The 57,671-nt window shown below is 39.4% G+C and carries 53 protein-coding genes (1 of these 53 running past the window's edge); 21 read left to right on the plus strand and 32 right to left on the minus strand.

Annotated elements, in window-relative coordinates:
- Positions 1 to 1,530: translational GTPase TypA (locus tag K1X82_02255; protein ID MBX7180907.1), on the plus strand; the 1,530-nt coding region annotated here is incomplete at its 5' end.
- A gap of 689 nt (positions 1,531 to 2,219) precedes the next feature.
- On the opposite strand, the gene K1X82_02260 is transcribed toward K1X82_02255, so the two are convergent.
- From K1X82_02260 to K1X82_02295, 8 genes are all read right to left on the minus strand, one after another.
- Positions 2,220 to 2,732, minus strand: coding sequence for a GNAT family N-acetyltransferase (locus K1X82_02260; GenBank protein MBX7180908.1), 513 nt, complete (start codon positions 2,730 to 2,732; stop codon positions 2,220 to 2,222).
- A 209-nt stretch (positions 2,733 to 2,941) separates the two neighbouring features.
- Positions 2,942 to 3,388 (minus strand): hypothetical protein, encoded by a 447-nt coding sequence (locus tag K1X82_02265; protein MBX7180909.1) that lies wholly within the window; start codon positions 3,386 to 3,388, stop codon positions 2,942 to 2,944.
- 1 nt (position 3,389) lies between these two features.
- Complete coding sequence (locus tag K1X82_02270; GenBank protein MBX7180910.1) at positions 3,390 to 5,147, minus strand: S8 family serine peptidase; 1,758 nt, start codon at positions 5,145 to 5,147, stop codon at positions 3,390 to 3,392.
- Positions 5,148 to 5,227: 80 nt separating this feature from the next.
- Entirely contained in the window at positions 5,228 to 6,682 is a 1,455-nt protein-coding gene (locus tag K1X82_02275; GenBank protein MBX7180911.1) for a T9SS type A sorting domain-containing protein, read from the minus strand.
- Between the two features lie 30 nt (positions 6,683 to 6,712).
- A complete protein-coding gene (locus tag K1X82_02280) occupies positions 6,713 to 7,300 on the minus strand; it encodes a hypothetical protein (GenBank protein MBX7180912.1) in 588 nt (195 codons plus the stop codon).
- On the minus strand, positions 7,237 to 7,599 hold the full coding sequence (locus K1X82_02285; GenBank protein ID MBX7180913.1) for a hypothetical protein: 363 nt from the start codon (positions 7,597 to 7,599) through the stop codon (positions 7,237 to 7,239). Before K1X82_02285 ends, K1X82_02280 begins: the two co-directional genes overlap by 64 nt.
- An 89-nt stretch (positions 7,600 to 7,688) precedes the next feature.
- The gene (locus K1X82_02290) at positions 7,689 to 8,189 is read right to left on the minus strand and encodes a hypothetical protein (protein ID MBX7180914.1); all 501 of its coding nucleotides are present in this window, start codon (positions 8,187 to 8,189) and stop codon (positions 7,689 to 7,691) included.
- Between the two features lie 497 nt (positions 8,190 to 8,686).
- Entirely contained in the window at positions 8,687 to 10,933 is a 2,247-nt protein-coding gene (locus K1X82_02295; protein ID MBX7180915.1) for a S8 family peptidase, read from the minus strand.
- Between the two features lie 118 nt (positions 10,934 to 11,051).
- Here K1X82_02295 and K1X82_02300 point away from each other — a divergent pair, with 118 nt between their 5' ends.
- The 7 genes from K1X82_02300 (at position 11,052) to proC (ending at position 18,616) form a co-directional block, all read left to right on the plus strand.
- Positions 11,052 to 12,182: a DNA polymerase III subunit gamma/tau gene (locus K1X82_02300; protein MBX7180916.1), complete on the plus strand. Its 1,131-nt coding sequence runs from the start codon at positions 11,052 to 11,054 to the stop codon at positions 12,180 to 12,182.
- Positions 12,145 to 12,819: a hypothetical protein gene (locus tag K1X82_02305; protein MBX7180917.1), complete on the plus strand. Its 675-nt coding sequence runs from the start codon at positions 12,145 to 12,147 to the stop codon at positions 12,817 to 12,819. The genes K1X82_02300 and K1X82_02305 overlap by 38 nt, the downstream gene beginning before the upstream one ends.
- Before the next feature lie 305 nt (positions 12,820 to 13,124).
- On the plus strand, positions 13,125 to 13,739 hold the full coding sequence (locus K1X82_02310; protein MBX7180918.1) for a deoxynucleoside kinase: 615 nt from the start codon (positions 13,125 to 13,127) through the stop codon (positions 13,737 to 13,739).
- A 58-nt stretch (positions 13,740 to 13,797) separates the two neighbouring features.
- Complete coding sequence (locus K1X82_02315) at positions 13,798 to 14,469, plus strand: hemolysin III family protein (protein MBX7180919.1); 672 nt, start codon at positions 13,798 to 13,800, stop codon at positions 14,467 to 14,469.
- A 23-nt stretch (positions 14,470 to 14,492) separates the two neighbouring features.
- Positions 14,493 to 15,770 (plus strand): thiolase family protein, encoded by a 1,278-nt coding sequence (locus K1X82_02320; GenBank protein MBX7180920.1) that lies wholly within the window; start codon positions 14,493 to 14,495, stop codon positions 15,768 to 15,770.
- Positions 15,771 to 16,160: 390 nt separating this feature from the next.
- The gene (locus tag K1X82_02325) at positions 16,161 to 17,810 is read left to right on the plus strand and encodes a dipeptidase (protein ID MBX7180921.1); all 1,650 of its coding nucleotides are present in this window, start codon (positions 16,161 to 16,163) and stop codon (positions 17,808 to 17,810) included.
- An 8-nt stretch (positions 17,811 to 17,818) separates the two neighbouring features.
- The gene (gene proC, locus K1X82_02330; protein ID MBX7180922.1) at positions 17,819 to 18,616 is read left to right on the plus strand and encodes a pyrroline-5-carboxylate reductase; all 798 of its coding nucleotides are present in this window, start codon (positions 17,819 to 17,821) and stop codon (positions 18,614 to 18,616) included.
- A 242-nt stretch (positions 18,617 to 18,858) separates the two neighbouring features.
- On the opposite strand, the gene cysC is transcribed toward proC, so the two are convergent.
- The 4 genes from cysC to rpmG form a co-directional block, all read right to left on the minus strand.
- Positions 18,859 to 19,392: an adenylyl-sulfate kinase gene (cysC, locus tag K1X82_02335; protein MBX7180923.1), complete on the minus strand. Its 534-nt coding sequence runs from the start codon at positions 19,390 to 19,392 to the stop codon at positions 18,859 to 18,861.
- Position 19,393: 1 nt separating this feature from the next.
- Positions 19,394 to 20,347: a signal recognition particle-docking protein FtsY gene (gene ftsY / locus K1X82_02340; protein ID MBX7180924.1), complete on the minus strand. Its 954-nt coding sequence runs from the start codon at positions 20,345 to 20,347 to the stop codon at positions 19,394 to 19,396.
- Between the two features lie 77 nt (positions 20,348 to 20,424).
- A complete protein-coding gene (locus tag K1X82_02345) occupies positions 20,425 to 20,583 on the minus strand; it encodes a DUF4295 domain-containing protein (protein MBX7180925.1) in 159 nt (52 codons plus the stop codon).
- Positions 20,584 to 20,614: 31 nt separating this feature from the next.
- The gene (gene rpmG, locus K1X82_02350) at positions 20,615 to 20,797 is read right to left on the minus strand and encodes a 50S ribosomal protein L33 (protein MBX7180926.1); all 183 of its coding nucleotides are present in this window, start codon (positions 20,795 to 20,797) and stop codon (positions 20,615 to 20,617) included.
- A gap of 159 nt (positions 20,798 to 20,956) precedes the next feature.
- On the opposite strand from rpmG, the gene dnaG reads away from it, so the two are divergent.
- Positions 20,957 to 23,092 (plus strand): DNA primase, encoded by a 2,136-nt coding sequence (dnaG, locus tag K1X82_02355; protein MBX7180927.1) that lies wholly within the window; start codon positions 20,957 to 20,959, stop codon positions 23,090 to 23,092.
- Between the two features lie 82 nt (positions 23,093 to 23,174).
- On the opposite strand, the gene K1X82_02360 is transcribed toward dnaG, so the two are convergent.
- From K1X82_02360 to gcvT, 3 genes are read right to left on the minus strand one after another with little or no spacing between them, the layout of a single operon-like run.
- Positions 23,175 to 23,588 carry a hypothetical protein gene (locus tag K1X82_02360; GenBank protein ID MBX7180928.1) on the minus strand — a complete coding sequence of 138 codons (414 nt, stop codon included), beginning with the start codon at positions 23,586 to 23,588 and terminating at the stop codon, positions 23,175 to 23,177.
- Positions 23,589 to 23,593: 5 nt separating this feature from the next.
- Entirely contained in the window at positions 23,594 to 24,316 is a 723-nt protein-coding gene (locus K1X82_02365) for a 2-phosphosulfolactate phosphatase (GenBank protein MBX7180929.1), read from the minus strand.
- Between the two features lie 5 nt (positions 24,317 to 24,321).
- Positions 24,322 to 25,407, minus strand: coding sequence for a glycine cleavage system aminomethyltransferase GcvT (gene gcvT / locus K1X82_02370; protein ID MBX7180930.1), 1,086 nt, complete (start codon positions 25,405 to 25,407; stop codon positions 24,322 to 24,324).
- 424 nt (positions 25,408 to 25,831) lie between these two features.
- Between gcvT and K1X82_02375 the strand changes: the two genes are divergently transcribed.
- The gene (locus K1X82_02375) at positions 25,832 to 26,959 is read left to right on the plus strand and encodes a hypothetical protein (protein MBX7180931.1); all 1,128 of its coding nucleotides are present in this window, start codon (positions 25,832 to 25,834) and stop codon (positions 26,957 to 26,959) included.
- 289 nt (positions 26,960 to 27,248) lie between these two features.
- Here K1X82_02375 and K1X82_02380 read toward each other — a convergent pair whose 3' ends face one another.
- The 3 genes from K1X82_02380 to K1X82_02390 all read right to left on the minus strand — a co-directional run bounded on the left by K1X82_02380 (position 27,249) and on the right by K1X82_02390 (position 29,534).
- Positions 27,249 to 28,214: an SRPBCC domain-containing protein gene (locus tag K1X82_02380; protein ID MBX7180932.1), complete on the minus strand. Its 966-nt coding sequence runs from the start codon at positions 28,212 to 28,214 to the stop codon at positions 27,249 to 27,251.
- Between the two features lie 2 nt (positions 28,215 to 28,216).
- Positions 28,217 to 28,537, minus strand: a complete 321-nt coding sequence (locus K1X82_02385; GenBank protein ID MBX7180933.1) for a metalloregulator ArsR/SmtB family transcription factor — start codon at positions 28,535 to 28,537, stop codon at positions 28,217 to 28,219.
- Positions 28,538 to 28,637: 100 nt separating this feature from the next.
- Positions 28,638 to 29,534: a phosphatase PAP2 family protein gene (locus K1X82_02390; GenBank protein ID MBX7180934.1), complete on the minus strand. Its 897-nt coding sequence runs from the start codon at positions 29,532 to 29,534 to the stop codon at positions 28,638 to 28,640.
- Positions 29,535 to 29,560: 26 nt separating this feature from the next.
- Here K1X82_02390 and K1X82_02395 point away from each other — a divergent pair, with 26 nt between their 5' ends.
- The 6 genes from K1X82_02395 (at position 29,561) to K1X82_02420 (ending at position 34,891) form a co-directional block, all read left to right on the plus strand.
- Positions 29,561 to 29,989 (plus strand): hypothetical protein, encoded by a 429-nt coding sequence (locus K1X82_02395; GenBank protein MBX7180935.1) that lies wholly within the window; start codon positions 29,561 to 29,563, stop codon positions 29,987 to 29,989.
- Positions 29,990 to 30,064: 75 nt separating this feature from the next.
- Entirely contained in the window at positions 30,065 to 30,619 is a 555-nt protein-coding gene (locus tag K1X82_02400) for a sigma-70 family RNA polymerase sigma factor (protein ID MBX7180936.1), read from the plus strand.
- Positions 30,620 to 30,664: 45 nt separating this feature from the next.
- The gene (locus tag K1X82_02405) at positions 30,665 to 31,699 is read left to right on the plus strand and encodes a hypothetical protein (protein MBX7180937.1); all 1,035 of its coding nucleotides are present in this window, start codon (positions 30,665 to 30,667) and stop codon (positions 31,697 to 31,699) included.
- A gap of 8 nt (positions 31,700 to 31,707) precedes the next feature.
- Positions 31,708 to 32,202 carry a hypothetical protein gene (locus K1X82_02410; protein MBX7180938.1) on the plus strand — a complete coding sequence of 165 codons (495 nt, stop codon included), beginning with the start codon at positions 31,708 to 31,710 and terminating at the stop codon, positions 32,200 to 32,202.
- 409 nt (positions 32,203 to 32,611) lie between these two features.
- The gene (locus K1X82_02415) at positions 32,612 to 33,628 is read left to right on the plus strand and encodes a T9SS type A sorting domain-containing protein (protein ID MBX7180939.1); all 1,017 of its coding nucleotides are present in this window, start codon (positions 32,612 to 32,614) and stop codon (positions 33,626 to 33,628) included.
- A 135-nt stretch (positions 33,629 to 33,763) separates the two neighbouring features.
- Positions 33,764 to 34,891, plus strand: a complete 1,128-nt coding sequence (locus K1X82_02420) for a hypothetical protein (GenBank protein ID MBX7180940.1) — start codon at positions 33,764 to 33,766, stop codon at positions 34,889 to 34,891.
- Between the two features lie 53 nt (positions 34,892 to 34,944).
- Here K1X82_02420 and secG read toward each other — a convergent pair whose 3' ends face one another.
- From secG to K1X82_02445, 5 genes are all read right to left on the minus strand, one after another.
- Entirely contained in the window at positions 34,945 to 35,310 is a 366-nt protein-coding gene (gene secG / locus K1X82_02425; protein MBX7180941.1) for a preprotein translocase subunit SecG, read from the minus strand.
- Between the two features lie 2 nt (positions 35,311 to 35,312).
- Positions 35,313 to 36,293 carry a hypothetical protein gene (locus K1X82_02430; protein ID MBX7180942.1) on the minus strand — a complete coding sequence of 327 codons (981 nt, stop codon included), beginning with the start codon at positions 36,291 to 36,293 and terminating at the stop codon, positions 35,313 to 35,315.
- Positions 36,294 to 36,304: 11 nt separating this feature from the next.
- Positions 36,305 to 36,796, minus strand: coding sequence for a hypothetical protein (locus K1X82_02435; GenBank protein MBX7180943.1), 492 nt, complete (start codon positions 36,794 to 36,796; stop codon positions 36,305 to 36,307).
- Positions 36,797 to 36,819: 23 nt separating this feature from the next.
- On the minus strand, positions 36,820 to 37,782 hold the full coding sequence (locus tag K1X82_02440; GenBank protein ID MBX7180944.1) for a polyprenyl synthetase family protein: 963 nt from the start codon (positions 37,780 to 37,782) through the stop codon (positions 36,820 to 36,822).
- Positions 37,783 to 38,237: 455 nt separating this feature from the next.
- Positions 38,238 to 39,179 carry an NAD-dependent epimerase/dehydratase family protein gene (locus K1X82_02445; protein MBX7180945.1) on the minus strand — a complete coding sequence of 314 codons (942 nt, stop codon included), beginning with the start codon at positions 39,177 to 39,179 and terminating at the stop codon, positions 38,238 to 38,240.
- 157 nt (positions 39,180 to 39,336) lie between these two features.
- Between K1X82_02445 and K1X82_02450 the strand changes: the two genes are divergently transcribed.
- Genes K1X82_02450 through K1X82_02460 form a run of 3 tightly spaced genes read left to right on the plus strand, consistent with a single transcriptional unit; the run spans position 39,337 to position 42,754 of the window.
- Entirely contained in the window at positions 39,337 to 40,368 is a 1,032-nt protein-coding gene (locus tag K1X82_02450; protein MBX7180946.1) for a hypothetical protein, read from the plus strand.
- 3 nt (positions 40,369 to 40,371) lie between these two features.
- The gene (locus tag K1X82_02455; protein MBX7180947.1) at positions 40,372 to 41,316 is read left to right on the plus strand and encodes a hypothetical protein; all 945 of its coding nucleotides are present in this window, start codon (positions 40,372 to 40,374) and stop codon (positions 41,314 to 41,316) included.
- Positions 41,309 to 42,754, plus strand: a complete 1,446-nt coding sequence (locus K1X82_02460) for an O-antigen ligase family protein (GenBank protein ID MBX7180948.1) — start codon at positions 41,309 to 41,311, stop codon at positions 42,752 to 42,754. The genes K1X82_02455 and K1X82_02460 overlap by 8 nt, the downstream gene beginning before the upstream one ends.
- Here the strand turns inward: K1X82_02460 and K1X82_02465 are convergent.
- Positions 42,751 to 43,746 carry an ABC transporter permease gene (locus K1X82_02465; protein ID MBX7180949.1) on the minus strand — a complete coding sequence of 332 codons (996 nt, stop codon included), beginning with the start codon at positions 43,744 to 43,746 and terminating at the stop codon, positions 42,751 to 42,753. The two genes, K1X82_02460 and K1X82_02465, sit on opposite strands and share 4 nt — an antisense overlap.
- Before the next feature lie 54 nt (positions 43,747 to 43,800).
- Positions 43,801 to 46,773, minus strand: a complete 2,973-nt coding sequence (locus K1X82_02470; GenBank protein MBX7180950.1) for a PKD domain-containing protein — start codon at positions 46,771 to 46,773, stop codon at positions 43,801 to 43,803.
- Between the two features lie 114 nt (positions 46,774 to 46,887).
- Between K1X82_02470 and K1X82_02475 the strand changes: the two genes are divergently transcribed.
- The gene (locus tag K1X82_02475) at positions 46,888 to 47,106 is read left to right on the plus strand and encodes a 30S ribosomal protein THX (GenBank protein MBX7180951.1); all 219 of its coding nucleotides are present in this window, start codon (positions 46,888 to 46,890) and stop codon (positions 47,104 to 47,106) included.
- A gap of 208 nt (positions 47,107 to 47,314) precedes the next feature.
- Here K1X82_02475 and K1X82_02480 read toward each other — a convergent pair whose 3' ends face one another.
- The 4 genes from K1X82_02480 to K1X82_02495 all read right to left on the minus strand — a co-directional run bounded on the left by K1X82_02480 (position 47,315) and on the right by K1X82_02495 (position 52,560).
- On the minus strand, positions 47,315 to 47,512 hold the full coding sequence (locus tag K1X82_02480; GenBank protein MBX7180952.1) for a hypothetical protein: 198 nt from the start codon (positions 47,510 to 47,512) through the stop codon (positions 47,315 to 47,317).
- 4 nt (positions 47,513 to 47,516) lie between these two features.
- On the minus strand, positions 47,517 to 47,702 hold the full coding sequence (locus K1X82_02485; protein ID MBX7180953.1) for a hypothetical protein: 186 nt from the start codon (positions 47,700 to 47,702) through the stop codon (positions 47,517 to 47,519).
- Positions 47,703 to 47,752: 50 nt separating this feature from the next.
- Entirely contained in the window at positions 47,753 to 48,217 is a 465-nt protein-coding gene (locus K1X82_02490) for a hypothetical protein (protein ID MBX7180954.1), read from the minus strand.
- A gap of 62 nt (positions 48,218 to 48,279) precedes the next feature.
- Positions 48,280 to 52,560 (minus strand): PKD domain-containing protein, encoded by a 4,281-nt coding sequence (locus K1X82_02495; protein MBX7180955.1) that lies wholly within the window; start codon positions 52,558 to 52,560, stop codon positions 48,280 to 48,282.
- Positions 52,561 to 53,401: 841 nt separating this feature from the next.
- On the opposite strand from K1X82_02495, the gene K1X82_02500 reads away from it, so the two are divergent.
- Entirely contained in the window at positions 53,402 to 54,148 is a 747-nt protein-coding gene (locus tag K1X82_02500; protein MBX7180956.1) for a TerB family tellurite resistance protein, read from the plus strand.
- A gap of 251 nt (positions 54,149 to 54,399) precedes the next feature.
- Here K1X82_02500 and K1X82_02505 read toward each other — a convergent pair whose 3' ends face one another.
- The 3 genes from K1X82_02505 to K1X82_02515 all read right to left on the minus strand — a co-directional run.
- A complete protein-coding gene (locus K1X82_02505; GenBank protein ID MBX7180957.1) occupies positions 54,400 to 54,705 on the minus strand; it encodes a T9SS type A sorting domain-containing protein in 306 nt (101 codons plus the stop codon).
- A 94-nt stretch (positions 54,706 to 54,799) separates the two neighbouring features.
- Positions 54,800 to 56,185 carry an efflux RND transporter periplasmic adaptor subunit gene (locus K1X82_02510; GenBank protein ID MBX7180958.1) on the minus strand — a complete coding sequence of 462 codons (1,386 nt, stop codon included), beginning with the start codon at positions 56,183 to 56,185 and terminating at the stop codon, positions 54,800 to 54,802.
- A 135-nt stretch (positions 56,186 to 56,320) separates the two neighbouring features.
- Positions 56,321 to 57,671 carry the 3' end of a PKD domain-containing protein gene (locus K1X82_02515; GenBank protein ID MBX7180959.1) on the minus strand. Its footprint extends 1,622 nt past the window's final position, so 1,351 of the gene's 2,973 nt are visible here — the last part of the coding sequence; its start codon lies beyond the right edge, outside the window; it ends in the stop codon at positions 56,321 to 56,323.

The raw sequence follows: 57,671 nt of genomic DNA on the forward strand, positions 1-57,671 counted from the left end.
TTATTATTAGTTGACGCCTTTGAAGGTCCTATGCCTCAAACCCGTTTCGTTCTTCAAAAAGCTATCGCGCATGGACTTAAAGCTATTGTGGTAATTAACAAAGTTGACAAACCAAACTGCCGTCCGGATGAAGTTCATGACAATGTGTTTGAATTATTCTTCAATCTCGATGCCACCGAAGAGCAATTAGACTTCCCAACTTTATATGGTTCTTCCAAACAAGGTTGGATGAATACGGAATGGAAAACTCCTTCCAACGATATCACCCCATTGTTGGATGCTATCATTAAACACATTCCTGCTCCTATGGTTTCTGCAGGTACTCCTCAATTACAAATTACCTCCATCGACTACTCTGCCTATACCGGCCGTATTGCGGTAGGACGTTTAACCCGCGGAACCTTAAAAGAAAATGCTCCTGTTTCATTAGTTAAAAGAGATGGAAGCATTGTAAAATCCAGAATTAAAGAACTTTTCCTTTTTGAAGGACTCGGTAAAGAAAAGGTTTCAGAAGTGCATGCCGGAGATATTTGTGCCTTAACAGGTATTGAAAATTTTGAAATTGGTGATACCATTGCCGATTTCGAAAATCCGGAAGGATTGAAACCAATCAGCGTGGACGAGCCTACCATGAGCATGTTGTTTACTATTAACAACTCTCCTTTCTTTGGAAAAGAAGGTAAATTCGTTACCAGCCGTCACCTTCGTGATCGCCTCATGAAGGAAACCGAAAAAAACCTGGCCTTGAGAGTGGAAGAAACAGACAGCGCCGACTCTTTTCTGGTTTACGGCCGCGGTGTTTTACATCTATCTGTATTGATTGAAACCATGCGCCGTGAAGGGTACGAACTTCAAGTTGGCCAACCTCGCGTAATTATCAAAGAAATTAACGATATGAAATGCGAACCGGTCGAAATCTTAACCGTAGATTGTCCGGAAAATGTTTCAGGTAAGGTAATTGAATTGGTTAGCCAAAAGAAAGGTGAAATGAAAATTATGGAACCCAAAGGCGATTTGTTGCATTTGGAATTCGAAATCCCTTCTCGCGGACTTATAGGTTTGAGAAACAACTTGTTAACTGCCACTGCAGGTGAAGCTATTATGGCCCATCGCTTTAAAAGTTACGAACCTTGGAAAGGTAGCATCCCCGGACGTATTGCAGGCGTTTTGATTTCTAAAGAACAAGGTACTGCTATCCCCTACTCTATTGACGCCTTGCAAGATCGCGGAACCTTCTTTGTTGACCCGGGTGAACCGGTTTACGGAGGTCAAATTCTAGGCGAACACATCCGTCCCGACGATTTGATTGTGAGTGTTACCAAAGAGAAAAAGCTTACCAATATGCGTGCTTCCGGTAGCGATGACAAAATGAGAATTGCCCCTAAATTGAATTTCTCTCTGGAGCAAGCCATGGAATACATTCAGGAAGATGAATATGTGGAATTGACGCCTCAAAGCATTCGTATGCGCAAAATTTACCTCGATGAAAACGAGCGTAAACGTCGCAAAAATGCTATGGCAGCTATTTAATATTTTTAATTTTTAGGTGCGGGCCCCCTCCGCCCTACCTCAGTTGATAGCGTGATTCAAACGTTTCCGTAATGGGCGTTCGGGTCACGCTTTCGGCTGTAGTCCTCGGCCCACTTGGCTAGCGCCGCGTGTGCCTGTGGGCTACTTGCCTCTATCGTTGCCCGAAGGTGCAAGATCTGAGCAGTTCGCAAATGAAATAAACAAGCGCATGGTAAAAGCAAAAGGAGAATAAAGACCTTTTCCCGGCTGATAATATTCTATAATTTTAGATTGGAGAGACTTTTAAATACTATTTAGCGCGTTTGCTCCGGGAGAATCTGAAAAAATAGAAAAGAAAGAAAGGCTACCCTTTAAATAGTTCAAGTTTTTGGAGATCCGACAGGACCAACTTCATTCTTTTTACATGCTGTCAAACAGAATATGACTAAATACGTGGCTATCAGATACTTTTTCATTTCTAAATTCTATTTATTGACTGTTATTTTGTCACCTGATTGTTTTTACACTAACATTTGAGTTTTGCATAGTCATGGGATTTTTGCCTGACTGCTAACGTTCCCAGGGCAGGGGCCATAAGCGAATATACAGATAAAAGTGATTTCGAAGCACATAACTTAGGCTACCGAAAAATGTGATTTCGAAGCACAAAATCGCTTATGGCTTTTGCCCCTTGTTATCGGTTCAGCTTTTTATTTATTTTTTGTCAGTTCGTAAATTACTCCTTCTTGTCCATCAAAATCAAAGTTTTCTTTAAATCTCATACCTATTTTTTCAAGAACTTTGATTGAAGCAATATTTTCTTTCATTGCTCGTCCAACTACTTTTTCAATTCCAAGTTCTGTAAAACCAAAGTCAAGACATTTTTTTGCAGTTTCAGTAGCAAAACCTTTATTCCAATAGTTTCTCTTAAATCTAAATCCAATATCATATTCGTTTTTATCTTGGCTATATTTTAGTCCGCACCAACCAATAAATTTTGTAGTTGCTTTGTCAATAACAGCGAGTCGTCCAACCCCATATTTTTCATATTGGTCGTAGTTGGTTAAAAAGTCAATTGAAGCTTGTATGTTATGAAAGGGTTTGTCTCCTGTGAATTTTAATACTTCTTCGTCAAGATTTAAGTTATAGAAATCGGATGCGTCATCTTTTGTAAGTTTACGCATTATCGTTCTTTCAGTTTCTATATTTTGAATCTCGTTCATTTCTTTCTGTGTCGCTTGCTTTTAAGCTTCTGACTAAGGTTTTTTTTTAATGTTTGAAAATCAATAACATGAATACTGGTATTGATATTCAAATTTACCCTAAAATTTCGTAAGCAGAAGAAATTATTTTCTGTCGGGAAAATGGGGAATTACTCCTAAAGTCGTGAGAATAGTTCCGCTGCGCTGCACTTCGGTTAGGCCCTTATATGTTAGCGGTAGTTAATTTTCTGAAATGGAAATAATTCAGAGTGATAATGTGGTGATTTGAAGTGAAGCAATCGCATATTTCGAAGAGAATCCTCACTAAATATTAATCTATAACCTTTTTTCATTTGCTGTGATTGCAGAGTAGTATCCATAAATATTTTGGTCAAGGAGATGTCCATTGAATCCTTGTTGTATATTATAGTCTTAATATTTTTAATAGTTTGTTGGCAAGGAGTGGCTATTTCCAGGAGAATCTGTCTAATAGCTATACTGTCTGGAAGGGAAGAGTGGAGTAAACTATATTTGCTTACATCAACAATCAATTGTATTTCGCATGAGTCTGGAAATATTGCCAAGGCCATCGTTTGCATACTGTCATTGATAGAATTTTGTATTGTTCTGCAGCTTATTAGTGAAAAAAGTGCAATGGCTACTAAGATGTTCTTCATTCTATAATTCTGACTGACTTTTTTTAAATGTTTGAAAATCAATTACATTATTCTTCGAATAGAGGTCTGCCCACATTGGCATTTCACTTGCTGCAGTAACTGCACTAAAAGCATTTACCCTACCCCAACCTACTTCATTACTTACATTATCTGTATAGGTATAACCTCCTATTTGATCTGAAGTTGTAGTTATAATGTCAAAGACTTCTTGTGCAGTTAAGCAGGAATTGACTGAAAGAACTAACCCTGCTATACCCGCAACCAAAGGTGCAGCGGCTGAAGTCCCCCCCATTCTACCAGTATAAGCATTATAGTTTGTTCCTGTAGAAGGTAGCTGTTCATTGAATAAAGGGATTGTACCCCCTTGATTAACTCCGCAATCTCCTGTATTTGAATACCATTTATTATAACCATCATCCCCCGGAATATCTATAGTCCAAATATCATAGCTTTCGTCTGATATTTGACAAGAATATGCCTTATGAGAAGGGGCTACCACATCTATTACTTGATTAGCCAAGCCATTCCATATTATGCTACTTGCGGTAGGGCTATAATTAGCTTGCATATCATTCCGATCGGAAGCCCCCACTGTTATAACAGATGAATTTGTAACATTTGCAGGAAAAAATATACCACCAATATTTTGTGGATTTGCTTCATAATTTGCCGTATTACCTGCGGCAACAACTATTACTGCACCCTTACCTTCTCTACCATAAGTAGTTGCATAATTAATGGCCTCAACAATGACGGGAGCATAATTTGGGTCAGGCTGCCCAAAAGCAAAGCTCATTGAAAGTATATCCGCTCCCTGTGACCAAGCAAAATTAATAGCATTGGCAATAGAACTTGTCGAAGGAGCTATTGTATTAATCTTAATCGGCATAATTTTACAACTTGGGCATATCCCGGACACCCCTTCATTATTATTTTGAGTAGCTGCTGCAATACCAGCACAAGCATTACCATGATTCTGTGTTCCAACGGGCGACGGGTTATCCGGGTCTGCAAGATTTGCAAAGTTGCTGCCTGGTAATCTTACTTGACGTGTTGAAGGCAGATCAGGATGATTATCTGTTACTCCTTGGTTGATTATGGCTATAACAATAGATTCATCTCCCAACGTTATATCCCAAGCCTCAGGTGCATCCACATCGGCATCGGCAGTGCCAGAATGCCCATCATTAATAATCTGCCCCGTGTTATGTAATCCCCATTGTTTATTAAAGTAGGTATCATTAGGATATGATGTTAATGTTAGTGGGGATATAAAATCAGGATGAGCGAACTTTACCAAATTACTTTCCTGGTAAGCATTTGCTATATCAAGAGCATTAGCTTTATCGGGAATGCTCAGCAAGGAATATGTGGATGTGATAGTGATTATCTTTACGCCATAAGTTGTATTTATTTCGTCTATCGCATTTTGGTCAGTAGTTGTTAAAAACCTTACAACGATTTGATTAGTTACTCCCATTTCCGTATCGTATGAGCCTGAAGTATACACAGGATTTATTGTATGCACTTGAGCCTCCTCATTAAGTGATTCTATAAAAGGATCAATATCTTCTGTTAAAATAAAATACGTTTTACTGTCAATTTGCTCTAAAGTAAAAGCCATAGGGCTTTCTAGGGCAGATAGTATGACAGAGTTGGCAGATGGCTGAGAAATATCTTGATGAAATCGAACAATGCCTTTGTTGTCCATTTCTTCTAATTCAATTGCTATAAGCATAATAGAACGGAGTTTGAGCATTGACTGCATTAGTCCCTATTAATACTGCCACTAATAAAATTATTCCATTCATTTGGATATATGTTTTCATAGTAAAAATGTTAATTTATTTGAATTTTATTTGTTGCAATAATTGAGTTAAACTTATCCTTCAAAATAAAAAAGTATAACCCCTTTTCGAAATTTGAAACCGAAATAGACAATCCCTCGGTACCACTTGCAATTATAAACTCACCAAAGTGCTGACCCGTTATATCATAAATGTATAAGGCGATGTTTTCTTTTACATCAGAGCGAATATATATATGGTCGAAGGAAGGGTTGGGATAAATGCATAAATTTTTGTTTATGAGGGCAGAAGTATTGTCTAACGTGGTAACCTTATCGTTTCCTTGTATTTTAAGTAAATAAATGCTATTTGCATTGGTGCCTGAAACTATATAACCACTATCAGCAGTTGTCTGAATGGAACTACTCTGTGAATAACCAGCATAAATTGTATCAAAGAGTGTTGTGCCAGATGAATCTGTAGCCATAAGCCATACTCCAGCAACGGCATTGATTGAATCTTGGGCATAACCTGTTATCACATAATTATTAGTATGCGAAATGTCCATATCACGGCCTTCAAAGTCAATGAACTCTTTTTGCCAAAGTACATTCCCTGCCGTATCGGTCTTAATCAAAAGAGTGGCTTGGGGGATATTAATATTAACTATTGGAACGGTTTGTTGTTGGCCATAGACCAAAATAAGGTATTGGCCTTCGGGTGTAATTTTTACATCATATCCATCTAAGTATCGTGTCCAGTTATATGCTCGTCCCCATATTTTATTGCCGTTTGGGTCATATTTGGCCAAATACCAGTCGTGGTCTGAACGTGAACCCAATACCAAAATAGTATTATCTTCCGCTTCGATTAGTGCACGCCCTCTTCCAGCTAAGTTTATTGTATCAAGTGTTACCCATTGAACATTTCCCACAGAATCCGTTTTTAATAATAGTAAATCGGGGAAAGAAGTCTCTCCCGTAACTATGTAGCCTCCATCATACGCTTGAATAACTTCAGATCCAGATTCCCAGGAAAAACCTAGTGGTGAATCATATCCATCAAGGCTGTCGATATTTTTTGACCATTGATGGTTGCCATTTTTGTCGGTCTTTAATAAAAGCACATCAGGCATACCATAGCCCCAACCTCCAGTTATGATGAACCCACTGTCATGAGTTACCTTTATGCTTTTAGTTTCCGCCAAATCCAAGAGGGGAATGTCTGCGGAGTCTTTCCTCCACAATTCATTACCCGCTGAATCAGTTTTTATTATCACTGAAGACCTGGGCCTCAATCCAATTTCACCGGGTACATGAGGAAAATAAAGCGTGCCAATTTCTACATACCCGCCTTCGGGTGTTTGCCTGGCACAAAACCCCTTATAAACTTCATCAGTATCTCCAAATGTTTTTTCAAACTCTATGTTGAACTGTGCAGTTGATTTGTCTATCGAGCAAAAAACAATTGTCAGGGTTAATGAAGAAAGTTGAAGAAGCTTTTTCATAGCATTTAATTTATTTGTATAAGTTAATCGTTATTTCAAAGTCGATATTGTTCCCGAAGTATTCACACAGCCGTTGGCATCGGTAACGGTTACAGAATAATCATCTTCTGTCGTTACAGCAATTGAACGGGTAGTTGCACTTGTACTCCAAAGATAAGAACTTCCCTCGGAGGAAGTTAGTGTAGCCTCGTAATCATTATTGCAGGCTGTAACTAATCCGGTAGATTTTACTGTTACAACAGGTAAAGGTTTTACCGTAACTCCAACTCCTTCAGTTGCCACACACCCCTTATCATCCGTTACTGTAACCACATATTTTGTGGTGCTTGGTGGCGTAGCCGTAGGGTTATAAACAGAAGCCGAACTCAACCCTGTGGAAGGCGACCAACTATAAGAGAAAGGCGAAGTGCCATTCGTAACCGAAGCACTTAGTACCGTGCTGCTGCCGCTGCAAATAGCAGCATTGCTTCCGGCATTAGCACTCAGTTTTTTGGTGTTACCAAGTGTAAATATCTGCAAATCGGGATGTGTATAGTCAAAACTGGTGCTGTTGCTCACCGAATAAGAGGTATATGCCCCGTTTCCACGGTAGTGAATTTGCTTGCGGCATAATCCCATTGTGCTAATTTGAGATTGGCGGGGTCGGTTAAGGCACATGCATTGTTGCTGCCCCAGTTAAGGGTAATGGTGGGGGTGCTGGTTCCAATATAGCGAAGCAGCCCCCATAATCGGCTATCGTCGGCATTGCTGAGTGTGCCGTCGATATATTTGGCCGGATAGTCTGTCTCTTCCTGATTTATGCCTTCACGATAAATACTAATAAAACTATGGCTGCTCGATGATGGTGCCGATATGCTTAACGGTGCATAACGGTTGGCGGTATGAAAAGTTGCCGATTGCGGGCGATTTCCTGTCAAGCTACACAAAAGTTGAAACGGGCTACTGCCCTTGAATAACCTACTATCCCGGCAATTTTTTATACCGCGTGTTGTGTGTAGTGCTTTTTTCATTTATCTCTCAGAATCAGAATTAAGTCAGATTCATTGTAAATCTCATTTTTTCCAATTGAAATTTTTCTCAACAATTTCACATCAATCTGAGTTAAAAAATCTTTTCTTTTTTCAGTCCAAGTGAACAAAATAGATTCTAAAGACATAATTTTCAATTGTACTTCATTTTTATATATAAACCCAGTCTTATTGTCAAAGTTATAACGATAATTTCCAACTTTTTCCGCTGACTTTAAATTCAGTCCGTCAAATAAATAAATAGTGTCATTCCTTATTTCTACATCATAAATTTCAGATCCGATAACAGGAACTCCCGAACCATTTATCTGTCTAATTGCTTTAAAAAGTCCATCTATTGTCCTATAAAAAACAATTGAAGTTCCTGCAAATCCACTATTTTCAAACCAAGTCTTATTCTCAATTTTCTCAATTACTTCCTCTTGTGCTTTTAAGTTTAAAGTCACAATCGAGAAAAATACAATTATTAATAATTTCATTTTCATATATCTTATTTGTTGTTATTTTATGCAGAATCCACCGTCCTTGCATTACACACAACTACCTGCTACCTCCCCCAATCTCTCTCCTACCCAACCAATGGTATGCAAATATGTGAAATTTTCATTAAAACAAAAATAATAATAAAAATGAATTTAATTATCTTAAATATTCGAACAGATATGTGATAAAATTATGACCTATCCACCCAAATTAAAACAGATAACTCGTAAATTAGTTGCACTTAACCAATCCTTTGAAAATTACTAGTTTAACTTAGTTGCAAACGAAAAAAGTTGCCCGGAAAGAGTTACTGCTGTCCACCTTTGCACCATCGCCCCGGGTAGGGATAGCAGTGGAAAGCCCACAGACGACCGTGGCGCTAGCCCGGGCGGCGAGGACTTGGAACGAATAGCCCGGCCCTGAGCCGCATACATGTTGGGCTGAAATACAAAATTTTATGCGAAGGGACCCGCCAAATTATCCCCAAAAAAATCTACTCCTTTACCAATTTCATCATCCAGTTACCCGATTCAGAATGAAGTTGTAAAAAATAACTTCCTCCCGACAAGGTTTCGGTAGGCAATTCCAAACGATTTAAGCCTTTTTCAGTCTGAATTTCTCGCTGCCAATGCAAAATTCCTAAACAATCGTAAAGCTTTAAATGAATGGCATTATGACCTTGACTTTCAAAGGATAAAAAAGAATTTCCGGAAGTTGGATTAGGAAAAATTGCCAGGTTCATATCTGTGCCAGAAAGCGTTCTAACTCCCGCATAATATCCGGGATAAAAACCTTTTAGAGTCCGGTAAGCATTGATTTTACCATACCCCCAGTTGTTATTGGGCAGGTTTCCCATAAAATACTCCTGAATTGCATTGGACTGAATAGAATCCTTCAGGCGCTGAGGGTTCAAACTTGGATCCGCTTCCAACAACAAGGCAGCAATTCCGGCAGCAGCAGGACTGGAGGCGGAAGTACCGCTAAACTCTGCATAATAATAGGTCTTTTGGGTATTGGGATCATTGTATGCATAAACGACCTGGGTACTATTGCTACCGGTGGGAGTGTAGGCGGTATCCATGGAACTGATAGCAGTTGCCAAAGTCAATCCCGGAGCGGTAATATCGGGTTTTATGCGCCCGTCGGCCAAAGGACCTCGCGAAGAAAATGGAACCAGTCGATTGAGCTGAGCATAGCCTCCATACGTCCAATTATTTCCATTGATATCGGAAAAGGCCACTTTGGAGGCAAAAGCCCCCACCATCAACACCGATTCGGCCGAACCGTTGTCACTAACCGTTGATTGGGTATTGCCACTTATTGCCCAGGCTTGTCCCAAGCTATCAAATTCGCTTTGAAAACCGTGGGTATAACCATAATAATAATACTCGTCCCAACTGTGAATTGTACCGGAATCTGCCTTATAAGAAATGGCTACACTATCGGTGCTGTGGTTAAAAATGCGCATCGTTAAACGAGGTTGATTATTGAATTCCATGGAAGAAGTTAGGAAATCCACCTTGCAAGTATCGAATCCATTGCCAGAAACCAGGTCAAAGGAATAACTGGAATCATTGATACAAATCCATCCGGTTGAGGCTTGCGCTGTGCCTTGGCTGTACAAGGTTACCATACCGCAAAACGACTTTCCGATTTCACCCCAGGCATCAACCCAGGTTCGTTGATAGGACGTATCGGTGAAGGTTAAAAAAGTATGAACTACTGTATCATTTTCAGAAAACGTTTTGGAAAGGTGAATTCGTTCTTCCCCTTCGTTACCTGCACTCATTACCAAAACTTTGCCATCACCGGTTAAGGCATCACAGGCCTGATTAAACAAGGAAGTACCATTATGGGGGCCTGATTGCGAGCCCCAGCTAATATTGACAACGGTTGGCTTTGAAACGGATTGGCCATATTGATACAGATAACTAATACCATCGATGAAATCGGAAAATCCGCTGGAAAGCCATTGATCACCGATTGAATCGCGACGAACCCCAACTAAAACCAAATCCGACTCGTAAGCCATTCCACGGTATTTTCCGTTTGCCGGCCCACCAAATCCTGATCCGGCTGCAATTCCGGCAACACCGGTTCCATGGGTTTGAGCAGCATTATCGGTTAATTGCGACTTGATCAGCAAGGAATCGCTTAGTTCATGACCATAAGAAAATCCGGAAGGAGGAGTTCCGTTGGTTCCTACTTCCCAGACTTTTTTAATACGATATTGAGTTCCGGAAGTATCGTAAAAACTGGGATGGTTATAATCAAATCCAAAATCAATTACTCCCATCACCACCCCTTTTCCGGTAAATGCTTGAGGAAGGTTTATCCCTTGATGGACCGAATCGACCCGGGTTGCCTTTCTGGCTTTATCAAGATTTGGAAACATGGGTTCATCCAATTGCAGGTAGGCCAATTGCTGAGAAACAATTAAATCCTTCATCCGATTAGCAGGAATTAACAAGGTCCATACACTACCTGCTTTGGTACCAATTTTTACACCAAGAGATTTCAAAAAAGATTCTGTTGGAGCAGGATCATGAATGAGTGCCATGGCTGGCAGATAATAAACACCATCGACACCTTGTTTATACAGGAACTCTGCAGGATAGGACTTATCGGATAGTTTTTGAGCCTCCATCAACCAGGTTTTGGTGAGAGGAGAAAGTTTTGTTTGGGAAAACGAAACAAGTCCAAACAAAACCAACATTAAGGAGATAATTATTCTATTCATACTATTTACTCGATTCAAAATTAGGAAGTACAATGGAATTTAGAAAGTTTGATACGAAAACTATCCAATATTTCTTAACAAGGAAAAATCGGTATCGGTAAAATCCTACATTTGCGGCATGGATAGTTTTGTAGTTTCTGCCAGAAAATACAGGCCGGCCACATTTAAGAATGTGATTGGTCAGCAGAGCATTACTAACACCCTTAAGAATGCTATTAAAAACAAGCATTTAGCCCAAGCATTTTTGTTTTGTGGTCCAAGAGGAGTTGGAAAAACTACCTGTGCCAGAATTTTGGCCAAAACAATCAATTGTCTTGAATTAGGAGAAGATACAGAACCATGTAACCAGTGTGAAAGTTGTACTTCTTTTAACAACAACCATAGTTTCAACATTCACGAGTTGGATGCGGCCAGTAACACTTCCGTGGATGATATTCGTGCATTAATTGAAAAAGTCAGGTTTGCTCCTCAGGTAGGAAAATTCAGTGTGTATATAATCGACGAGGTACACATGTTGAGTAACAGTGCGTTCAATGCATTTTTGAAAACCTTGGAAGAGCCTCCGTCGCATGCTATATTTATTTTAGCTACCACCGAAAAACATAAAATACTTCCTACCATTCTCAGCCGTTGTCAAATCTTTGATTTCAATCGGATAGGAATTGAGGACATAGCCAAACATTTGGCTTATGTAGCTCAAAGCGAAGGAATACAAGCGGATTCAGACGCCTTGCATATTATTGCTCAAAAGGCCGATGGAGCCATGCGTGATTCTTTATCCATGTTTGACCAATTGGTTAGTTTCGCCGGAAATCACCTTACCTATAAAAATGTAATCGAAAATTTAAACATTCTCGATTACGATTATTATTTTAAGGTTGTAGATGCAGTTTTAGACCATAAAATTCCGGACGCCTTGTTGATTTTCGATGAAATTTTACGGAATGGTTTTGATGGACATAGTTTTATAACCGGTTTGGGAAGTCATATTAGAAATTTATTGGTGTGTTTGGATCAAGAAACTGTGAAACTATTGGAGGTTGGACAAAACATACGAGAAAAGTATTTACAGCAAAGTCAAAGGTGCAATGCCAGGTATTTGGTTGGTTGTTTAGATATTACCAACAAAGCCGATTATTCCTATAAAACCAGCAAGAACCAGCGATTAACCGTGGAACTTGCCCTCATGCAACTTTGCAGTTTTGGAGCAGGTGGCGAACAAGTTTCGACCGCCGAAAAAAAAAATTGACCTAATCCTCTCGCCTCAACAGCTTTCGGGAGACGAACCCTTACCTACTTATTTATTTCCAACTCAGGCACCCGAGCGACAAAACCAATCTCCCGGAGCCACCGGAAATACACCTAGAATTACAGACCAAAGACCTAAGCCCCAGGTATTTAACAGGCCTGATTATAAGCCTGGAGCCTATCAGCCTCAACTACAACCATTAAAATCGTATGTTGGTGCCGGATACAACCCAAGTAGCCCCAAACTGGATAAAAAGGTAGAAGAAACCCAAGTTTCTGAAAATTTGAGTTTGGAAGATGCCTGGACAGCCTTATCGGAACGTATGCGAACAAAGGGTAGAATTAGTTTGGCGAATACCTTGTTACGTAAGCCCGAATTAAAAGAAAACCAATTGGTAGAATTTAGGCTTGACAACAGTGCCCAGGAAGAAGATATTTTGCCTGAAAAGCAAGAAATGCTGGATTTTTTAAGGCAAAAAACCGGCAATAAAGAACTTCAACTAAGTTTAGTGGTAGCCAAATCAAACGACTTGGAAAAGAAGCTATTAAGTCCAAAAGAAAAATACCAATTATTAGCAGAGAAAAATCCGTTGTTAAAACAATTGAAAGACAAACTGGATTTAGATATTGAATACTAATTCGAATCGAATAATCACCCAACCTCTCACCTAGTAATCACTCGAAAAGCCTTACTAACATATTAGAGGTTTGGGTATCTTTATTCCGGCAAACCCAACCTTGGTGAGAGAATTCCAATCCAGCAGTAGGGTTTATAGACTTCCACCTTTGGCTTTATAGGCAATCAAACTCCAACTATTCGAGTCGTCCTATTGCGATCGAATACACGTTAAAAACCCGTTAGAAAAATGAGGAAATAAGTTTTCACCAAATCCACTTTTGCATTGACTTTTTTACATCTTTGTACCCCTTAAAAATATTTTAGATGCATATTGCTATAGCAGGAAACATTGGCTCAGGAAAGACTACGCTAACAAGCATGTTAGCCAAACATTACGGATGGGAAGCAAGGTATGAAGACGCTGATGATAACCCGTATTTGAATGATTTCTATGACGACATGCACCGTTGGTCGTTCAACCTTCAGATTTACTTTTTGAACAGTCGTTTCTACCAAGTGGAAGAAATACGCAACAGTGGAAAAAAGGTAATTCAAGATAGGACCATTTATGAAGATGCCAACATTTTTGCACCGAACTTACATGCCATGGGATTAATGAGCACCCGTGACTATGAAAATTACGTTTCGTTGTTCAGACTCATGTCATCGTATGTAAAAGCTCCGGACTTACTGATTTACCTTCGTGCATCAGTTCCTACCTTAGTAAGTCAAATTCAAAAAAGAGGAAGAGACTATGAAAATTCAATTCGTTTAGATTATTTGAAAAGACTAAATGAGCGATACGAGGCATGGATCAATGATTATAGCATGGGTAAGTTATTGGTAATTGATGTAGACAACAATAAGTTTGCTGAAAACCAGGAACATTTGGGCGAGATCATCAATAAAATTGATGCTGAAATTCACGGATTATTTTAGAATTTTCCTTAAAAATCCCGGAACTATTGAATAACTTCCTACTTTAGGGCTTATTAAAATGATCAAGAAGCTCAAACATTGGTTCACGCATGAGCTAGAACCAACAAAATCGGAGGAAGTATTTAATTCCATTTCACACGGAATTGGAGCGGTATTATGTGTCATTGGTTTTTTCTTTCTATTGGATAAAACCAACATGGTAAACGATACCATGCATACTACCGGCCACATTGTGTACATCTCTTCATTCTTTTGTATTTACACGGCTTCAATGGTGTACCACTTAGTTAGTCATCCCAAGGCAAAATACTGGATGCGAGTAATTGATCATAGTATGATTTTTGTTGGAATCGCCGGTACTTACATGCCATTTTTACTTTCCAATATGCGCAACGACGGTGGCTATCCATATGCCATTGTTTTGGCAGGAATTTGTTTAGCTGGTTTTATTTTCAAGTTCTTCTTAACCGGAAAATACAAACTATTATCCGTGCTGATTTACGTAGGAATGGGTGCTAATATCGTTTTTTCAAAAATGTATTCCGTTGAATTTATTAAGCCAGAAGGTTTGTTTCTAATCAAAGTTGGCGGAATACTCTATTTAGCCGGGGTTTTATTTTATACTTTAAAATCCTTGAGATACACCCATTTTATTTGGCATCTATTTGTTCTAGGCGGAAGCATTTGTCATTTTTTCGCCGTTTACAATTATGCCATTATTCAATCCTAAACTAAGAAAAACAGTCTTATCAGATGAAACGAGTTGTAGTTATTGACGGAGCCAGAACCCCATTTTTACGTTCGGCCACCAGTTACATGGATTTAATGACCTACCAATTGGGAGCTGCCGCTATACGTGGCGTGCTAACCAAAACCGGAATTGATCCGGCTAAAATTGATACGGTTATTATGGGAACAGTTATAAGCAACGTAAAAACCAGCAACGTAGCACGTGAATCTGCTCTTGCTGCCGGAATACCTAACCATGTACCCTGCAGCACGGTTACCCAAGCCTGTATTTCAGCCAATCAAGCTATTAGCTCCGGAGTAGAAAAAATCCTCGCCGGTCAAGCCGACATTGTTATTGCAGGAGGAACCGATAGCATTTCAGATGCCCCAATTCTTTTTCGCAAAAAAATGCGTAAAAAACTGATGAATGCCCAAAAACTCAAAGGCATTGGGGATATGATTAAATTTGTTTTCAGCCTCGAACTTGCCGACTTCAAACCGGAAGCACCGGCTGTAGCTGAATTTCTTACCGGACGCACCATGGGACAAGATTGTGACATTTTAGCGGCACGATATGGAGCAACCAGGCAGGAACAAGATGAATTTTCGGTTCGATCTCACAAATTAGCTGCAGCAGCTGTTGAAAAAGGTATTCTTCAAAAAGAGATTACTCCGGTTGAATTGGCGCCTAATTTCAAACCAATCAAGTTAGACAATGGTGTTAGAGGCGACTCTTCCTACGAAAAAATGGCTAGTTTAAAACCGGCCTTTACCAAACCTCACGGTACCCTTACCGCCGCGAATTCCACCTTTTTAACTGATGGAGCTGCAGCAGTATTAATCATGAGCGAAGAGAAAGCCAAAGAATTAGGCTTAACTCCCAAAGCTTATATACATTCCTACACCTTTGCAGCAACCGATCCGGGCGAAGAATTGTTGCTTGGCCCTACGTATGCTATTTCCAAACTACTTGACAAAACAGGGTTAACGTTGGATCAAATGGATGTACTGGAATTTCATGAAGCCTTTGCTGGTCAAGTTGTTGCAAATTTAAAATGCATGGCTTCCAAGGAATTTGCCCAAACTAAATTAGGCAAGGACCATGCTGTTGGTGTGGTAGATATGAACAAACTAAACCTATGGGGTGGATCATTAGCTATTGGTCACCCGTTTGGAGCTACCGGAGCGCGTTTAGTTACCACAGCGTCTAACCGCTTGCATGCCGAAAATGGTAAATACGCCTTGTTAGCTGCCTGTGCAGCAGGTGCACATGGACATGCCATGATTTTGGAAAGAGCTTAAATTAACCGATTTCATACTATAGAACGGCGGACATTTTCTGCCGTTTTTTTTTGCAATTTTATGAGACTTAAGCGCATTAACGTCCCCAGATAGTCCGGCAAAAATAATGGCAAAGCAACACAGTTTGGGTTTGCACCCCGGGTAGGGATAGTAGTGGAAAGCCCACAGCCCCGAACCCTTTCGGGGCGAGGACTTGGAACGAATAGCCCGACCATGAGCCAACAACAAAACACGGAATTGGCACCACTAATTAGTAGGCGAATGGGACCCGCCAAAAAAAAAAACTGAACATTCAACCGTCTTTCTTTTTTATAATTTTTTATGAAGTCAAAAAACTTAGAATAGCCCTATTTTGCAGGAATAAATCCAACCTTCATTTTCCTATCAAACTTGAAAAAAACAACTTCAAACCTTCCAAGAACCGCAGCTTGTTTAGCATTATTTACTAGCCTGATTTTAAACAACTTACAAGCACAAACTCCAAACATTTTCAATGCCGATATTCATGCTCATATAACTTTAAAACCATACAACCGCAGTTATGGAGAAAGTTTAAAGACTGTAGATTTATGGAATGAATTAACGGTAGAAGCGCCAAAAGTATACCGTTTTCCTCAGTTAATCGGGGTTTACGATCGTGTACCAACCTTATCTTGTTCCAATTTTAACAACCTAGCCAAAGGCAATGTAAGACTTGTATTTGCTTCGGTGTGTCCAATACAACGAGAGTTTACCCAGGGCCGATTCTTATCCAAAATGATTATGTGGAACAAGCATCGGTGGGAAGAAACAATGGCCTTTTTTTCCGGAGCGAATCTGGAGAAAATCAGAGATTTGAAAAACGACCATGTGAATTATTTTCAGGAAACTCTGAACGAATTGCACTTGATTTCGCATTTAGCAGATAGCTTGTCGCCCGATAAAAGGTTCCATTTTGACATAGCCCAAAGCCGGGAGGATATTCGACAAAGCATTGAAAATGACCCAGGTAGCATTTCCGTTTTACTAAATATTGAGGGCGGGCATTCTTTAGGAACCGGACTTCCATCAACCATTGAAATGGAAGAATGCGACCCTGAGGGTTTAGTGAAAATGGTTCAAGAAAATGTGGCCACCCTTAAACAAAGTTATCCGGTTTTTTCGATTGGATTGGCCAACCACTTTTGGAACCAGCTTTGCGGACAAACCCGCACCAATAACGGGTTTATGTCCACCTTTTTTGACGAAAGAATGGGACAGAACGATGGTATTACACCGTTAGGGTATGTTGCCATACAGGAACTTTTATCAAACCGAAACGGAAACAGCATTTTAATTGATATCAAACACATGAGTTTGCAAAGTCGCTTGGATTATTACAACCTTTTGGCAACCAAATACAATTACAATGTACCCATTTTGTACAGCCATGGCGGAGTTAATGGTATTTCTTGTTCCGATGTAGAATTTAAAACTACCAAAAAAGGAAACGAGGAATTTATGAAGGATAAAGACAAAGACAACAAAAAAGCCTATTTACACCAATGGAGTTTTAATTTATACGATGATGAAATTGTACTCATTTATAAAACACATGGGTTAATTGGAATAATGTTGGAAGACACCCGTTTAGGTGGTAGAGAAGCTATTAGTAGTATTCGAAAAACCGTTATTGGAACCCAACAGCAAAAAGATGAATACATTAAATTGTTCCTGGCCAATGCATTTCACATTGTAAAAACAGTGGGCGAAAAGGCAGCCTGGGACATTATTGCACTTGGTTCTGATTTTGATGGAGCTATTAACCCTATGAACACTTACCAAGATGCATCAAGACTCTCGGAATTCAGAGTAGACATGGAACAGTTTTTTAAAAGGGTAAAAAACAATAGTTTGGTTCTAAATTCAGGAAATTACCTATTTTCAAACGAAGAAATAATAGCTTTAATGTACGACTATAGTCCGGAAGAACTTACCGAAAAAATTATGGGAACGAATGCCTATCGTTTTGTGATGGAGAACTTTATGAAAGACTTTTTCCCAATCAGCACTATTGATTAATAATTAGTATGACCACAACATTATCTATAATTGGCGGAGGTAACCTTGGTACTGCCATTGCAGAAGGACTGCTGAGCAGTGGATTTTTGAAACCTGAGCAAATTTGTATAACCAAACGCTCGGTACAAACCTTGGATTATTTAAAAGCAAAAGGTGTTAAGGTTAGCAGCGATAACAAAGAAGCCCTGGCCTTTGGAAATTACATCATTTTAGCCGTAAAACCGTTTCAGGTAAAGGAGATTCTTTCAGAAATCCGAAGTGATCTTAATCAAAAACACACCTTGATAAGTGTGGTTACAGGAGTTTGGGTTAAAGACATTGAAGAAGTGATTGGTTCCGGATTTACAGTATTCAGAGCCATGCCCAATACAGCCATTGCCATTCAGGAAAGTATGACCTGTATTTCTGCTCACCAGGCATCGGAGTTTCAAACCAAGTATGTAACCCAATTGTTTGAAAAATTGGGAAAAGTAGTATTTATTGAAGAGAAGCTTATGGACGCCGCCACAGTCCTGGCTGCTTGTGGTACAGCCTATGCCATGCGATTTATTCGCGCCAACATCCAAGGAGGAATTGAAATTGGGTTTAGTGCTCAAACCGCCAGTTTAATTGCCGCCCAAACAGTAAAAGGAGCTGCAGAATTATTACTTCAGCGAAATACCCATCCTGAGCAGGAAATCGATAAAGTAACAACACCCAAAGGTTGTACCATTGCCGGTTTAAATGAAATGGAACACCAAGGTTTCAGTTCCAGCCTCATTAAAGGAATTGTTACCAGTTATCGCAAAATTTTGGATGACATGTAATACCAATTCAATTTGAGAAACAGTCAATAACTATTTGGATAATTTTGTAATTGCTATTTTAAAATAGACAAAAAGCTAATTAAAAATCTCAACCCTTTTTATGGCTTGAAAGTCGGCACAGTCTCTAAAACAAAGGAAGGCTTGAAATGTTGCAGGAAAGTTATAGGCAGAAGTAACTGGGAATAATTGAACAAGCAATTAACAAATGGTCGGAGGGTGCCAAAAGGAAAATTCAAAAAAAGTTATTCATTCATACTTTTCAGATTCCACAATTCCATCAATTGAACCACGCACTGATTGATAGTTAATTCATTGGTTTTTAAATGCAAATCTGCCTGTTCCGGAATTTCAAAACCTTGCCCTAATCCGGTAAAATTATTGGCACTTTTATTTAGGTTATCCTTGTACATTCCTTTTGGGTCTCGCGCCATGCAAACTTCGAGTGGTGCATCGACAAAAACCAATAGAAAGCGATTTTCCCCAATAGCTTGTTGGGCAAGTTGTCGAATGGAATTGGTTGGACTAACGAATGAATTAAGTACTGTTAAATTATTATTAAGCAATATCTTATTCAATTCAGAGACACGTCGAATATTTTCCATTCTATCCTCCAATGAAAAACCTAAATCAGCGCAAAGTCCTTTACGAATTTCATCACCATCCAGGCTGGTAGCTTGGATACCGAGCAATCGAAGCTGATTCAAAAAAGCATTGGCCAAGGTTGTTTTTCCGGAGCCGGGCAAACCTGTAAACCAAATACAGAGAGGATTAGCCAAGTTATTCTTTAAAGAGAGAGTCTACGAATTCATATTTATTAAACACCTGTAAATCTTCCATCTTCTCACCTACTCCAATATATTTTACAGGTATTTTAAATTGGTCCGAAATTCCAATTACAACACCACCTTTTGCGGTTCCGTCCAGTTTTGTTACAGCTAAGGCATTAACCTCAGTAGCTGCTGTAAATTGTCGAGCTTGTTCAAAAGCATTTTGACCGGTAGATCCGTCGAGTACGAGTAGAATTTCATGAGGTGCATCCGGAACCACTTTCTTCATTACATTTTTAATTTTAGAAAGTTCATTCATAAGCCCCACTTTATTATGCAATCTTCCGGCAGTATCAATAATGACCACATCAGAATTTCTGGCTTTGGCGGCACTGAGGGTATCAAAGGCAACGGCGGCCGGATCTGCTCCCATTCCCTGACTAATGGCCGGCACATCGGCACGTTTTGACCAAATTAATAATTGATCAACGGCTGCGGCTCTAAAGGTATCAGCGGCACCAAGCAAAACCGACTTACCCCTACGTTTAAAATTATGAGCTAATTTGCCAATGGTAGTTGTTTTTCCAACTCCATTTACACCAACCACCATAATAACATAAGGCTTTTTGTCTGCGGGAATTTCAAAATCAACTTGAGTTCCGTTGTTGTTTTCTTCCAACAAAGCAGCAATTTCCTCTTTGAGGATTTTATTCAATTGATCTGTTCCAAAATACTTATCAGCTGCCACTTTGGCTTCGATACGCTTAATGACCTTAAGGGTGGTTTCCACACCCACATCACTGGTCACCAGAATTTCTTCCAGGTTATCCAGCACTTCGTCATCCACTTTGCTTTTACCGAGTACAGCTTTTGCCAGGCGACCAAACAATCCTTCCCTGGTTTTCTCTAACCCTTGATCAAGCGTTTCCTTTTTTTCCTTACTAAAAAAACTAAAAAATCCCATTTGGTAAATTTACAAAAAACAAGAAAAGCCCCAACCTTTCGGATGGAGCCTTCTTGCTACCATGAAAACAACAAATCTTAATTTGATTCTTTCAAAAAGTCTTTAATATGATCGTTATGAACAACTTCTTCTTTGAAGTTGTAAGAGCCGGTTTCTTGGTTTTTAACCATTTTAATTACCTTGGTATAATTACGGCCGGTGCCGGTTTTCAAGGTAGCCACTACTTTCTTTGCCATCTGCTTGTGCTAAATAAGGTTGGTAAATATATTACTTAATTTCTTTATGAACAGTCACTTTTTTCAAAATTGGGTTGTATTTTTTTAACTCAATTCTTTCAGGAGTGTTCTTCTTGTTCTTGGTGGTAATGTATCTGGAGGTTCCTGGAACGCCGGAAGTCTTGTGCTCAGTACATTCTAGGATTACTTGGATTCTATTGCCTTTCTTTGCCATTGTATCGAAAAATTGGGGTGCAAATGTATGAATTTTTTGAATTTAAAAAATATTTTATCGGTCTAATTTGAGATTTTTCTAATCGAATGTTTACCAGAACAAAAATAAGCATAGAATTGGCTAACAAAATAAAGCAATAGCTTACCTTTACACCCATCAATGATAGACAAAGCAACTGTAGAAAAAATCTTTGACACTGCCCGTGTGGAGGAAGTTGTGGGAGATTTTGTACACCTCAAAAAACGTGGTGCCAACTACATGGGACTTTGCCCTTTCCACAATGAAAAATCACCATCCTTTACTGTTTCTGCCGTAAAAGGTATTTACAAATGTTTCGGTTGTGGAAAGGGAGGTAACTCTGTTCAGTTTATCATGGACCACGAACACCTGGGTTATGCTGATGCTTTGAGATGGTTAGCCAGGAAATACAATATTGAAATTCAGGAAAAAGAACTGAGTGTAGAAGAACTTCAGGCTAATAACGAAAAAGAAAGCTTGATGCTGGTTAGCGAATTTGCCCGCAAGTTCTTTTCTAAATCCTTACTAGAGTCCGAAGAAGGTCAAGCCATTGGGCTTAGCTATTTCAAAGAAAGAGGTTTTCCGGATGCCATCATAGAAAAATTCCAATTAGGATATAGTCCCGAAAACCGAAAAGCCTTACTGGAAGCAGCGACCCAAGCCGGTTACAAGCAGGAATACCTTGTGAAAACAGGACTTTGCTACGAAAATGAACATGGTGTTGGAGATCGTTTCGCCGGAAGAGTCATGTTTCCCATTCACAACATTTCCGGCCGCCCCATCGCTTTTGGTGGAAGAACCCTGAGGTCAGATAAAAAAGTTGCCAAATATGTCAATTCACCCGAATCGGAAATTTATACCAAAAGCAAAGTTGTTTATGGAATCTATCAGGCCAAAAATGCCATAGTAAAAGAAGACCTTTGTTATTTGGTGGAAGGTTATGTGGATGTAGTAAGTATGCACATTGCCGGAGTTGAAAACGTTGTTGCCAGCAGCGGTACCTCCCTTACTGTTGAACAAATCCGACTGATTAAACGATATACCCCCAACATCACTATATTATATGATGGAGACTCGGCAGGTATTAAAGCCAGTTTTAGAGGAATAGATCTGGTATTGGAAGAAGGTATGAACGTAAAAGTTTTACTCTTCCCCGATGGAGATGACCCTGATAGCTACTCCAGAAAGGTAAGTACAACCGAATTTCAGGATTTCATTCATAAAAATGCCAAAGATTTTATCGCCTTCAAAACATCCATTTTATTGGCTGATGCACAAGGCGATCCAATCAAAAAGTCGGGACTTATTCATGAAATTGTTGGTTCAATAGCGCTTATTCCTGACCCAATCATCCGATCGGTCTACATCAAGGAAACCAGTCGGCTCATGGAAATAGATGAGCAAATAATCCTGGCCGAAATGAATAAGTTGAGGCGAAGAAATGTGGAGAAAAAGGCCAAAGATGACCAAATTTCCGCACCTAAACCCCAAACCACAGTTCAGACTCCTTCTCCAGGCGACTATCCTCCTGATGTTCCGCCCGACGACCTTTTTGCCCCTCCCCCACCTTCCGAAATAAAACAAGCCGAACACCAGGAAAAAGGCTTGGTAGAAAAATTAATTAAATACGGTAACCGGGAATTGTTCCTCGAACAGAAAAATCAGGAAGGTGAGAAAGAAACCATCCATGTACCTGCTGCCGAAGTAATTGTTGCCGAACTTTCTCAAAGTGATATTGATTTTGAAAATCCGGATTACCACCTAATTCTGGATCTGGTTAAGTCGGAACTTGAACAAGGTCATATTCCGGATACCAACTTTTTTACCCGACATCCGGAATCCAAAATCAACCATATCGCTGCTACAATCCTTTCTAACCCGGATATTCTGAGTCCTAATTGGGAAGAAAAATTCAATATTCTCACCAACCTCGAAGAAGATAACCCCTCCGATACCATCTTCAAAGCCCTCAATTCATTGCGTCAGGAACATTTAATGAAACTTAAATTCCAGATTCAACAAGATATAAAACTCAATTTTGAAAAAGAATCCGAACTGCAAAAATTGGTGGCTGATTTTACTAAGCAATTGGAAAAATTAAACCCTGAATCCCAGGAAGATGAATACAATAATGTGCTCATCGATCAACAAAGACTGCTAAAAGAACTGGAAGAAACTCAACAACTGGGATTAACCATTCTGCAACAATTGCGAAACATTGAACTGGGACTTAAAGAAATAGCCTTTCATAAATTAGGAAGGGTTATTATGCGTTAAGCCATTGAATCTACCGATATCCAACCGCACTTGTCACTTGTTCACTTCGTTTCAAATGACAATTTCGGGATTAAGAATCCATCTACTTTCCGGTTGCTTCCCAAACCGGTAGCCTAACCGAACCTTCCTGATTACTCAGAGTTAAACTATTCTCTTCAAACTTCATAGCAAAATTGGTGGGAAATTCCACTACTTTCACTTCCCTTCCTGTTTGCTTGTAACGATAAACCTGAAGGTTGCTTGCATTGTACCTGGATTCAAGAGTACTATCCGAGCACATCGCCTTCACTTCATTCTTTACTACCACCGAATCAGTTCCAAATTCGAATTGTTGATAGGTATAAACCATACAACCACCGCTAGACATGGATTTACATGTCTCACCCGCTTTATATCGAAAGGCTTTTCCTGCAATAGTTTCGGTTTGGGCTAAGGTTGATAAGCTAAGCACTACGCTTAAAACTAAAAAAACTATTGTTAAACGAGTCGGTTTCATACCATTTAGTTAGTTTCCCAAACCAATTCACCATTTTTTAATTCCGGAATACTTTTACAGATATCAATACTCAAACAATACGCAATATCTTCTGCCAGGTTCAAGTGTTTTAATCGCTTCCGATGGCTCGAATTGGCTAAATATCCATTCATATCCAACTTGGCTCTTTCATATAAATGCATAGCTGCCAATGCCGAATCACATTGAACATCAAAAGCACCACTTCTCAGCAATTGCTCTGCCAAGGCTCCACCAAACAAACTATCCTCCAAATTGAAACGGTTTTTCCATCCGGCACACAAAACAATAACATCCCGTTTTTGTTCAACTAAAAAATCCCTCATGGCAGAAAGGTTCAGAAATGATCCAATAACCAGTTTATAGGCATCTTTAGCAGCAACAATGGCTTGGGTTCCGTTGGTGGTCGAGATGGCAACCTTTCTTCCTTCCACCACTTCCCTCACATAGCTGAAAGGAGAATTTCCAAAATCAAAACCTTCCTGCTTTTCCCCGTTTCGTTCGCCGGCCACCAAAAAACCTTGAGATTTATACGATAATGCTTCTTCAATACCTGCGACCGGAACCATGGCCTTTACGCCATTATCAAAACCTGTAACCATGGCCGAAGTAGCGCGCAATACATCCACAACCACTACCACCGCTTCGTCATTTCGAAACAATGGATATAAAAAAGGGGAAAAACAAACACTAACTTGCTTCTTCTCCACCACTGCTATTTCTTCAAAAAAGGAATTTTAACAACCTGAGCCTTCAATGATTTCTCCCGAATAGATACGAATACTTCCGATCCAACTTTACTACTACTTGCCGGAACGTAAGCCAAAGCAATCGCTTTTTTCAAGGTCGGACTTTGAGTTCCGGAAGTCACCACCCCAATCGCATTTCCTTGTTCATCTACAATGGCATGCCCATGACGTGGGATTCCACCTCTGTCAAGCATTTCCAACCCAACCAATTTCCTGGCCGGACCCGAATTTTTCTGATTCAACAAGGCTTCGGAATTGTTAAACGTTTTCGTAAATTTGGTAATCCAACCTAATCCTGCTTCAATCGGAGAAGTGGTATCATCAATATCGTTTCCATACAAACAAAACCCCATCTCTAGTCGCAAGGTGTCGCGGCAACCTAAACCGCAAGCCTTAATACCGTAGTCTTTTCCAGCTTCTAAAACAGCATTCCACATGGCTTCGGCATGGGCATTTTCAAAATACAATTCAAAACCTCCTGCTCCGGTATAACCCGTTGCAGAAATAATTACATTTTCAAATCCTGCAAAAGTCCCCCTGCGAAAAGAGTAATATTCAATAGAAGCCAAATCAACTTCCGTTAAACTTTGCAACGCTTCTGCCGCTTTTGGACCTTGTACTGCCAGCAAGGAAACCTTATCCGAAATGTTCTTCATTTCCACATTTCCGGTATTAAATTGCTGAATCCAAGCCCAATCCTTATCGATATTGGAAGCATTTACAACCAGCATATATTCTTCATTTCCAAGTCGATACACCAAAAGATCATCCACTATTCCACCATCCAAATTAGGAAAACAACTGTATTGAACTTTACCATCAACCAAAACAGAGGCATCGTTGCTGGTAACCCTTTGAATCAGGTCTAATGCACCAGCCCCTTTGATGATAAATTCACCCATGTGACTCACATCAAACACCCCTAAAGCATTGCGAACTGCCTCATGTTCAGCAGTTAATCCTTCATATTGCACAGGCATATTATAACCTGCAAAAGGTACCATTTTTGCCCCCATGTTCACATGGGTTTGGTACAGAGCGGTGTTTTTCAATGTTTCTATTTCCATTCGACAAAGGTAAACGCCAAGGTCAAATTTCCGAACAGAAAGTTGGTAGTTAGAAAAGAAAATTAATGCTTAGTAAATTTTTCCCAAATAGCTTTTTATTGTATGATTAGGCGGGCCGCTTTTGCCCCCTCCAAGAGCTTGCAATTTCCCAAATGGTAGCTGTGGGCAAAATCGCCGGGCTATCCGTTCCTAGTCCTCGCCCCGAAAGGGTTCGGGGCTGTGGGCTATCCACTTCTATCCCTGCCCGATGGCACTACTAACAGCGCTTGGCAATCAACTCTGAGTATTCATGCTTCTACCATTTTGAAATTAAATAGGAAATAGTAGCCTGGTTTTTTTGAATCTTCCTAAAGTTGTATCCGTTTTTCCATTTCGATTTTTTTTGCATCATTCTTGCTATTTCCAGTGTATGCAAAAAAAATTAGTCCCTTTTGTCCTTTTATTAGTTCTTTTCCCCGAATGCTGTTATACCCAAAACCTTTATCAGGCATGCCTAGACTACTATTTAAATCCACATTTCTTTTACCAACCCTCTACCATATCCCTAAGCAAAATTAAATTCATAGAAAAACATCAATACACATACAGCAACGATACTATTAACCACGACTTTCTACTTGAAAAACATCAATTTAACCAATTGGGAAAACCGGAATATGTGTATAAAAAACCGATAGGAATGGAAAAATCAGAATTTTACTATTCCTATGACTCAATCGGAAACCTAATTAAAGAAGAGCGATACGGGATAGCTCCAAGCTTGCAATACAAGCTGGAAGCAACACATGAATGGTTTTATTCCAATCAAATTCTTACCCAACACAGGTATTATCAATTATGCGATAATTTTCCGCTCGAACATGGTGCTGCCTACTTCCCTGAAAAAATTTTCCTTTATGAAATCGATAGTATTAGGTATAACCAAACCGAAAATTCAGTGCTTGTTTTATCCAACTATACTCCTTCATTTTCCACCTTAAAGGCGGAACCTTATCCACCAAATTTCAAAACATCGTATTCAAAAAAATTAACCTTCCACCCCAACAATCGCATTGCATCCTATGTATTAAAAAGAGACCAAATAGTTCAAACCAAACAGTTTGATGAATGCGGAAATGCTTTTCCTTATTTATCCGAAAACAAAAAATGCCAGGAACTTAGAAAAATTAATACGGCTTGCCTGGCACCCGATGAAATAAACATTTGCAACCAGGCCGACACTATTACAATCAATAAGATTTTGTACTTTTATATTCGAACACATTTCAGTAATTTTGTTCACGACTCAGGAGCCGGCACTTCTTATGAAAATCGGGGAACTTCTTATTATGATCAAAATTTCAGACAAGTACGTTCAATAGACACCTGTATCAGTCAAAGGGGAAGCATGTGGGAAAACATTCCAAACTACACTACCCAAACCATTCGAAATAGCCAATTTGAATATTTCGAAAATGGTCTGCTTAAGAAAATCACAGTTGCCGATGAATTAGGAAAAATGGTGGAAGTAACTGAATTTAAGATCGAGTACTATTAGCTTTTCCATTAAATTATTTCGGTTGATTATAAGCAAGTTTGGAGTAAAAATTCACGCCCAAACCCAGCATTGTTTCTAAACTCTTATAAATTGCAATAATGGATGGGCTTGCACCCTCGGGCAACGATTGAGGCAGTGTAGCCCACAAGGCTGCGCAGTGCTAACGAAGCTGCCTGAGGACTACCGCCGAAAGCGTGACACTTGCGCCATGCACCAACCTCCGAAAACAATCAAATGAAGGTAGCGCAAGTGGGCCCGCCAAATACTTAATAAAACTTAACTAATCTGTTTAGGTATTTTTAAAATTCACCATCCAATTAATTCCAAATTTATCGGTTAAACTGCCGTAATAAGCCCCAAAAAACATATCCTTTAAAGGCATGGTAATGGTTCCGCCTTCCGACAATTCATTGAAAATACGTTCTGTTTCAGTCCTGGATTCTGGCTCAACGGAAATATGCATAGTATTACCTGAATTCAATTCAAAACCCATTTCACGGGGAGCATCGGTTCCCATCAGAACAAACCCACCAACAATGGGCAATTCCACATGCAACACCATTTTTTTCACCGAATCCAGCACCGGCGGATTACCAGGCGAGGACGGAATATCTTCAAAACGTTGGATACCTTGTCCGCTAAACTCCGACCTAAAAACTTGACGATAAAATAAGAAGGCCTGCTCCGTACTACCCGGAAAATTCAAATACATACATACCCGAGTTTGATTCCCTGATTTTAGCTCTGTGCGCAATTTCACCTGTGCTTCAATATATTGATCAAGGTTTTCCAAAGCCATAGTAAAGCCTTCTTTAAAGCCCATTTTGATAATGGTTTCCAAATCATTTAAACTTTGGAAAGTATTCCGGATACTAACCATGGTTTTGTTTCCCAAGGCTTGAAACGAAACCGACCATTGGGTGCGTGGAAACTGCTCGTTTATTTTACCGAATTCATCACAAAATGCATCCAATCCGGCGTAGTTACTTTTGGGATTTACTATGGTATAATCGGCCCGGCACCAATGCTTTTCACCTTGAGGGCCTTCCATGCAATACAACCAGTTTCCACCTTCCCGGAAATCCATGCTTTTGGTGCGTGTTTGATAAGGTTTGGGAGCCCACCACAAGTCTAAAATTTCCGGATTGGTCCAAGCTTCCCACACCAGATCTAAACCGGCGGCAAACTCGCGTTTAACATGAATTTGATTGTTTTCTTTGTCTACTTGAAAGTCGAATAATAAAGCTGCATTCATAGTTATTGATTTTTGTTTTGTAATTTAATTAAAAGTTGATCCAGTTCATTGAAGCGGGTTTCCCACAGTTTTCGGAATTGAGAAAGCCATTCATCTATTTCTTTCATTTTTTCTGGGTTAAGTTGGTAATGCACTTCCCTACCCGATTGCCTGGTAGTAACCAATTCGCATTCAGAAAGCACCTGCAAATGCTTGGAAACTGCCTGTCGGGAAGATGAGAAATGTTCGGCCAACGCATTGGGTGTTAATGCCTGAACCGCCAACAAGGTTAAGATGGCTCGCCGGGTTGGATCTGCAATGGCTTGGAAAACATCACGACGTATCATTATGCAATCATTTGGTTGCAAATATATATGCAACTTTTTGGTTGCGCATAAAAAAATGCAATTCTCGTCTTAACTACTTGTTTATTAAGATAATAATTTAGAATTGACCCGGATGAACCAAGGCAAGTTGCCGGTTCCATTCCCGAAATTGGAGTTGAGTTCGGATAAATTGAGGCGAAAAATTCAATCCAAGCCCCAAGCTTTGTCCCGAACGATAGGGTGAAATTTCAACTCCCCAGTTGTTTCTATTGGAAATTAAAGACCCGAAAGCATATCCCAAGGCAGCACCACCCACTACATCACTCATCCAGTGAGCATTGTCGTGCACCCGGGAAAGTCCGGCCAAAGTAGCCAGGGAATAGGCCAGTACTCCCACCCACTTTTTATGCCTGTATTCGCGTGCATAAACAGTTGCAACAGCCCAGGCCTGAATGGTATGTCCGCTAATAAAGCTGTTGTGACTGGCATCACCTACAATCCAGTGAAAACGGTAAGGATCCATTCCGGCGGCTTCGTATGGTCTTTCGCGTTGAAACACATATTTAGGTACAAAACTTCCGGCAACTGCCAGTGCAAAAGCCTTGGTAGCAAGCATGGCAACCTTTTTGGCATGTTGGTCTTTAAAAACCAATCCCCCAATATAAGTTACTCCAATAATTCCGGCTGAATAAATTCCTCCTCCTATGGGTTCAAGACCATACTTCGAAATAGCATTGGAAACTGGACTCCGATGTGCTTGGACCCATTGGGCGATGGGTTTATCAAAAAACATGGCCATGGCAGTAGCACTGGTAAGGGCAAAAGCAGTTCCCCATTGCTTTTCTTTCCATCGTATGGGTGCAAAGGCAATATCTTTGGCATCGTACAAATAAGAACGAACATAGGGATAATTAATGGAAGCCCGATGTTTCTCTTTGCCTTTAAAATTGAAAAATCCCTGAGTGCATCCCGGGTTAGAAAATCCAAGTAAAACCAATAAAAGGATGGGTCTCAATGCTGACAAACTGTATCTTTGTAAAAATGTGGTACAAATTAAGCGCAATAATTGGTCTGGTACTTTTATTTTTTCCATCCTGCACCAAAACTCCGCCCAATAATGGGATACCTTATGTTTATGTAAACTACGACCTCTATCTTTCCAATCCCGATAACGTGATGCTACAAGCCCTGGGAAATTGGAAATACTTAAATAACCAGGGTTCAAGAGGATTATTAGTTTATCACAAAGATTTGGGCGAATTTATGGTGTATGACCGACACTGCACCTACAACCCCGATGGTGATTGCGGACAGGTAAGCGTTATGAGCGATAATGTTACCTTATACGATTCTTGCTGCGGTTCCAAATTTCTAATGTACGATGGTTCCATTGTAAATGGTCCGGCTCAATACCCTTTAAAGGCTTATATGGTTTATTATAACAACGATATATTACACATAACCAATTAAAAAAATTGTGCGGACGTTAAACCTTTGTAAAATAGCAGCGTCAATAGCTTAGGAAAACGTTTCCGGAGGTTCAATATGGTGGAAACCGATGATAAAGACTTGTTGGTCCAATTTAAGGATGAGCGCACTCGCAATGCGGCGTTTTCGCTTATCATTAAAAAATACCAGCAACGCGTTTACTGGCATATCCGAAAAATGGTAATAGACCACGATGATGCGGATGATGTTACCCAAAATACTTTTGTAAAGGTTTGGCGTAACCTGGAAAACTTCCGCGAAGATTCGCAACTCTATACCTGGATTTATCGAATTGCCACCAACGAATGTCTGACGTTTTTGAAACAAAAAAAGGCAAGAGAAATGGTATCCTTTGATGACCTGGAATTCAAAATGGCCGAACAATTGGAAAGTGATCCATTGTTTACCGGCGATATGATTCAGAAGCGACTACAAAAGGCTATCTTAACCCTGCCCGAAAAACAACGCCTGGTATTTAACATGAAATACTTCGATGCATTAAAATACGAAGAAATGTCTGAAATTCTGGGAACCTCGGTTGGTGCTCTGAAAGCAAGTTACCATCATGCAGTTACTAAAATTGAAGTGTACCTCAAAAACGAACAAAACTAATTATCATCAAACTTACCTTAAAACATGAACTAAATTTTACCCGCCATGTCTAACATTCTTGAAAATTTAACCAGTAAAAACAATCCGTTTATAGTTCCTAAAGACTATTTCGATCGGTTGCCGGAGCGCATTATGAAGCGCATTCTGGCTGGGCATCAGGACAAAGACAGCTCAGAAATTAGTTCTATAAGCTCATTCGGGGTACCTTCCGGTTATTTTGATAAATTAGAAAATACCATACTCAAGCGGATTGCTTTAGACCAGGTTTCAATAGAAAATGAAGAAGCCTTTTTAGAATTCGCTGCCCCTACCCTCTTTTCTCAAAAAAAAACACAAGACTTCCAAGTCCCGGATAACTATTTTGAACAATTGGAGGCCTCCGTTTGGAATCGAATTCGGATCGATGGCTTAAGCGAGAAGGAATTGGATGGTAATCTGAATACTTTAAACCTACCTGCATCCATTGGAATGGAGGTGACTCCTGCTTATTTCGAAGATTTAGAGTCCAAAATTTGGTCTAAAATTACCAGTGAACAAGTAGACGAAGATTTGGAAGAATTGTTTTTTGCGGAGTCAGCACCTACCCTGCATGCCATCCCAAAAACAAATCCTTTTTCCATTCCTCCGCACTATTTTAACCAATTCGATCAAAACCTGACCCAAACCCTGGGCCATGAAAATCCAGACACCAAAGTAATTCAACTGCCCATTGCCAAACCTAATTTGGTTATACGTTACATTGGTATCAGCATTTCTGTTGCTGCCTCCCTGGTTTTAATCGTGAGTTTAGGAAATTTCATTTTCACTAATAACTCCGATAAACCGGCGGTTGCAAGTGTTGAACCTTCTGTTTCTAACCCAAGTCCAGCCCAAAATATGCCCTTGGCCGAAGTAGTTAAAAATGAACAATCTGCCACCGTTGTAAGTTTTGACGAAGAAGATATCCTGGAAGTAGTTTCCGAAAACATCGATTTAAGCGATCTTAACACTTTTACCATCCCTGTTGACCAACCCAGCCAGGACGAAATTATTGATTATCTGGTAGACACCGATATTGACCTACAAAGTATAGACCTGTAAACCAAACCATGAAGTTGTTAACCTATGTTCTAAAATCTGTTCTTCCAATGTTGCTGTTGGCAAGCTTGCCATTGCTTACTGCAGCACAACGTGGAGCTATTCCTAAGCCCGGAGGTGCTCAACGTACCGACGGAAGTAAGGAAGATAAGATTTTGGCCCTTAAAATGGCTTTCTTTACCCAAAAACTGGATCTTAGTCCGGACGAAGCTCAGCGTTTTTGGCCTATTTATAACGCTTTTCAAACTGAATTAAAACAACTCCGTAAAACCCGAAAAAACCTGTTGCAAGATGTTTCTGAAAATTACGAAAGCATGAGCGATAAGGAAATTGAAACAGCGTTAGACGACGAACTTAACCTGGCTCAAAAGGAAATTGACCTTCGAAAAAAATACCATCCTCAGTTTAAATCGGTTCTTTCCATTCGAAAAGTGGCTTTGCTTTATAAGGCCGAAGAGCAATTTAAACGACGCCTGCTCGAAGAAATTCAGAAGAAAGAGCAATAGTTTTTTTTTATTTATTTGGCGGGTCCCATTCGCACCTTAGGCATTTAAAACTACAACCCTTTCTGCATGTGCTCATGGTCGGGCTATCGGCTGTAGTCCTCGTCGCCCTTAGCCAAAGGCTGCGGGCTCCTGTGGGCTACTTGCCTCTATCCCTACCCGACACAACCCCAACCTACTTATTCTATTCCGTAGTTTTTCCGTATCCGGATTAATTTTACACAACCTAATCAATTGAAGAATGAACTATTCGAAAAACTAGAATTAGAATTATTTATTTCTAAGGGGCAATGTTTCATAGAATGTTAGTGCAGATATTGGTTTCAATTGAAAACTTCTTTTTTCAATATCAAATTGATAAAAATCATTTCAAGTAAATTTCTATTTCCTTACATTTGAGAAAATTAACAGCATGAAAACATTTTTACCTGCATTAATTGTTTTGATTTTAACAGTAAATAAATCCTTCGCACAAAGTAGCAATGGGAATATTTACCCTTGTGAAGTTCTTCCTCCGATATTATCGTATGCTTGTTACCAAAATTGTTGGTTAGATACACTCCATTTGGGTGGAGATACCAATCTGATAAAGCTAAGTTCATCATGCGATTTATGGCAAATTGGAAACAATCAAAAACCCGAATTTGGCAATCCGGGGGCAGATTTTGGTATTGAAACAGATTTGGATTCTTCCTATTCAACCGGCAATTCCTGTTCGTTTTGGATTACCCCTCCCAGTAACCCTTTTCAATGGGCTTCTACCGTCCTAATGTTTGAACACCGATATAGCACTGACAGTCTTAAGGATGGAGGTGTAATTGAGTATAGTTGCAATGGTACGGATTGGTCCAATGTCGTAAATGATAACTTTATTTCTCCTACCTTCAAATCCTACATAAATTTCCCTTTGGTAGATGATTATGGGAACTATAATCCGGCTTCCATTCCAACCTTAGATGACCTAAATTATTCTTTTACCGGCACTTCCGATACCTGGATCTGGAGTGGCTTTGAATTTATTTGGGCATTCCCTGTAAAATCCATTCAAAATAACCAAAACGGATGTGAGTTTTCGAACATGGATTCTCTGCTATTCCGGTTCACCTTCCACTCTGACACCACCTTCGATAACAAACCGGGTTGGATGATTCGAAACATCGTAGTTGGTTCAATAGATTTAGGAAGTGGAATAAATGAATTCACTCAAAACTCCCCTATAGTTTATCCGAATCCAACCAATGATTTGGTTTTCCTTTCAGAATCTTATCTGGGAGCTAACTTTGAAATTTTGAACTCCATGGGGCAACAAGTTAGTTCAGGCTACTACACTTCATCCGGCATTTCAACCTCCGAATTAAGTGAGGGAAACTATTGGATCAGAGGCTACCTTGGCCAAATTCCCTGGAAAACTACCTTTGTAAAGTATTGAGCAAAAAACTCCTTTTATTAGGCAAGTTTTAAATCAGGTAACCTCTTATTTCATTCTAAATTTGTAAAAGAATAAAAAATCTAAAATTAGAATTTCATTGACCAATACCGGCTTTCTTTGCTAAAATCATCGTCTTTGAAATCCCTATTTTCCCTTACTTTTTTGCTGGTTTCACGACTAGCTTTTTGCCAAACAATTTTCACTTCGGAATGGCAAAAATTATTGGATTTAAATCAATTGCCCAAAGGTGTTAGCATTCAACATGCACAAAACAACCTGGATGTTACATTTTACCAAGGTAGGTATTATGTTGCCCTACGAACTGCACCAACCCATTTTGCTTCTTCCAAAACTGAATTGTATGTGCTAAGTTCTACCGATTTTCATTCCTGGGAACTTGAAACCAAGGTCCATATGCAAGCTGATTTGCGTGAACCCCGCTTCACCGTTTTTCACGACAGCCTGTTTTTCTACTTTTTTAAGGCCGGCTCTCATCCTCTTAAATTTGAACCTAATTCTTTATATGTTTCCACTAAATCAGGCTATCAGGATTTTACAACACCCGAAACCTGCGCACTACATGGTTTTGTTCCATGGCGAATTCGGGAAAGGCAAGATACCTTATACATGTCGGCCTATTATGGAATTGGATTGTATTCCAACCAACACCGGGCCGATTTACGATTGCTGTGGTCAACCAATGGAAAAAACTGGCAACCCATTTCAGAGAAAACCCAAGTAAAGGTAGATCATGCGGAAGAGGGTGAATTTATATTTGATCAACAAGGTGATTTATGGTGTACCATTCGGTTGGAAAGTGTAGGTGGAATGCTGGCACATGCCAATGCCAAACAACTTGACCAATGGGAAATAAAATCCTTACCTGAAAAATACGATTCAGCGTTGTGGTTTGAACACAAAGGAACGCTTTATTTGGTTGCCCGACGAAACATGGATGGGAAGGTAGATCATTCACCGGCATGGTTTGGACCTAAACTTCGGAGAGCCTATAATTTAATCCGATATTCATTTACAGAAAAGAAAACGGCCTTGTTTAGACTAAATCGCACAAATTTCAACTTGGAACATGTAATGGATTTCCCCTCTACCGGCGACAATGCCTTTCCGGGCATAGTAGCAGACGGAAAAGGCGGTTTTTACTTACTTAATTACTCCAGCAATATACATGGAAGGTCTAAGAACTGGATTAGTGGACAACTAGGCAGAACCTATGTTTATTGGACCCGGTTGGAGATTCCATAAAAAAAGCCTGTGAAAATTTAAATCACAGGCTTCTTAAAAATAATAAATTCAAATTATTTGGCAGGTGGAGTTGCAGGTTGTGCAGGTTGTGCAGCCGGTTGAGCACCAGGAGCAGGTTGCTGAGGAGTGTTGGAAGTTGGCACAGAACCATTGTCCATCATTTGCTGCACTTCTGATTCTTTAACTTCGTTGCTTCCTCCAGAAATAAAGATATTGGCAACAATGCTCAAAACAATAATAGCAACTGCTAAACCCCAGGTCATTTTCTCTAAGAAATCCGCTGTTTGACGAGCGCCAAGAATTTGGTTGCTTGGTGTAAAATTGGAAGCCAATCCTCCGCCTTTGGAGTTTTGAACTAAAACTACTAAAATTAATAAAATAGCAGAAATTAAAATGAGAGTAAGTATTGCGTAAAACATGGTTAATCTTTAAGTCGTTCTTTAAGTTTAGAAATTCGGGCTGCGAAGTAAGTAATTTTTTCGGGATGTTTTACACTTAATTTTTCATAAGCATGAATTGCACGCTCAAAATGCCCCTGATTTTCATAAATTTTGGCTAAAGTCTCTGTTACAAGCCCTTCCGGGAGGCTTAAACTTTTCTTGGCAGCTTCTTGTGGTTTAAAAAATTCGGTTTGTTTGGGTTTAGAAATTCGAGGTTGATCTTCCAAAAAACGTTCAATTATTCCGTTTCGTTGCAATTCATCATCGGAATTCGGTTGTGAAGTATGAATTTCCTTGGAACTTTTTAACCAATCTGAAAAACTCATTTTTCCGGAAGATTTCGGTTCAGGAGTGGCATTGGATTTTATGGGTTCGGGACTCGAATCCAACACTGGAAGTTTCAACAATTCGGTAGTAAAATCTAATTGGGTGTATGGTTCGAAAGGAAAAGGCTCTTCGTCCGAGTTTTTAGCGGAATTTGGTTCAAAAGAAGAAGCACTATTTTCAATCGCTTCAACTACCGGAGTTGGCGTTTGATTTTCCAGGATGGCACTTGCATTTACCTCGGTCTCTTCCACTTCCCTGCTGCTTATACGAAGGGGCTCGGGCAATTCTTCAATTGGAGAGATATTGCTTGCTATTTTACCAATTGAAACAGAAGTTTCCGGAACTAAAGCAGTTGGAATTGAAACAAGAATCTCCGAACTTAGCTCTTTTGGAGGAAGATTTTGGTTTTCTAATAAATACTGCTTTAACAAAGAACGATCGATGGTGGCAGCTGAAGCCAATTTCAATTTGGCAGGATACCTTACATGCTTCATTTGAAGCAGGTTTTTAGCCAAAACTAGCTGAGCCGTGGCATACCAGGGATAATGATTCACCAATTCTTCCAATGCAGGCAAACTCTCCGAATTAAGTAATCCCGGATAAATAAGTACTGATTGAAACTCTTTGCTGGTCATTTGTTTAATTATTACCAGTTGGCAATGCTTGCATTAAACACATCTTGAATTAACTGTTGCTTAATTTCATCAATTAATGCAGACTCTACGCTGGAAAGACTTGTTTTACTATCGTAATCGGCAAACCGGGTAAAGGATTTTTCAAAGTCTTGCCTATCGTCTTTATTATTGGTAAATTTAACTGAAATAGTAATGGTTAATCTGTTTTGAGAAGCTGTTTCATTTCCTTGAATAGCGATTGGTGCGGTAACATAATTAGTTATTTGACCTTCGAAATGCAAATCACCTCCATTTCGAACCAAGGTTAAGGAGGTTTGGCTATTTAATTTATCTTTTAAAGCCTCTGTGATAGTTTGCTGCAAATTGGGAGGAGAAAGTGGAGCTACATTGGAAAAAAACTTCACATCTACGGTTTTCACATCCGGGGCGATACTAGCACCGGTAAAAGAATACACTCCACAGGAAGTAAAACCAAGTAAACCCAGGCAAACTGTGAAAAAAATTAAGCGATATCGAATTGAAGCAATCAATGTTCGCGATTAATAAGAAGCTCAAAAAACTCCAACAGTTTTGACTTTCTATCGGCGGGAATATCCATAGAACGAATTATTCCTAAACCATGGTCGAAATATTCTTTCATTTTTCTGGTTGCCAGGTCCTTAATACTTAATTGATTATAAATATCTTTAACTGCCTTTACCTTTTCATTTGGTTCAAAATGGGCAGCATTAATATGGTACATTAAAGTATCCAGCACTTCACCTTGGGCCAATTCAAGAGCCTTAATAAGCAGGTAGGTCTTTTTGTTAGAAATAATATCTCCACCCATTTGCTTTCCTACTTTATTTGGGTCGCCAAAAACATCCAAAATATCATCATGGAGTTGAAAACCTATTCCCAATTCGGTTCCGGCTTTGTACAATTTTTCTTGATTTTCGACTGAAGCATTGGCTGTAATAGCACCCATTTTCAAGGAGGCCGCCAGAAGCACCGATGTTTTCATTTCGATCATTTGAAGATAATCGGAAATACTCACATCGTTTCTACGTTCAAAATCCATATCCATTTGTTGGCCTTCGCAAACAAGAATACCGGTTTCGGTAAAGCATTGGGCCAATGTTTGAAAATGCGGACCTTTGGATAGTATCGAATACGCTAACATCAGCATGGCATCGCCGCTGAGAATTGCTGCGTTGGAACCAAATTCATACCAAACACTAGGTTTACCACGACGAGTTGGAGCGTTGTCCATGATATCATCGTGTAATAAGGTAAAGTTATGAAACATCTCAACTGATGCAGCGGCGTGCAAAGCATCGTTTTCGTTACCACCCATGCAATAATTTCCGAGCAGTACCAGGGTTGGCCTCATTCGTTTACCACCTACTTCGAGGGCGTAGGCTGCCGGCGTATATAAACCTTTGGGTTTTCTATCCAAGCATTCAGACAATACTTTTTCAACTTTAACAAGGCTTTGGTTTAAATCCATGGCGACAAAAATAGGTTAATTAGGCTTTTGATAGGAAACGATGAGGTATGAAAATTTCATTAAATAAATTCGGAACGGAAAAAGCTGGGTAATAGTTCAGAGAATTCCAAAACAGAGATTAGTTCGGGTAAAAATTTGAAGAAACAGTTGTTGATTATTTCACAAATAATAATTGGCATAACAGCCGTAAAAAGGGGAAATAAGAAGGAATACAAGAAGCCCTAAAAGAAAGAATTATACCTTGGAAACAAGTGGATGAAAAACGAATGGTTGGGTTTGCACCTCGGGCAACGATTGAGGCAAGTAGCTCCAATAACGCAGCGTTTAGCGGAGTTATTGGACTACAGCCGAAAGCGTGACCTGAACGCCTTTCGAAAACCGTTGAATATTGCCCAAATCGATTTAGGCGTGAAGGGGCCCGCCAAATTAAAATAAATTAAAAAGAAAAGATAATTTTAATGCGCAGAAACAAATTGACCGCGTTCGATAACCATTCTAATTCCGTCTTCAAACTTAGTAACAGGTCGACCGAGTAGCTCTTCCATTTTAGTGGTATCGGGTTGGCGGCGAGTCATATCGCCTTCTTCGAGCGGGGGCAAATTGCGCAAATTGGAGGAAGAACCGGTAACTTGAATGATGGTATTAGCCAATTCGAGGATAGATATTTCGTCCTTACCTCCAATGTTCACTACATCATTAACGAATTTGTTTTTATAGAAAGCGTTTAAGCAGGCATCGACATTATCGTCGATGTAGCAGAAAGTACGGGTTTGACTTCCATCGCCATAAATGGTAATTGGGTCATTTTGCAAAGCCATGGAAATGAATTTAGACATTACGAAATCCTTACTTTGCTGAGGTCCGTAGGTATTAAAGAATCGGAAAATAGTAAATTCGAGACCGTATTCTTTGTAGAAAGAGCGGAGGTAAGCTTCACCGACATTTTTCACAATTGCGTAAGGAAGACGGCTATTGAGAGGCGTAGTATGTTCATTTTGAGGAAACTCAACCGGTTCGCCATAAACTTCGGACGAAGATGAGTAGTAAACGCGTTTAACACCCGTATTTTTACTGAGGATTAGTACATTGTTGATACCGGTAATATCATTTAAAACCATTACCGGGTGAGACAAGGTACGTTTAACCCCAACGAGGGCGGCATAATGAAACACAAAATCGAAGCGATAGGCATAAAAAACGCTGGAGATATCCTTAAAATCGTTGACATCGCATTTAATAAACTTGATATTGTTATAGGGTGTATGGGGTAATTTCTTCAGACTACCGGTAATCAGGTTATCAACGATTACTACGTGGTTATCGGGGTTGGAAGCGAGCTTTTCGGCCAATGCACTTCCGACAAATCCGGCTCCACCTGTAACTAAAATGCTTGTCATGTTTGTCGATTTCGGGTATAAAAGTAGTTGTTTCAAATATTCATTGACAAATTTTGGAAGGAATTAAATAAGTTTTCCATTATTTGCATAGAGAGGTCAACCAAAAAGCGGAACGCATTACATTTGTGGTTCTAAATTTTTGTACCTGTAAAATTAAATGCAAGAGCATCCAAAGTCCGACTATAGCTTCGAATCTACCGACTTCATTTTGTTTTTAGATAAATGGAAAAAGCCGTTAGGAATATTGATAGGCATCTGTATCGTAGTTACCTTTATATTTACTGAACCTTACTTTATTAAGCCCAAATTCAAATCGACAGTTGTTTTATTTCCGGCAAATACCAACTCTATTTCCAAGGTATTGATATCGGAAAACGGATCGGCGAAGGAGGATGTATTGCAATTTGGGGAGGAGGAGCAAGCAGAGCAATTGCTTCAAATATTAAATTCGGATGAAATCAGGAATCGGGTAATTCAGAAATTTGACCTGATGAAGCATTATGATATTGACACTTCCAATCGATACAAATACACCTTGCTTCAAAAGGAATATGAAGGAAATATCAGTTTTAGAAGAACTGAATTTATGAGTGTGGAAATTGAGGTATTTGATACAGATCCACAAATTGCAGCAGATATGGCCAATGATATTGCTGCATTATTGGATACGGTGAAAAACCGTATGCAAAAGGAAAGGGCATTTAAGGCTATGAAAATTGCCGAGGCCGAATATTTTGACATGAAGAATTACATTAAAAGTTTAGAGGACAGTTTAGATGCTTTAAGAAGAATAGGTGTGAATGATTACGAATCGCAGGTAGAGCGACTGTACGAAGCATACGGAAAAGCAGTATTAGATGGAAAAAAAGAAGCTGCTACAAAACTCGAAGGACAAATAAAAATTGTTTCGCAATATGGAGGAGCTTATGTATCGATTCGGGATATTTTAGAAAATGAAAAGAAGCAATTAACCCATTTAAGGGCCAAATACCATGAGGCAAAAATTGATGCTGAACAAACCTTACCTCATAAATTTATTGTAAACAATGCAACAAAGGCAGAAAAGAAATCTTATCCGATACGTTGGTTAATAATGGTTATATCTGTTTTTTCCACCTTGGTAATGGGAATTTTGTCAATATTGATTTATGAAAAGTTTAAAAACATTAAAGCCCTAAAACAACAATAAGGTATGGCAAATCAAGAAAAATCCTTGTTCGACATTGTCATAAAGTGGCAAAAGGCGCTTTTGGTAATTGGTTTATTGGCAGTGGTTTTATCGGCCATATTTTCCAGTTCTTGGTTCATTACGCCTTTGTATAAATCGACAGCAGTTTTGTATCCGGCAAATATTATTCCATTTGGATCGGAGTCTGAAACTGAACAAATGATACAAGTTTTGCAATCGGATGCCATTTCAGATAGTTTAATTAACATTTTTCAATTGTATAAACATTATGGAATTGATTCCACTACAGATCCATTTCATCGTACCCATTTATTGGAGCAGTTTCATGACAATGTTTTAGTAAAGAAAACGGAGTATGAATCGGTACAGATTGATATATTGGATAAAGATCCCAAGGTTGCTTCGGAAATGGCCGGATCCATGATTCGTTTATTTGATGCCAAAGAGCAACAACTACAAAAACAGAAAGCAACAGAAAAGTATATTGTAGTTAAAAACCAATTGACCCGATTGCAAACAGAAATGGATTCGATGGAATTAATTGTGCAAGGGATGCGAACGGATGATGGATTGTTGGATTATAGCTTACAAACGGAATATGCCATGCGCAATTATTTAAAAAGTGTTTCAGAACGTGGATCCGGTAAGAATTTAGAAGCATTCCTGGAAAAACTAAAATCGAAAGGAGGAAAATTTTTAATTATCACAGAAAATCTTTGGAGAATGCGTTCACAATATGCCGATTTAAAGGAAAAACACGATGAGGCATTGAAGGAAGTGAACAAGAAATTGACCTACAGCAATGTGGTGGTTAAGCCATTTGCTGCTGATAAGAAATCCTATCCTGTTCGTTGGTTAATAGTTGTAACAACCTTAATAAGCAGTTGGCTGCTTTCAATCATTGTAATTTCCGCTTTGGAAAACTACAGGCAAAATGCCCATGAATAAAACATTGGAGTCGAAATGGTTGTATGGTATTGTAGGAGCCTTTATCCTCATCAATACCATCTTGGTTTCGATGGAATTTTTCTACCTTCCGGTATTACCAGTGGCATTGGGTATTGTTTTATTAGCCTTATTGGCACTAGACAAGCTGGTTTTATTAATCGTATTTTGTACTCCTCTTGCAGTTAACATTACCAATATCGGAGGAGGCGTAGGAATGTCTATTCCAACGGATCCACTTTTGTTTGGAGCCATGTTGATTTTTTTTATCAAGCTGCTTATGTCGGGCAGGTTTGACAAGAAAATACTTGCTCATCCAATTACAATTGCCATATTAATAAATATTGCCTGGTTGGGTATTACCTCCTTTTCAAGCAGTTTACCGGTGGTATCATTCAAGTATTTATTATCTCGGATGTGGTTTGTAATAACTTACTACTTTTTAGCATCTCAGCTTTTTAAGAAAGAAAAATCGTTGTTTTCATATTGGTGGTTTTATTTAATTCCGTTTATGGGAATTATTGGATACACTGTCTTCCGTCATTACACGTTTGGTTTTGATCAACAATCGGCTAATTGGGTAATGTCGCCCTTTTATAATGACCATACCGTTTATGGTGCTATTTTGGCTATGTTTTTCCCCTTATTGATTTTTTATACAGTTTCCGGTTATTATTCTCCGTCTACCAGGGTTTTTGTTGCCATCGTTTTGGTCATCTATACTATTGCTTTGGTGTTATCCTATACGCGTGCTGCATGGGTAAGTCTGATAGCTGCTTTTGGAGTTTTTCTGGCAATGAAATTCAGAATTAAGTTTACAACTTTGCTCAGTCTTGGTTCTGTATTTTTAGTTATTCTGGCCTTGTCATGGACTCAGATTCAAATGAAACTAGAAAAGAATAGACAGGATAGCGCGGATGACTTTTCCAAACACGTAAAGAGTATTTCCAACATTTCTTCTGATGCCAGCAACTTGGAACGTTTAAACCGATGGAATTCAGCCTTTAGGATGTTTGAACAACGTCCGTTTATGGGTTGGGGTCCGGGAACTTATGCTTTTAAATATGCCCCATTTCAATTGAGCAAAGACAAAACCATTATTAGCACTAATGCCGGTGATTTAGGAAATGCTCATAGTGAATATATTGGACCATTAGCAGAAAGCGGAGTATTTGGAATGACTACCTTTATTTTAATTCTGATTACCAGCCTATATACCGGAATTACTTTGTATTTTAAGGTAACGGATTTATATATGAAGGGGTTGGTGATGTCAATTACCTTAGGTTTAATTACCTACTATATTCATGGGTTTCTGAATAACTTTTTAGATACAGATAAGGCATCTTGTCCATTTTGGGGATTTATGGCCATGTTAGTCATGATAGATGTTTATCATATTCCATCCAGGCAAGTTGAACAAGTTAATGAAGTAGATTAAGATTTTTCCAGGTACTTGACATCCATAGCATCTCTTAATGCATTTCCAACAGTTGAAAATGCCAAAACAATTAGGAAGACGCAGATACTTGGTGCAAACAAAGCCATACCATTTCCGGCGAAAAGGTAACCGATATGATCTCGTATCATATTACCCCAAGTAGGAATTGGAGGCTGGGCACCTAAACCTAAAAAATTTAGTCCACTTTCGAGTAAAATGGCTGATGCGAAATTGGAGCTTGCCAAGACCAGAAGAATACCAGATAAATTGGGAAGAATATGAATAAAAATAATGCGCAGGTCGGAATAACCAAAGGAACGACAGGCTTCGATGTATTCTTTTTCACGTAGAGATAAAACTTGTCCACGAACCACCCTTGCCACATCCACCCAGGTTGCCAATCCTATGGCTAAGAAGAGAGGTAATAAACCTTTTCCTAAGGCCATAGTAATTGCAATTACCAGGAGCATTAATGGTACCGACCATATGACAGTTGTAAACCAACTCAGGCAAGTATCGACCCATCCTCGATAATAACCGGCCAAGGCTCCTATCAAACATCCCACTAAAAGAGAAATAACAACAGAAACAAAACCAACTGCCAAAGAATATCTTGAACCTAAAACCAAACGACTTAGAACATCCCGACCAAAGCGATCATTTCCTAACAGGTAGGTTCTTTTATCGAGTTCGGATTCTATTACTGTTTTGGCAACGGGAATATCTGATCCGAACTCAACCCATCCCCTAGCCGATTTTTCAATGGGTACACCTTCCTTTTCATCCATCAGAAATACCACCGAAGTTAGGGGCTTAAGACCGGATAATTCGGGCAATTGGGTATTGGCATTTTCCGATTTATCCGGAACAATCCAAGTTGCAAATACAGCTAAAAACAGCCATGCCAAAATAAATCCCAAGGCAATAACCGCCGACCGAATTCGGAGAAACCTGGACCAAGCCAATTGAAAAGGAGAGTATTGTTTTTTCAAAATAAAAAAGCCGCACAAATCTGTGCGGCTTTTCAATACAAAAATCAAAAAATTCTAGTGCTGTATCACCAATTTCTTAACAGCTACAGAATTGCCATGTTGAATACGTGCATGGTAAATTCCTTGGGCATTATTTTCAAGGTTAAGTTTCAACATGCCACCATCTGCTTCAGTAACAGATTGCTCAAAAACGATTCGACCCATAGCGTCCATAATGGTTACGTTCAAATTTTCTTTTGTACCAAATTGGTAATTTAAGAAAAACTCACCATTGGATGGATTTGGAACTATTGCCATTTGATCATGAGTGTTGGATTTGGTTCCTGTTATAACGGTGTTAATGGTGTCACAATCCTGAACCCAAATATCATCAACCATTACAATGAATTGGTCGTTTCCAAAATGGTGGAATGCAACATAAACTTGAGCTCCTACATAGGCCGCTGCATTAATTACAACAGCTTGCGGAGTCCAAACAGTATCACCATCGGTACTGGCATCGTTATCGGTAACATTATACAAGCTAACATTAACAGTTTGGAAATTAGCCGGAGTTGGACCAACAGGAGAAACCAAAACTTCATAACCATCTCTGAAACCATTATCTAAATACTGATGCCACCAAGAAACCAAAACCGTATCATTTTGGATAGTCAATGGTCCAAAGGTAAACCAGTTGTCAGCTTGAACCGGGGTATCGAACCAAGAGGTTGCTGCAAGGAAATTATTGGTATCACCTGTAATAGAGTCTACGGTGTATAACAATTGCCAGTCACCATCAAAAGGAGGATTAATGGCTGAATTACCTGTACCTTGATCCTGATCATAGAAGTTAAAGGCAAAATTGGCCTGATCAACCGGATCTACATAATAAGAACCTAAGTCAGTGATAAGTCTTGTATAACAAGTATCGGTAGTACTGGTTTGAACCACGTTGATATAATAGGAGTTGGTTTGAGTGTCAGAATTAGTTCCATCTGAAACAGTTAAACTAACTGTGTAATAACCAACAGTATTGTAAGTAATAGCAGGAGGAGTTTGTCCATTAAATGTAGCAGGAGAACCTCCGTTGAAGGTCCAGGTCCATGAAGTTGGGTTTCCTGTGCTTAAATCGGTAAAGTTGACAGTTCCACCCACATTTACCGTAGTTGGATTTCCAACGAAATTAGCATCTAAGGCGGCAACTGCAGCATCACATTTAGAAAACAAAAACTCGTCTAATCCAAGAATAAACATATCGTTCGCCGTATGATGGAATGCGATATACACATCCTGACCATTGAAGGAAGCAGGCAAATTAGCAGTTTGTGCCGTCCATACAGTATCACCATCGGTGGCAGGATCATTATCGGCGAAAGAGGCGATGGTAGTTGCACCTGCAAAATCAGCGATGGTGTTTCCTGCAGTAGTTACCAATACTTCATATCCATCCCGGTAAGTATTATCAATCATCCAATGATACCAGCTTAAGGTTGAACTTTGAGTACCGGCAGTTAGAGGACCAAAGATGATCCAGTTATCAGCAGTTCCGGGATTATCAAAATAGGAGGTTGCCAATTGGTAAAAATCGGTATCACCAACTGCAATAACATCATAATAGGTTCCCCAATCTGTTGATGTCATTGGATTGTTTGTATTAGGTGTAAGACCATCATTATCTGATGGAACAATAGAAAAGTTAGGATCAACAGTACTAGCTACAGAATAATAAAGGCCATTGAAATAAAACAAAGTATCACAACCGGTACCTCCACCTCCACCTTGAGAGGTAACTGTAATATAGTTGGTGCTGGTTTGAGTATCAGAATTAGTTCCATCTGAAACAACCAATGTTACGGTATAAACACCGGGTGTACTATAGGTAATTACGGGAGGATTTTGACCTGAGAAAGTTGACGGAGAACCACCTGCAAAAGTCCAGGTCCAACTGGTTGGATTTCCTGTTGATTGGTCGGTAAACGTTACAGTATTTCCAGCAACAACAGTGGTAGGTGAACCAACGAAAGCGGCATTTAAGGTTGCTGTTGAGGAATTACAACCACTCCAAGAAACCAATTGTGCACGACCGGCAATTCCATTATTTGAATTGTAGGTTGTAGCCAGGATAGTATTCATTTTATTGGCTTGCTGAGTGGTGAACATGGTAGGACAAGCGGAATAATCCATAAAGTTTTCCCATTGGGTTAATTGTCCACTGCAACGTGTTTGGTTGCTAGGACAAGTAAAGGTTGGCTGATCGGTTGGAGGGGTATCGGAAAAACCATCACCAGGAGTACAACCTGCATTCGCATTTTCGTCTTCCCATGGATGAGGCAAACCCAGGTAGTGTCCGCACTCGTGGGTTAAGGTACGATCACCTGAACCCAACACCTGATAATCTACCACAATACCATCAATTGCTTCCCAGGAAGATCCCCAAGCCGGAAGATAAGCATAACCGGCAGTTCCACCTGTTGATGGACTATAATCTGCCAAATCAACCACCCAAACATTGAGGTACTTTCTAAAATCCCAAGGATATACACCACCATCGTTTCCGGCAGGGTCTTTCATATTATTGGTTTCTGTATCAACAGACCAGTTTGCCTTGGTGGTAGTCGTACGAATAATACCGGTAGTAGAATTACCATTCGGATCGGTAGTTGCCAAACAGAATTGAATTTCCGCATCTGCTGCAACACTCACAAACTGTGAACGTGTATTGGAAAAATCACTATTCTGCTTCCTGTAATCTGCATTCATTTGAGCAATGGTAGCCTGGATGACTGCATCGGAGGCATTTCCGGCATTGGTGGATGAATTATAGATAACATGAAATACCATCGGAATATACTTCACAGCCTTGGGGCCGTTGTATACCGAATGGTCCATGTTTTGGTAATACTCCTGGAATTGTTGAACAGCCTCTGGATGCTCTTCAAAATACTTTTGCATTACTCGTGTTGTTCCGCATAGGTTATTTTGGGCAACCGTAGTTCCCAAAAAACCAATAGCGACAAGGGATAAAGTAGTAAGTAATTTCTTCATTACTAATGGATTTGTTTTATTTTATTGGTGGCAAATTTAAGGAAGTATTTGAACTTAAATTTTTTTTCTTGAACCCAAGGAAGATTTAATTATGTTTGCTCAAAATTTTTCAAAATGGGAAAAGGAGATATCAAATCTAAAAGAGGAAAAATTGCAAACAAATCCTACGGTGTACGTCGTTTAAGAACTACAGGCAAACTAAGTGCATCAGAAATTGCAGAAGCAAAAGCAGCAAAGGCTATTCAAGCTGTTAAATCTGAAAAAGCAAAACCTGCAAAAAAAGAAGCTGAAGTAGGTGATGCAAAAAAAGCTGTAAAAGCTAAGGCTAAGTAAAAGCTAAACTTTTCAACCCGGTTTGTGTATTAGAAATGCACAAACGAATTAGAGTTTGTTATTTAATTCCCATGAAAATTAATTACAATCTCTAATTCAGGGTAACCCCAATTAAATTAAGAATTAGGTATTAAATCCTTTTACTGATAGAATTGGGTTCAAAAAAAAAACCGATCAATGATCGGTTTTTTTTTGAATAATGCTGAAATTAACTATCTAAACATTCATACCGATCTGCATCGGGTTGCGCCTTTAAATCTTCCAATTCCTGACCACATACTTCGAATGTTGGACCTTTATTTCCATATACATTGGTATAATTACAATTGGAACATTTCTTACAACTTGAAAGACCAATAGCAAGAAATGACAACAGAACAAGGCTAATTTGAATCGTTTTTTTCATTTGATTAATTACAAGTATAATTTGGGTCACTTTCTGCTTGGGTTAAATCATCATCGCAATAAGTGGTAGATGGTGATGGGGAATTACTTCCAGTATTTTTATAGGTACAAGTTTTACAACGTGTACAAGATGGTAATATAGCCAATGTAGTTCCGAAAATGGCTAATATCAAGGATATCTTTTTAATCATAGCTTTAGTTTTTTTAGGTTAAAGCGGTTCACATTCAAAAAGTTTGCCAATTAATCGCAAACCTTAGTTGTTGGAAATTTATTTCCCTGAGAGCAATGAATAAAATACCTATCATTCGCATACAAGGCTCTAACCAAAGCACCTGTGCGGTATTGTAATTTCAACAATTCAACTTCATGTCCACAATTTACACTATCCAAGGTATCAACACCAAGGGAATCCAGATTGGCGACATAGGCCGAATCCCAACGCAATTGCTCATTGAAATTATCAGGAATACTATCAAATATGGCAGTATCGTATACTGCACAACCCCAACAATAGAAAGAATCGGAGTATGTTTTTAATTGATTGAAATCTTCTTCTTTACCACACTTCTCAGGACTTATATAAAGAACATGGCCAGAGTTGGTATCTTTTACCGTACAAATAATACACTTTTTACAACTGGAAATGGTAACCAACCCTGAAATTAAGGTTGCAACGAAGAAAATTGGACCAAATACTTTTTTCATGTTTTGAAATTGTGGTGGCGAAATTAAATGAAATTATGAATTTTTGCGAATATTATCGGAATTTATCTGATTAACGTTACTCTTCCTTTGTAATTGTATTTTCTATCCTTAAAGTCTGTGGCGTTCACCGAATAAGTATAAACTCCTTGTTGAGCATCAGCTCCTGTAGTTTGCACGATTCCATCCCAACCATTATCCAAACTTTTGGTCCAAAACACTTCTTCTCCCCAGCGATTAAATACTTTCATCTCAAATTCCTTTACCCCTTCTCCTTGTGCATTAAATATGGCATTCTTCTTATCCTCATTTACAGTAAAGGCACTTGGAATATACAGGGCATACAATGGAAATACACAAACCTCCTTGGTAATCTGATCTTCACAACCAAATTGATTCCAAACCCTCAAAGTAACATCAAAGCAACCGGTATCCACAAAGGTTCTAAATGAATTGGAATCGTCTGAAAAGGTACCATCACCAAAATCATATAACCATTCTACTGCATCTTCTGAATAATGTGTGAATTCAATGGTAGGAGCAAACATATCTACTTCCAGTTTATTAGGGAAAAACTGAGCTACAGGCAAAGGATTAACAACCACCAAAGCCGGTTCAGTAAAAGTTGCAGTACAGCCATGATTGGTCGAAATTGTTAAACTTACATCATAAACCCCCGGTAAGGTATAGACATGTTGGGAATTAGAAATGGTACCTTGAGAATTGTCACCAAAATCAAATAAAATACTTGCCGGATCTATGGTATTGGTTTGTGACCCAATGGTTGGTACCGTAGAAAACTCAGAAAAATCAACCGCTACCGGCTGACATGAATCGCCACGAATGGTGTAATTGAAAAACGGCACAGGGGAAGGGTAAACAAAGTAATTGTTAGTAGTAGTGGCTACACAACCTGAATCGCTGATACATTTCAAAGTTACTACATAATCATTCGGACTTAAGTAGGTATGTGTTGGTGCAAAGGTCGTATCGTTTGGACTACCATCTCCATAAATCCAAACATGAGTTGCAATATTTCCCGAATTAATGGTGGATGTATTATTAAAACTTGTGGAATTACCAATACAAACATACGCTGCTGAAAAATTAGGCTGTGGTAAAGGATTTACCACAGCTTCTTTGGTTATAGAAGCAGTACATCCATTATCACTTGTTACCGTTAACGACACCTGAAAGCTTCCATCATTACCATAAGAATGAGTTGGAAACTGGGTTAAATTGGCAGCCGAATTATCACCAAAATTCCAAGACCAATTCGTTATTGAACCATTGATTACGGTACTTAAATCAACAAAATGGGTGCTGTTTCCTAAACAAACAAAATCAGACGAAAAATCAGGAGTGGGGATAGGTGAAACTTCCACTTGATGCACAATGGTATTGGTGCAACCCTGATCACTGGTAACTATTAAACTTACATTGTAAATAAGTGCAGTATTGTAAGTGAAACTGGCAACAGGGGTGTAGGCATGCGTACTTGGCAAACCAGGTGCACCTTGAAACTGATTGAAGTTATAATTCCAGGAGTCAATAGTACCGGGTGCAGGAATTGTGCTATTATCAGAAAAAGTAACCGGCAAACCTTTACAAACCGGATTTGGACTGGAAGTATAATCTGCAACCGGATTTGGATTTACAACAGCATTTAGTGTGGCAGTGCTTGAACATCCTTGGTTGGTTGTGGTAACCAAGGTAACCGGATAATTAGTATTAGGAGAATTAAAAGTAAAGGTAAAGCTAGGATTAGATTGTGCACTCACGTTACCACCTCCAAAATCCCAGGCATATGTGGTAATAGTACCAGTAGAAACTGAACTTTGATTGGTAAATAACGATGGACTACCTTCACAAACAGGCAGCACTTCAAAATCAGTTACCGGCAGCGGATGAGCTACAGCCTGATTGGTTATGGAGGCCGTACACCCATCGGAAGTTGTTACGGTTAATGTAATGTCATAGGTGCCTGCTGCATACAAATGTGTTGTATTTGCACCTGTCCCTGCCGCTGAACCATCTCCATAATCCCAACTCCAACCAAGAATGGTTGCAGGTGGATTAATAGTTGAAGCATCGGTAATAGTTAATGGTACATCTTCACATTCCGAAGTTGTGGTAAAAGCTAAATTAGGTGCAGGGTAAACAGTAACAGCATTGGTAACTGTAGCAGTGCAACCTAAAGAGGAGGTGATATCTAATACAACATTATATGTAGCATCACTGGCAAAACTATGAGACCCATTTGTTTGAGCTAAACTTACCGAACCATCGCCATAATTCCAATCGCTATTGGAAATCACACCATCCGTAGATGTGCTGGTATTGGTAAATGTCATTACCTGGCCGTCACACACATTATTCCAGGTAAATGAGGCTGTTGGTGGTTGATTAATTGTTACACTGGTGGTAAATACATCCGAACAACCATTGGCAGTAGTTACAGTTAAAGTTACGGTGTAAGTTCCGGCAGAGGCATAAGTATGACAAGGTGATTGAACAACATCATTAGGGGTGCCATCTCCCCAATCCCAATCATAAGTGGAAATAGTTTCTGTGGCTGCAACAGTGCTGGTATTTACCGGACAAACCTGAGTTCCCAAACAAACATCCGCTATGGTGAAATTAGCTGTTGGAACATCAAACACATTAACCAATTGCTGCACTCCGGAGATACATCCATGGTTATCCTGAACGGCATGGGTTACCAAATACTGACCGGAAAAAGTATAGGTATAACTCACTGCATTTCCCGGAACCGGATTGGTATTATCGCCAAAATCCCATGCATACAGAACTAAACTTCCGGCAGGGGTGGAAGTACTGGTGAAATTATTCGGTGTACCTAAACAAGCATTGGTAGATGTAAATGATGGGGTTGGCAAGGGATAAACAGTTACAGGAACCGGCGCACTGGTTGCCACACAACCATTATTATCCTGCACGGTTAAGGTTGTATTATAGGTTCCCGGTGCTGAATAGACATAACCTGGATTTTGAACATTCGCAGAAAATCCATCACCCAAGTTATAACCCCAGGCTACAATGGTTCCACCTTGCACAGTTGATTGGTCTGTAAAAGGAGCAATATCTCCTAAACAATGATTGGAAACAGTAAATTGTGCTTCCGGATTAGGAAATACAGTTATAGTAAAATTATCTGATCCGGAACATCCATTGGCATCCGTAACAGTTAAGGTAAAATTAGTGGTGTTCAGGGCTGTCCAGGTGGTGGTGGCCGCATTGGGATTGGCTATACCATCGGGTGGACTCCAATTATAGGTTAAGGTAGGATCAGCAGGAGCAATGGAAAGGTTAATTAAAGTCCCTTCACAAACACTTTGATCCTGACCTGCAGTAACCTGAGGTGAAGGCAAAACAAGCACAGGAAAAGTTTGACTAGCGCCACAACCACTGATATCATTTACGGTTAAGGTAACGTTGTAATTTCCTGCTGTAGCATAGGTATGAGACGGGTTTTGAATTCCGGAAACAGTTGGAGTTCCATCTCCAAAGTTCCAGGTCCACTGGGTTATAGAACCTAAATTGGAAGTACTGGCATCATTAAACTGGGTTGGATTTCCTTCGCAAACCGATGGGGTAGCTGTGTTAAAGCTTGGAATTATATTTAAGCAAAACCTATGTTCATTGTTTTGTCCACCGGTAGCTGCTGTAAAACCCCAATAAACCTGACTATTACCACCAAAAATCGAAGCGATAATATTTCCGTTATAGGAGGTTCTTAAAACCCCATCAAAAAAAACCTGAAAGCTATTGGCGGCAGGATCCCAAACCAAGCGCAACACATGATAACCGCAATCTTCCACATTGCCGCTGGTAGAACTTGCCTGAACCGGACCGGCCAAATTGGAACCGGTGCCATGATCCACTCCCCCATTTTGCATAATGGCAATGTGATCATACGATGGATCACTTGAATTTTGATAGGTATCAATTTCAACAGCCAATGAAGGTGTAATACCCTGGTATCCCATTCCTCCTCCCGATGCGCCAAGACTTGTACTAACCGGTTGAAGTACAAAAGCCATTCCATCGGCACCTCCATCATTACAACCTAAAAATACATCAAAAGAAAAATCAAATGGATTGCTTAAGTCCAATAAATTATTGTTCCAAACCGATCCAAATTGGGTATTGGAGGCCGTGGTTAATCGATAACAATCACAACTTAATGAACTGGCATTCCCATTAACAGAGAATTGTTGAGCCCTTGATAGCAACGATGCAAAAGAAATTAAAGCTAAAACAAGTGCCCTACCTAAGGTTTTCATCCAAAGTTTAAATTGGTTTAAGGTTGCTAAATTAAACATAAAAACCTAAACTTTTCCGACATAAATTGCAATTTGTCAGATGATTCAACTTTCAACCTCAATCAGAGGAAGATTCAGTTTTAAAAAGATATTTTTGATTTATAGGATGCGGGCCCCCTTCGCCTTTCCCGGAGTGGTATATTTTTACCATAGAAACTGCACCAAGGCTCGGGTCACGCTATCGGCTGTAGTCCTCGTCCCCCTAGGCTAACGCCGTCGGGGTCCTGTGGGCTACTTGCCTCTATCGTTGCCCGAGGGTGCAAGCCCAACGTGATTTACTTTTTACCAAGCCCTTCATTTCCCTAAACAGATTCCAATCTGCATACAGGTATCTATTTGGCGCCCTTGCCTTAGTAAAAGAAACGGCTCCTATATCTTACCGAATACCGTTAACAAATCTGCAAAACCAAAATGGTTTAATACTACTTATTCTATAAAGTTGGTATAAAAATGTAGAACCTAATCGGTCATTGGTCTTACCAGGAACTCCTTGGCTTGCACTTTCTTCCCGGGTAGGGATAGAGGCAAGTAGCTCACGGTATATCAAGGCCTTTTAGCGAGGGCATACCGTGACTACAGCCGATAGCCCGGGCCTGAGCCAGTTTTATTCCATACAAAACGCTACTTTCATGCGAAGGCACCCGCCTCATCCTAAAAAAGAAAACACAGAACATTTTATCAATAAACACAAATGAATACGAATTAAGACACTGATTATCAAAATCTTATTACAACTTAACATTGGATTTCAGACTCCAACTTCTGGCTTTTAATTATTTATTGTTAAAAACGGAAAAGGCAAGGTCAAAATACCAATTTTTGCACTCAATTTTTTTGAAAGATGAGTTACGGAAAATGGATTGTAGGCGGTTTAGGCTGGGCATTTGGTGGTCCGGTAGGAGGATTAATCGGTTTTGCAATTGGAACCTTATTCGATTCGGCAGCAACGATGTCGTTAACCGACCCAAAGGGTAATCCAATTCCAAATCAAGGCAATAGAAACTCCCAACCCGGCGATTTTGTAGCCTCCTTATTGGTATTATCGGCTGCCGTTATGAAGGCCGACAACCGAATAATGAAATCGGAATTGGAATATGTTAAGCAATTTTTCATACGACAATTTGGTGAAAATCAATCCAATTCACTGCTACTTACCCTGCGTGAATTACTTAACAAAGATATCCCGGTTACCCAGGTCTGTCATCAAATTCGTCATAACCTGGACCATTCATCCAGGTTACAATTGCTCCATTATTTGTTTGGAATTTCCAATGCTGACGGACATGTTCATGCTCAGGAAATTGAACTAATTTCGAAAATAGCTTACCATTTAGGGGTAAGTGATAAAGATTTTGGCAGTATAAAAGCGATGTTTGTAAAAGATTCAAAAGCCGCTTATGCCATATTGGAGATACAAGAAAATTGTAGTGATGAAGAGTTAAAAAAGGCTTATCGAAAAATGGCGATAAAATACCATCCGGATAAAATTAACCACCTGGGTGAAGAATTTCAAAAAGCGGCCAAGGAGAAATTTCAAGAAGTTCAGAATGCTTATGAGCAGATTAAAAAAGAAAGAGGAATTGTTTAGCTAGTGCATGCTGAAATAGCGAGAAATGCAGTAAACCCAAACAGCCAAGGAGAAGCGTTAAACTTAACACGACGAACTGCCGGCAACTAATCAGATGCTGTATTTCTGACTAACATTCCAATGTAAACTTCAAATAATAAGGAAGTAAGGAAACTAAGAAAATCTAATTCAAAACCTTGCAGTAGTTGGATTTGAATAACTGTCTAAATGAGCAAGAATGAATCGATGAAGTGTTTTTTAGCTGACCCTAACTATTTGATGTAGAAGCGTTTCATCAGCACCTCATGGTTTTGCAATTCAATTTTAACCAGGTATAAACCAGGCTCTAACTGACTAAGATCGCAACGGATTTTCTCTTCTTGTATAGTTCCGCAAAACACTTTAGTTCCCAATACATTAAATATGCTTACTTCAACTGCTTGATTATTTCCGGTCAGCGTAATTTCAAACTTACCTTGATTGGGATTTGGAAAAACCAAAAAATCAACCGGATTAGTGGAAGTCCAACCAATTTGGGTGGATAAAAGAATAGCGAAAAGTAAAAGTATTCTTTTCATGGTTAGCGTTTTCATACCTTTTAACCAAAACCTTGCCAATCTGTTTCAAAATTGGGATATTTTTAGAATAGGTAAAATCGAGCTGAAAAAAATCTTAGGGTTTTTCTTTGGTATACAAGTCTTTCAGTTCTGTTCTAACCACTTTAGATCCCTCTTTTAGTCTTTTGGAAACCGCATTGTAGGGTGCAAATATCACTTCAGCACCAGGCTCTAAACCGGAAATAATCTGAATATACTCATTATCTTGAATTCCGGTTTTTACTGCGGTTTTAATGGACTTACCATCTTTATAAAGAAATACGACTTCTTCAATTTCTTCTTCCACTTCTTTTGAAGCTTTGGCCCCACTTGCATCAACTTCTTGACCTCGTTCTTCGTTTTCGGTCATGGTTTTCTCTTCCGGATCTAAGGCAGTGCTATCCAATCGGGTAGTAACAGCTTGAATCGGAACAGTTAGCACATCTTTTTCAATTTGGGTTCTGATATCAACCGTGGCCGACATTCCGGGACGAAACGGAGACAAATTGGGCTGATCTTTTTTGAGTAAATCCGAATAAGATTCTTGCAAAATACGCACTTTTACTTCAAAGTTAGTTACCTGATCAACCGCCAATCCGGACGAAGAATTAGCCGAATTAGCAATGCTGGTAACAATTCCTTTAAATTTCCGTCCCAGGTAGGCATCCACTTCCACTTCGGCCGTATCATTCATATGTACACGAACGATATCGCTTTCGTTAACATCCACCTTAACTTCCATTTCATTGAGGTTAGCAATTCGCATAATTTCAGTACCTGCCATTTGAGAAGTTCCCACTACCCTCTCCCCTTCTTCGATATTTAATTTAGAAACAGTTCCATCAACTGGAGAATAGATGGTTGTTTTGGCCAGGTTTTCCCGGGCTTCTTTTAAGGCTGCCTGAGCGCCTTTAATATTAAAATTGGCTCCATCTACACTTTGCTGGGTAGCAACAATTTCCGCTTTTGCCACTTCGTATTGAGCTTTTGATGCTTCAAATTCTTGCTGCGAAATAACCTTTTCATTAAACAACTTTTCATTGCGTTTAAAAATGGCCTCCGTATTAGCGAACTGACTTTGAGCTTGGGTTAAACGGGACTGGCTGTTTGAATAAGTAGCTTTTGAAGTATTTACAGATGCTTCCAGGCGTTCAACTGCTGATATATATAAATCAGGTTTTACCTTTAAAAGCAATTGTCCTTTTTTAACTTTATCACCTTCCTTCACCAATAGTTCTACCACCTCCCCGGAGACATCGGCACTGATTTTCACTTCCGTTTCAGGTTGCACTTTACCACTTGCCGAAACAGTTTCGACGATGGTTCTCTTTTGGGCTTTTTCAACAGCAACTTTTATTCCTTCCTCCTCGCCAATCCAACCCTTTTTCTTTGCAAACATGCCGGCTCCAACCAGCACCACTACCAAAACCAAAAGACCGATGATGATATTACGTTGTTTCATGGTATACGAAAACTCCTGTTCAATTTGGATGCGAAAGTAATCAGACATTACCTTCCTTTTCCTTTTTCAATTCTCAATATTTCAAAAAAAAAGGAATCCAAACTGGATTCCTTTTTCATTTGCTTTAACAACGAACTAGTTTTTCACAACTTTAAAGCTGTTTAAACCATTGGCATTTTCCACAGAAAGGAAATATACTCCGCTGCTCAAAGCTGATAAATCGATGGTTTGATTTTCAACTGAAACCGAATAAACACGACCAACAGCGTCGCTAAGCTTTAGTTTTGAATTAGCACTTAAACCTTTAATATTCACTTTACCCGTTGTTGGGTTTGGATACAATTGCAGGTTGCTACCATTTACTTCATCAAAACCTATTCCTGAAATCAGGAAACATTCTGATTCACCTTGGCATCCATTTGCATCGGTAATAACAACATAGTATGAACCATTTTCGGTGGGAGTAAACACCTGTCCGTTGGCTCCATTTACCGGGCTGTTAGAAGCACAATTCATCCATTGGTAAGAAGTAGAGGCATTTGCAGTTAAGGTATTGGAAGCTACAGTAACATTTACAAACACATCGCCAACCACTTCAATGTTAAGTGAGTCGATTACAGGGCAACCGTTTACATCCGTCAATTCAAAATAGTAGGTTCCTGAAAGATCGGTGGTAGCATTTTCCAAAACCGGATTTGGATTATAGGAATAATAAAAATTAGGACCGTTCCAGTAGTATTCCATACCGGAAGCATTTCCGCTGGATATCAGGATATCATTTCCTTGACAAACGGGGCTGTTAGAGGTTAGATTCAGGTTAGAATTACTTCCTTGTATAATAATTCTTTCATAGTGGTAATTGCTACAACCGTTTGCATCATTAACGGTTAAATAAACATAGTACTGCCCGCAATTAGCGAAGGTATGGGTTGGAGCTGCAATGGTTGAAAAACCACCATCATCAAAATCCCACTCATAGCTTGAAATTCCGGCGGTATTACTTACCTGAAAGTTGGCAGTTTGATTATTCAGCGTATAGGTAAATGCAGGATTTAAGCCACCAACCTGAATCAATTCTTCATAGTAACCGGAACAGCCGGTAGCGTTATCTACGTTTATTGAAACATAGTATTGCCCCGGACAAGTAAAGGTATGAGATGGATTTTCAAGGCTGGAAGAGTTACCATCGCCAAAATACCAATCCCAATTGGCGGTATTAGCACCGGAGGTATTTGTAAAAGTTACGGTGGTCCCATTAACAACGTAAGAATAACCGGCTTGGAAGCCTGCCGTAATTTCAATTTGTTCAGAATAGGTGGCAGAACAGCCATGGCTATTGGTAACGGTAAGGCTCACGGTGTAAAAATCCGGACAAGAATAAACATGGTTTGGATTTTGTCCGGTAGAAGTAGTTCCATCCCCAAACTCCCAGGACCAAGTGTCGGTAGAAGCAGAAGTATTGGTAAAATTCACAGAGGAATTATTA

The organism is Bacteroidia bacterium, assembly GCA_019695265.1.
GTDB lineage: Bacteria > Bacteroidota > Bacteroidia > JAIBAJ01 > JAIBAJ01 > JAIBAJ01.

Bases quoted from the DNA above. Each gene is read 5' to 3' on its own strand.
- K1X82_02265 (MBX7180909.1), bottom strand. From the start codon at position 3,388: ATGAAGAACATCTTAGTAGCCATTGCACTTTTTTCACTAATAAGCTGC.
- K1X82_02395 (MBX7180935.1), top strand. From the start codon at position 29,561: ATGTGGTACAAATTAAGCGCAATAATTGGTCTGGTACTTTTATTTTTT.
- K1X82_02410 (MBX7180938.1), top strand. From the start codon at position 31,708: ATGAAGTTGTTAACCTATGTTCTAAAATCTGTTCTTCCAATGTTGCTG.
- K1X82_02480 (MBX7180952.1), bottom strand. From the start codon at position 47,512: ATGAAAAAAACGATTCAAATTAGCCTTGTTCTGTTGTCATTTCTTGCT.
- K1X82_02510 (MBX7180958.1), bottom strand. From the start codon at position 56,185: ATGAAACAACGTAATATCATCATCGGTCTTTTGGTTTTGGTAGTGGTG.
- K1X82_02470 (MBX7180950.1), bottom strand. From the start codon at position 46,773: ATGAAGAAATTACTTACTACTTTATCCCTTGTCGCTATTGGTTTTTTG.
- K1X82_02495 (MBX7180955.1), bottom strand. From the start codon at position 52,560: ATGTTTAATTTAGCAACCTTAAACCAATTTAAACTTTGGATGAAAACC.
- K1X82_02415 (MBX7180939.1), top strand. From the start codon at position 32,612: ATGAAAACATTTTTACCTGCATTAATTGTTTTGATTTTAACAGTAAAT.
- K1X82_02475 (MBX7180951.1), top strand. From the start codon at position 46,888: ATGGGAAAAGGAGATATCAAATCTAAAAGAGGAAAAATTGCAAACAAA.
- ftsY (MBX7180924.1), bottom strand. From the start codon at position 20,347: ATGGGATTTTTTAGTTTTTTTAGTAAGGAAAAAAAGGAAACGCTTGAT.
- K1X82_02310 (MBX7180918.1), top strand. From the start codon at position 13,125: ATGCATATTGCTATAGCAGGAAACATTGGCTCAGGAAAGACTACGCTA.
- K1X82_02280 (MBX7180912.1), bottom strand. From the start codon at position 7,300: ATGGGATTATGCCGCAAGCAAATTCACTACCGTGGAAACGGGGCATAT.
- K1X82_02295 (MBX7180915.1), bottom strand. From the start codon at position 10,933: ATGAATAGAATAATTATCTCCTTAATGTTGGTTTTGTTTGGACTTGTT.
- K1X82_02445 (MBX7180945.1), bottom strand. From the start codon at position 39,179: ATGACAAGCATTTTAGTTACAGGTGGAGCCGGATTTGTCGGAAGTGCA.
- K1X82_02320 (MBX7180920.1), top strand. From the start codon at position 14,493: ATGAAACGAGTTGTAGTTATTGACGGAGCCAGAACCCCATTTTTACGT.
- K1X82_02500 (MBX7180956.1), top strand. From the start codon at position 53,402: ATGAGTTACGGAAAATGGATTGTAGGCGGTTTAGGCTGGGCATTTGGT.
- K1X82_02260 (MBX7180908.1), bottom strand. From the start codon at position 2,732: ATGAACGAGATTCAAAATATAGAAACTGAAAGAACGATAATGCGTAAA.
- K1X82_02440 (MBX7180944.1), bottom strand. From the start codon at position 37,782: ATGGATTTAAACCAAAGCCTTGTTAAAGTTGAAAAAGTATTGTCTGAA.
- K1X82_02345 (MBX7180925.1), bottom strand. From the start codon at position 20,583: ATGGCAAAGAAAGTAGTGGCTACCTTGAAAACCGGCACCGGCCGTAAT.
- K1X82_02275 (MBX7180911.1), bottom strand. From the start codon at position 6,682: ATGAAAAAGCTTCTTCAACTTTCTTCATTAACCCTGACAATTGTTTTT.
- K1X82_02380 (MBX7180932.1), bottom strand. From the start codon at position 28,214: ATGAATGCAGCTTTATTATTCGACTTTCAAGTAGACAAAGAAAACAAT.
- K1X82_02460 (MBX7180948.1), top strand. From the start codon at position 41,309: ATGAATAAAACATTGGAGTCGAAATGGTTGTATGGTATTGTAGGAGCC.
- K1X82_02450 (MBX7180946.1), top strand. From the start codon at position 39,337: ATGCAAGAGCATCCAAAGTCCGACTATAGCTTCGAATCTACCGACTTC.
- K1X82_02300 (MBX7180916.1), top strand. From the start codon at position 11,052: ATGGATAGTTTTGTAGTTTCTGCCAGAAAATACAGGCCGGCCACATTT.
- K1X82_02375 (MBX7180931.1), top strand. From the start codon at position 25,832: ATGCAAAAAAAATTAGTCCCTTTTGTCCTTTTATTAGTTCTTTTCCCC.
- K1X82_02360 (MBX7180928.1), bottom strand. From the start codon at position 23,588: ATGAAACCGACTCGTTTAACAATAGTTTTTTTAGTTTTAAGCGTAGTG.
- K1X82_02405 (MBX7180937.1), top strand. From the start codon at position 30,665: ATGTCTAACATTCTTGAAAATTTAACCAGTAAAAACAATCCGTTTATA.
- K1X82_02430 (MBX7180942.1), bottom strand. From the start codon at position 36,293: ATGACCAGCAAAGAGTTTCAATCAGTACTTATTTATCCGGGATTACTT.
- K1X82_02270 (MBX7180910.1), bottom strand. From the start codon at position 5,147: ATGCTCAAACTCCGTTCTATTATGCTTATAGCAATTGAATTAGAAGAA.
- K1X82_02505 (MBX7180957.1), bottom strand. From the start codon at position 54,705: ATGAAAAGAATACTTTTACTTTTCGCTATTCTTTTATCCACCCAAATT.
- proC (MBX7180922.1), top strand. From the start codon at position 17,819: ATGACCACAACATTATCTATAATTGGCGGAGGTAACCTTGGTACTGCC.
- dnaG (MBX7180927.1), top strand. From the start codon at position 20,957: ATGATAGACAAAGCAACTGTAGAAAAAATCTTTGACACTGCCCGTGTG.
- K1X82_02490 (MBX7180954.1), bottom strand. From the start codon at position 48,217: ATGAAAAAAGTATTTGGTCCAATTTTCTTCGTTGCAACCTTAATTTCA.
- K1X82_02400 (MBX7180936.1), top strand. From the start codon at position 30,065: ATGGTGGAAACCGATGATAAAGACTTGTTGGTCCAATTTAAGGATGAG.
- K1X82_02290 (MBX7180914.1), bottom strand. From the start codon at position 8,189: ATGAAATTATTAATAATTGTATTTTTCTCGATTGTGACTTTAAACTTA.
- rpmG (MBX7180926.1), bottom strand. From the start codon at position 20,797: ATGGCAAAGAAAGGCAATAGAATCCAAGTAATCCTAGAATGTACTGAG.
- secG (MBX7180941.1), bottom strand. From the start codon at position 35,310: ATGTTTTACGCAATACTTACTCTCATTTTAATTTCTGCTATTTTATTA.
- K1X82_02485 (MBX7180953.1), bottom strand. From the start codon at position 47,702: ATGATTAAAAAGATATCCTTGATATTAGCCATTTTCGGAACTACATTG.
- K1X82_02315 (MBX7180919.1), top strand. From the start codon at position 13,798: ATGATCAAGAAGCTCAAACATTGGTTCACGCATGAGCTAGAACCAACA.
- K1X82_02455 (MBX7180947.1), top strand. From the start codon at position 40,372: ATGGCAAATCAAGAAAAATCCTTGTTCGACATTGTCATAAAGTGGCAA.